This window comes from Lacticaseibacillus styriensis, assembly GCF_030770295.1.
Taxonomy (GTDB): Bacteria; Bacillota; Bacilli; order Lactobacillales; family Lactobacillaceae; genus Lacticaseibacillus; species Lacticaseibacillus casei.
Genome location: NZ_CP132483.1, coordinates 3,053,034 through 3,110,704, shown reverse-complemented (window position 1 = coordinate 3,110,704; position 57,671 = coordinate 3,053,034). Strand labels below are relative to the sequence as shown.

The 57,671-nt window shown below is 47.1% G+C and carries 54 protein-coding genes, 1 tRNA gene, 1 pseudogene and 1 riboswitch (2 of these 57 cut by a window edge); of the genes and pseudogenes, 35 read left to right on the top strand and 21 right to left on the bottom strand.

Going from position 1 to position 57,671, the window contains the following annotated elements:
* From LACSTY_RS14565 to LACSTY_RS14545, 5 genes are all read left to right on the top strand, one after another.
* On the top strand, positions 1–1,514 hold the 3' portion of the coding sequence (locus LACSTY_RS14565; protein WP_087913190.1) for a PTS mannitol transporter subunit IIBC. Its footprint begins 307 nt before the window's first position; the window shows 1,514 of its 1,821 coding nt (coding positions 308–1,821); its start codon lies off the left edge, out of view; it ends in the stop codon at positions 1,512–1,514.
* Positions 1,515–1,549: 35 nt separating this feature from the next.
* Positions 1,550–3,607, top strand: a complete 2,058-nt coding sequence (locus tag LACSTY_RS14560; protein WP_087913189.1) for a BglG family transcription antiterminator — start codon at positions 1,550–1,552, stop codon at positions 3,605–3,607.
* 4 nt (positions 3,608–3,611) lie between these two features.
* Positions 3,612–4,055 (top strand): PTS mannitol transporter subunit IIA, encoded by a 444-nt coding sequence (locus tag LACSTY_RS14555; RefSeq protein ID WP_047106766.1) that lies wholly within the window; start codon positions 3,612–3,614, stop codon positions 4,053–4,055.
* 3 nt (positions 4,056–4,058) lie between these two features.
* On the top strand, positions 4,059–5,213 hold the full coding sequence (locus LACSTY_RS14550; RefSeq protein ID WP_087913188.1) for a mannitol-1-phosphate 5-dehydrogenase: 1,155 nt from the start codon (positions 4,059–4,061) through the stop codon (positions 5,211–5,213).
* Between the two features lie 120 nt (positions 5,214–5,333).
* Positions 5,334–6,287 (top strand): alpha/beta hydrolase, encoded by a 954-nt coding sequence (locus LACSTY_RS14545; RefSeq protein WP_087913187.1) that lies wholly within the window; start codon positions 5,334–5,336, stop codon positions 6,285–6,287.
* 115 nt (positions 6,288–6,402) lie between these two features.
* On the opposite strand, the gene LACSTY_RS14540 is transcribed toward LACSTY_RS14545, so the two are convergent.
* On the bottom strand, positions 6,403–7,332 hold the full coding sequence (locus LACSTY_RS14540; RefSeq protein WP_025013268.1) for an alpha/beta hydrolase: 930 nt from the start codon (positions 7,330–7,332) through the stop codon (positions 6,403–6,405).
* 200 nt (positions 7,333–7,532) lie between these two features.
* Between LACSTY_RS14540 and LACSTY_RS14535 the strand changes: the two genes are divergently transcribed.
* Together LACSTY_RS14535 and LACSTY_RS14530 are read left to right on the top strand one after the other, a co-directional pair.
* Entirely contained in the window at positions 7,533–8,453 is a 921-nt protein-coding gene (locus tag LACSTY_RS14535; RefSeq protein ID WP_087913186.1) for a ribose-phosphate diphosphokinase, read from the top strand.
* A gap of 280 nt (positions 8,454–8,733) precedes the next feature.
* Positions 8,734–8,806, top strand: a tRNA-Lys gene (locus LACSTY_RS14530).
* 122 nt (positions 8,807–8,928) lie between these two features.
* Here LACSTY_RS14530 and LACSTY_RS14525 read toward each other — a convergent pair.
* Positions 8,929–9,561 (bottom strand): hypothetical protein, encoded by a 633-nt coding sequence (locus LACSTY_RS14525; RefSeq protein WP_087913185.1) that lies wholly within the window; start codon positions 9,559–9,561, stop codon positions 8,929–8,931.
* Positions 9,562–9,879: 318 nt separating this feature from the next.
* On the opposite strand from LACSTY_RS14525, the gene LACSTY_RS14520 reads away from it, so the two are divergent.
* The 3 genes from LACSTY_RS14520 (at position 9,880) to LACSTY_RS14510 (ending at position 12,517) form a co-directional block, all read left to right on the top strand.
* Entirely contained in the window at positions 9,880–10,809 is a 930-nt protein-coding gene (locus LACSTY_RS14520; RefSeq protein WP_087913184.1) for a DUF7916 family protein, read from the top strand.
* Positions 10,810–11,021: 212 nt separating this feature from the next.
* Positions 11,022–11,420 (top strand): hypothetical protein, encoded by a 399-nt coding sequence (locus tag LACSTY_RS14515; protein WP_025013278.1) that lies wholly within the window; start codon positions 11,022–11,024, stop codon positions 11,418–11,420.
* 239 nt (positions 11,421–11,659) lie between these two features.
* Positions 11,660–12,517 (top strand): NAD(P)-dependent oxidoreductase, encoded by an 858-nt coding sequence (locus LACSTY_RS14510; RefSeq protein WP_087913183.1) that lies wholly within the window; start codon positions 11,660–11,662, stop codon positions 12,515–12,517.
* A gap of 129 nt (positions 12,518–12,646) precedes the next feature.
* Here LACSTY_RS14510 and LACSTY_RS14505 read toward each other — a convergent pair whose 3' ends face one another.
* The gene (locus LACSTY_RS14505; protein WP_151466782.1) at positions 12,647–13,609 is read right to left on the bottom strand and encodes a D-2-hydroxyacid dehydrogenase; all 963 of its coding nucleotides are present in this window, start codon (positions 13,607–13,609) and stop codon (positions 12,647–12,649) included.
* 293 nt (positions 13,610–13,902) lie between these two features.
* On the opposite strand from LACSTY_RS14505, the gene LACSTY_RS14500 reads away from it, so the two are divergent.
* Positions 13,903–14,454 (top strand): hypothetical protein, encoded by a 552-nt coding sequence (locus tag LACSTY_RS14500; RefSeq protein WP_087913316.1) that lies wholly within the window; start codon positions 13,903–13,905, stop codon positions 14,452–14,454.
* Between the two features lie 196 nt (positions 14,455–14,650).
* Positions 14,651–15,127 (top strand): GNAT family N-acetyltransferase, encoded by a 477-nt coding sequence (locus LACSTY_RS14495; protein ID WP_087913181.1) that lies wholly within the window; start codon positions 14,651–14,653, stop codon positions 15,125–15,127.
* 252 nt (positions 15,128–15,379) lie between these two features.
* On the opposite strand, the gene LACSTY_RS14490 is transcribed toward LACSTY_RS14495, so the two are convergent.
* Positions 15,380–16,063, bottom strand: a complete 684-nt coding sequence (locus tag LACSTY_RS14490; RefSeq protein WP_087913180.1) for a response regulator — start codon at positions 16,061–16,063, stop codon at positions 15,380–15,382.
* Positions 16,060–17,610 (bottom strand): Spo0B domain-containing protein, encoded by a 1,551-nt coding sequence (locus tag LACSTY_RS14485; RefSeq protein WP_087913179.1) that lies wholly within the window; start codon positions 17,608–17,610, stop codon positions 16,060–16,062. The genes LACSTY_RS14490 and LACSTY_RS14485 overlap by 4 nt, the downstream gene beginning before the upstream one ends.
* Positions 17,611–17,818: 208 nt before the next feature.
* On the opposite strand from LACSTY_RS14485, the gene LACSTY_RS14480 reads away from it, so the two are divergent.
* The 5 genes from LACSTY_RS14480 to LACSTY_RS14460 all read left to right on the top strand — a co-directional run bounded on the left by LACSTY_RS14480 (position 17,819) and on the right by LACSTY_RS14460 (position 23,202).
* Positions 17,819–19,090 carry a 2-hydroxycarboxylate transporter family protein gene (locus tag LACSTY_RS14480; protein WP_225362729.1) on the top strand — a complete coding sequence of 424 codons (1,272 nt, stop codon included), beginning with the start codon at positions 17,819–17,821 and terminating at the stop codon, positions 19,088–19,090.
* A gap of 36 nt (positions 19,091–19,126) precedes the next feature.
* Positions 19,127–20,305 carry an NAD(P)-dependent malic enzyme gene (locus LACSTY_RS14475; RefSeq protein ID WP_087913177.1) on the top strand — a complete coding sequence of 393 codons (1,179 nt, stop codon included), beginning with the start codon at positions 19,127–19,129 and terminating at the stop codon, positions 20,303–20,305.
* 248 nt (positions 20,306–20,553) lie between these two features.
* Positions 20,554–20,973 (top strand): YjdF family protein, encoded by a 420-nt coding sequence (locus tag LACSTY_RS14470; protein WP_087913176.1) that lies wholly within the window; start codon positions 20,554–20,556, stop codon positions 20,971–20,973.
* Between the two features lie 103 nt (positions 20,974–21,076).
* The gene (locus LACSTY_RS14465) at positions 21,077–21,667 is read left to right on the top strand and encodes a YdeI/OmpD-associated family protein (protein ID WP_151466783.1); all 591 of its coding nucleotides are present in this window, start codon (positions 21,077–21,079) and stop codon (positions 21,665–21,667) included.
* A gap of 140 nt (positions 21,668–21,807) precedes the next feature.
* Positions 21,808–23,202: an aspartate ammonia-lyase gene (locus LACSTY_RS14460; protein WP_087913175.1), complete on the top strand. Its 1,395-nt coding sequence runs from the start codon at positions 21,808–21,810 to the stop codon at positions 23,200–23,202.
* 215 nt (positions 23,203–23,417) lie between these two features.
* On the opposite strand, the gene LACSTY_RS14455 is transcribed toward LACSTY_RS14460, so the two are convergent.
* The 4 genes from LACSTY_RS14455 to LACSTY_RS14440 form a co-directional block, all read right to left on the bottom strand.
* Complete coding sequence (locus LACSTY_RS14455; RefSeq protein WP_087913174.1) at positions 23,418–24,527, bottom strand: glycosyltransferase family 4 protein; 1,110 nt, start codon at positions 24,525–24,527, stop codon at positions 23,418–23,420.
* Positions 24,528–25,057: 530 nt separating this feature from the next.
* The gene (locus LACSTY_RS14450) at positions 25,058–27,217 is read right to left on the bottom strand and encodes a transglutaminase TgpA family protein (protein ID WP_087913173.1); all 2,160 of its coding nucleotides are present in this window, start codon (positions 27,215–27,217) and stop codon (positions 25,058–25,060) included.
* Positions 27,210–28,202 carry a DUF58 domain-containing protein gene (locus LACSTY_RS14445; protein WP_087913172.1) on the bottom strand — a complete coding sequence of 331 codons (993 nt, stop codon included), beginning with the start codon at positions 28,200–28,202 and terminating at the stop codon, positions 27,210–27,212. Before LACSTY_RS14445 ends, LACSTY_RS14450 begins: the two co-directional genes overlap by 8 nt.
* Positions 28,203–28,208: 6 nt before the next feature.
* Positions 28,209–29,144, bottom strand: a complete 936-nt coding sequence (locus LACSTY_RS14440) for an AAA family ATPase (RefSeq protein ID WP_087913171.1) — start codon at positions 29,142–29,144, stop codon at positions 28,209–28,211.
* A gap of 239 nt (positions 29,145–29,383) precedes the next feature.
* Between LACSTY_RS14440 and LACSTY_RS14435 the strand changes: the two genes are divergently transcribed.
* Complete coding sequence (locus LACSTY_RS14435; protein WP_087913170.1) at positions 29,384–30,007, top strand: stage II sporulation protein M; 624 nt, start codon at positions 29,384–29,386, stop codon at positions 30,005–30,007.
* A 106-nt stretch (positions 30,008–30,113) separates the two neighbouring features.
* On the opposite strand, the gene LACSTY_RS14430 is transcribed toward LACSTY_RS14435, so the two are convergent.
* A complete protein-coding gene (locus LACSTY_RS14430; protein WP_087913169.1) occupies positions 30,114–30,662 on the bottom strand; it encodes a GNAT family N-acetyltransferase in 549 nt (182 codons plus the stop codon).
* Between the two features lie 205 nt (positions 30,663–30,867).
* On the opposite strand from LACSTY_RS14430, the gene LACSTY_RS14425 reads away from it, so the two are divergent.
* Positions 30,868–32,328 carry an amino acid ABC transporter substrate-binding protein/permease gene (locus tag LACSTY_RS14425; protein WP_087913168.1) on the top strand — a complete coding sequence of 487 codons (1,461 nt, stop codon included), beginning with the start codon at positions 30,868–30,870 and terminating at the stop codon, positions 32,326–32,328.
* Between the two features lie 150 nt (positions 32,329–32,478).
* Here the strand turns inward: LACSTY_RS14425 and tnpA are convergent, their stop codons facing one another.
* Positions 32,479–32,928, bottom strand: a complete 450-nt coding sequence (tnpA, locus tag LACSTY_RS14420) for an IS200/IS605 family transposase (RefSeq protein WP_087913167.1) — start codon at positions 32,926–32,928, stop codon at positions 32,479–32,481.
* A 74-nt stretch (positions 32,929–33,002) separates the two neighbouring features.
* On the opposite strand from tnpA, the gene LACSTY_RS14415 reads away from it, so the two are divergent.
* The 3 genes from LACSTY_RS14415 (at position 33,003) to LACSTY_RS14405 (ending at position 36,799) form a co-directional block, all read left to right on the top strand.
* Entirely contained in the window at positions 33,003–34,253 is a 1,251-nt protein-coding gene (locus tag LACSTY_RS14415) for an RNA-guided endonuclease InsQ/TnpB family protein (RefSeq protein WP_087913166.1), read from the top strand.
* Between the two features lie 354 nt (positions 34,254–34,607).
* Complete coding sequence (locus LACSTY_RS14410; protein ID WP_087913165.1) at positions 34,608–36,062, top strand: amino acid ABC transporter substrate-binding protein/permease; 1,455 nt, start codon at positions 34,608–34,610, stop codon at positions 36,060–36,062.
* Positions 36,059–36,799, top strand: coding sequence for an amino acid ABC transporter ATP-binding protein (locus LACSTY_RS14405; RefSeq protein ID WP_010490433.1), 741 nt, complete (start codon positions 36,059–36,061; stop codon positions 36,797–36,799). The genes LACSTY_RS14410 and LACSTY_RS14405 overlap by 4 nt, the downstream gene beginning before the upstream one ends.
* 342 nt (positions 36,800–37,141) lie before the next feature.
* On the opposite strand, the gene LACSTY_RS14400 is transcribed toward LACSTY_RS14405, so the two are convergent.
* Both LACSTY_RS14400 and LACSTY_RS14715 read right to left on the bottom strand, forming a co-directional pair.
* Positions 37,142–38,014 carry a helix-turn-helix domain-containing protein gene (locus LACSTY_RS14400; protein ID WP_087913164.1) on the bottom strand — a complete coding sequence of 291 codons (873 nt, stop codon included), beginning with the start codon at positions 38,012–38,014 and terminating at the stop codon, positions 37,142–37,144.
* 382 nt (positions 38,015–38,396) lie between these two features.
* A complete protein-coding gene (locus LACSTY_RS14715; protein ID WP_225362728.1) occupies positions 38,397–38,642 on the bottom strand; it encodes a transposase in 246 nt (81 codons plus the stop codon).
* A gap of 214 nt (positions 38,643–38,856) precedes the next feature.
* Between LACSTY_RS14715 and LACSTY_RS14395 the strand changes: the two genes are divergently transcribed.
* The 7 genes and pseudogenes from LACSTY_RS14395 to LACSTY_RS14365 form a co-directional block, all read left to right on the top strand.
* Complete coding sequence (locus tag LACSTY_RS14395; RefSeq protein ID WP_151466784.1) at positions 38,857–39,762, top strand: hypothetical protein; 906 nt, start codon at positions 38,857–38,859, stop codon at positions 39,760–39,762.
* A 12-nt stretch (positions 39,763–39,774) separates the two neighbouring features.
* Entirely contained in the window at positions 39,775–40,545 is a 771-nt protein-coding gene (locus tag LACSTY_RS14390; RefSeq protein WP_087913161.1) for a hypothetical protein, read from the top strand.
* A 1-nt stretch (position 40,546) separates the two neighbouring features.
* Positions 40,547–41,395: a SagB family peptide dehydrogenase gene (locus tag LACSTY_RS14385; protein ID WP_225362703.1), complete on the top strand. Its 849-nt coding sequence runs from the start codon at positions 40,547–40,549 to the stop codon at positions 41,393–41,395.
* Position 41,396: 1 nt separating this feature from the next.
* Positions 41,397–42,002, top strand: coding sequence for a CPBP family glutamic-type intramembrane protease (locus LACSTY_RS14380; RefSeq protein ID WP_161492257.1), 606 nt, complete (start codon positions 41,397–41,399; stop codon positions 42,000–42,002).
* The gene (locus tag LACSTY_RS14375; protein WP_087913159.1) at positions 41,999–42,859 is read left to right on the top strand and encodes an ATP-binding cassette domain-containing protein; all 861 of its coding nucleotides are present in this window, start codon (positions 41,999–42,001) and stop codon (positions 42,857–42,859) included. The genes LACSTY_RS14380 and LACSTY_RS14375 overlap by 4 nt, the downstream gene beginning before the upstream one ends.
* Positions 42,852–43,625, top strand: a complete 774-nt coding sequence (locus LACSTY_RS14370; protein ID WP_087913158.1) for an ABC transporter permease — start codon at positions 42,852–42,854, stop codon at positions 43,623–43,625. The genes LACSTY_RS14375 and LACSTY_RS14370 overlap by 8 nt, the downstream gene beginning before the upstream one ends.
* Before the next feature lie 213 nt (positions 43,626–43,838).
* Positions 43,839–44,021 (top strand): annotated as a pseudogene (locus LACSTY_RS14365) (site-specific integrase); the annotation flags it as partial.
* A 168-nt stretch (positions 44,022–44,189) separates the two neighbouring features.
* Here the strand turns inward: LACSTY_RS14365 and LACSTY_RS14360 are convergent.
* The 5 genes from LACSTY_RS14360 to LACSTY_RS14340 all read right to left on the bottom strand — a co-directional run bounded on the left by LACSTY_RS14360 (position 44,190) and on the right by LACSTY_RS14340 (position 48,807).
* A complete protein-coding gene (locus LACSTY_RS14360) occupies positions 44,190–45,077 on the bottom strand; it encodes a fructosamine kinase family protein (RefSeq protein ID WP_087913156.1) in 888 nt (295 codons plus the stop codon).
* Positions 45,078–45,209: 132 nt separating this feature from the next.
* Complete coding sequence (locus tag LACSTY_RS14355; RefSeq protein ID WP_087913155.1) at positions 45,210–45,986, bottom strand: AAA family ATPase; 777 nt, start codon at positions 45,984–45,986, stop codon at positions 45,210–45,212.
* 28 nt (positions 45,987–46,014) lie between these two features.
* Positions 46,015–47,538, bottom strand: coding sequence for a PH domain-containing protein (locus LACSTY_RS14350; RefSeq protein ID WP_087913154.1), 1,524 nt, complete (start codon positions 47,536–47,538; stop codon positions 46,015–46,017).
* Positions 47,531–48,001, bottom strand: a complete 471-nt coding sequence (locus LACSTY_RS14345; protein WP_087913153.1) for a PH domain-containing protein — start codon at positions 47,999–48,001, stop codon at positions 47,531–47,533. The genes LACSTY_RS14350 and LACSTY_RS14345 overlap by 8 nt, the downstream gene beginning before the upstream one ends.
* A 482-nt stretch (positions 48,002–48,483) precedes the next feature.
* Positions 48,484–48,807: a hypothetical protein gene (locus tag LACSTY_RS14340; protein WP_010490443.1), complete on the bottom strand. Its 324-nt coding sequence runs from the start codon at positions 48,805–48,807 to the stop codon at positions 48,484–48,486.
* A 151-nt stretch (positions 48,808–48,958) separates the two neighbouring features.
* On the opposite strand from LACSTY_RS14340, the gene LACSTY_RS14335 reads away from it, so the two are divergent.
* The 4 genes from LACSTY_RS14335 (at position 48,959) to LACSTY_RS14320 (ending at position 51,818) form a co-directional block, all read left to right on the top strand.
* On the top strand, positions 48,959–49,297 hold the full coding sequence (locus LACSTY_RS14335) for an iron-sulfur cluster biosynthesis family protein (RefSeq protein ID WP_049169384.1): 339 nt from the start codon (positions 48,959–48,961) through the stop codon (positions 49,295–49,297).
* Between the two features lie 71 nt (positions 49,298–49,368).
* The gene (locus LACSTY_RS14330; protein WP_087913152.1) at positions 49,369–50,082 is read left to right on the top strand and encodes a DUF975 family protein; all 714 of its coding nucleotides are present in this window, start codon (positions 49,369–49,371) and stop codon (positions 50,080–50,082) included.
* A gap of 192 nt (positions 50,083–50,274) precedes the next feature.
* Positions 50,275–51,546, top strand: coding sequence for an ABC transporter substrate-binding protein (locus LACSTY_RS14325; RefSeq protein ID WP_087913151.1), 1,272 nt, complete (start codon positions 50,275–50,277; stop codon positions 51,544–51,546).
* A gap of 26 nt (positions 51,547–51,572) precedes the next feature.
* On the top strand, positions 51,573–51,818 hold the full coding sequence (locus tag LACSTY_RS14320; RefSeq protein WP_087913150.1) for a hypothetical protein: 246 nt from the start codon (positions 51,573–51,575) through the stop codon (positions 51,816–51,818).
* 303 nt (positions 51,819–52,121) lie between these two features.
* Here LACSTY_RS14320 and LACSTY_RS14315 read toward each other — a convergent pair whose 3' ends face one another.
* From LACSTY_RS14315 to LACSTY_RS14305, 3 genes are all read right to left on the bottom strand, one after another.
* On the bottom strand, positions 52,122–53,369 hold the full coding sequence (locus tag LACSTY_RS14315) for an IS110 family RNA-guided transposase (protein ID WP_087911850.1): 1,248 nt from the start codon (positions 53,367–53,369) through the stop codon (positions 52,122–52,124).
* 421 nt (positions 53,370–53,790) lie between these two features.
* Complete coding sequence (locus LACSTY_RS14310) at positions 53,791–54,537, bottom strand: amino acid ABC transporter ATP-binding protein (protein ID WP_087913149.1); 747 nt, start codon at positions 54,535–54,537, stop codon at positions 53,791–53,793.
* Positions 54,538–54,540: 3 nt separating this feature from the next.
* A complete protein-coding gene (locus LACSTY_RS14305) occupies positions 54,541–56,142 on the bottom strand; it encodes an ABC transporter permease subunit (RefSeq protein ID WP_087913148.1) in 1,602 nt (533 codons plus the stop codon).
* A 106-nt stretch (positions 56,143–56,248) separates the two neighbouring features.
* A riboswitch (Lysine riboswitch) is annotated at positions 56,249–56,422 on the bottom strand.
* 160 nt (positions 56,423–56,582) lie between these two features.
* On the opposite strand from LACSTY_RS14305, the gene LACSTY_RS14300 reads away from it, so the two are divergent.
* Together LACSTY_RS14300 and LACSTY_RS14295 are read left to right on the top strand one after the other, a co-directional pair.
* Positions 56,583–57,458: a helix-turn-helix domain-containing protein gene (locus LACSTY_RS14300; RefSeq protein WP_087913147.1), complete on the top strand. Its 876-nt coding sequence runs from the start codon at positions 56,583–56,585 to the stop codon at positions 57,456–57,458.
* On the top strand, positions 57,455–57,671 hold the 5' portion of the coding sequence (locus LACSTY_RS14295; RefSeq protein ID WP_087913146.1) for a helix-turn-helix domain-containing protein. Its footprint extends 632 nt past the window's final position; the window shows 217 of its 849 coding nt (coding positions 1–217); its start codon is at positions 57,455–57,457; its stop codon lies off the right edge, out of view. The genes LACSTY_RS14300 and LACSTY_RS14295 overlap by 4 nt, the downstream gene beginning before the upstream one ends.

Genomic DNA, 57,671 nt, shown 5'->3' with positions numbered 1-57,671 from the left:
TCGGCACCGACGTACCTATGTTCATTGGTGCGATGATTATGGGTCCATTAGGCGGATGGTGTATCAAAAAGTGGGACGACCGCTTTCAAGACAAAATTCGCCAAGGTTTTGAAATGCTGGTTAACAATTTCAGTGCCGGCATTATCGGCATGCTGTTAGCCATCGTTGGCTTTTTCCTGATGGGTCCTATTGTTTCAGGATTAACGAATGTCATGGCAACAGGTGTTGATTGGATTATCAACCATGGTTTGCTATGGATTGCCAATATTTTCATCGAACCAGCGAAGATCCTGTTTTTAAACAATGCGATTAACCAAGGTATTTTAACGCCGCTGGGCATTCAAGCAGCTGCTGCACATGGCAAATCTATTCTGTTCTTGCTCGAACCGGATCCGGGTCCAGGGCTTGGAGTATTGTTAGCCTTTGCTTTGTTTGGTAAAGGTTCAGCCAAGGGCTCTGCGCCGTCCGCCATCATTATTCACTTCTTTGGCGGTATTCACGAAATTTACTTCCCATATGTTTTGATGAAGCCAGCGTTGTTCCTGTCGGTTATGGCTGGTGGTGTTACTGGAACCACATTATTCTCTATCTTTAATGTAGGTTTGAAGAGTTCACCTTCACCTGGTTCAATCTTATCCTTATTCGCAATGTCGCCTGTTAACGTTTGGAACTATCTTGGCTTAATCATCGGTGTCACTGGTGCCACGACCGTTTCCTTCCTTATCTCAGCAGTCATCCTACGTCGGGATAAGAGCACGACCGGCGATGAATTAGCTGAAAGCGAAGCCAAGATGAAGTCCATGAAGGCTGAAGCCAAAGGACAAAATGTCGAGGCTGCCAAAGACGTGATGAATCAGGCTAAGGGCATCAAACAAATCATCTTTGCTTGCGATGCCGGCATGGGTTCAAGCGCAATGGGTGCTTCGATTCTGCGTGACAAGGTCAAGAAGGCTGGGTTGGATCTTTCAGTTACCAACACGGCGATCAGTAATTTGCAAGATAAGCCGGGACTGTTGGTTGTGACCCAAGACGAACTGGCGGATCGTGCCAAGAAACAGACGCCGGGTGCTGCTCACGTTGCGGTTGAAAACTTCCTGAATAGTCCGAAGTACGATGAAATCATTGCCAGTCTGAAAGCAGAAGCAGTTGGCGGTACGGACGAAACAGCCACTGCAGAAGCGCCGAAAGCGCAACAGGATACACCGGAAGACGAATTGAACGAGATTGATTTTGATAAGATTACGGAAGTTGACTTCCTGCATCATGATCAAAACATCGGCTCTGCGACGATGGCACAGGCAACTTTCCGTTCCGAATTGCGGAAACTCAACAAGGATGTCAAGGTACGCAATGTCGCGATCGGCGAGATTGAGGACAAAGACAACGTGTTGATTATCGCATCAAAGGAAACGGCACGCCGCGTTAAATTGCAATTTGCCAATGTTCAAGTCTACACCGTCGACGGTCTTTTGAACGCAACGAACTATGATAAACTTATTGATAAAATGAAATAGGCGAGGTCGAGTTGCGGCCGTCTGGGGCGAAAAACATGTTACTAACGAATCGTGAACAGGAAATGATCAAACTGATGATGAGTCAGCCCGCCGGTGTGAGCCGGGACGAGCTGCAACGACAGCTGGGTGTCAGCCGCCGGACCATTTACCGTGAACTTTCGCAACTGGAACATGATATTACTGCCTTGAACTTACAGCTCGACAAAGGTGATGGCAGTTCCTACCGGTTAACCGGCGCGACAACGGATCTGGCAAAATTGTCGGAGACGTTGGCCCAGCAACAACAAAACCTGACGTTCGATCCCAGTCAGCGGCAGAGTGCCTTGATCCTAATGATGCTGAATGCGGGCGCACCCAAAACCATGACGGCCTTAGCAACCGATGTGGATGTCAGCGTGACCACCATTAAACAAGACCTTGATATTCTGGAACCGGCACTCAATGAATATCATCTCAAGTTGAATCGCCAAAAAGCTGCCGGTATCTGGATTGAAGGCCAGGAAGGCGATATTCGGCGAGTACTTGTCGGCGTCTTGAATGCTGAAATTAATCCGTATGTGTTCTTTCGTTTCTTAAATGATCCGCGGCAAACCTTTGATCCGGTGACGGATTACTTCATCAAACGGTTACCGCAAGAAGAACTGCTGGCAGCCAATACGGCACTATCCCGCATCAAAGCACTAGCCGACCTGAGTGACAATCAACGCAAAGCAGTGTTACTCACCGTTGCCGTTAACACGCATCGGTTGCGTGAAGATCATCATGTGAAGGCCCAACCCCATTTTGACCAGGAACGGCTGTTTCAGGATCAACAACTGGCACTCCAGTTTCTAGCCGAAATGGATCCCACCATCCGGGAAAAAGTTCGCGTTGGCGACTATCAGTTTTTAGCAGTTGAACTCAGTAACATTCGTGGCGGCTTAGCCGGTGAACAGGTTGATCCGTTTGATTTGACCATTAACCTGGAAGTCCAAGAACTAATTCGCGAAGTGGCGCGAAAATTTCCCGGGAAATTTTCCGGAAATACGCAACTTTATTCCTCACTGCTTGCCCATGTTCAACGGACAACCGGCGGCGATTGGTTGCCTGGGGTCACGATGACGAATCCGGTGCTTGCTCATTTGCGGGATGACTATCCGGAACTTTATCAGGCTGTCCAACAAGCGGCCGATGACGTTTTCGGACGCGGCGCCTTTACCGGCAATGCGTTAGGCTATCTGGTTTTGTACTTCGCCTCGGTCTTGGATCATACGCGAACCGATGCGCCGGTTGCGGTGTTGCTGATCACAAGTGATGGTCCCGGAACCGGCAGTTTGATCGCCGGAAAATTACGAGTTCAGGTGCCTGAGATTCGCAAGATCAAAATCATTCAAGTCAGCGATTTACCTAAGCAGCAACTCGAACATTACGATTTGGTTTTGGCAACCATGCCGTTACCGGGTTTCAAACACCAATATCTAGTGATTACCCCGATCCTGGGGCGCGAAGAAATGGCCGAAATTCGCCGGTTAGTTCAAAAGGTCACCCCTAAACAGGTGCGACCGGCGAACCAACCGTCGCTGGATCAGACGGTCACGGCGTTTGAAAGTCTGAAAACAATGGTGATGGCGGCAGATGGTTTATTGCAACACTTTTCCGTAACTGACATGACGGCGCCAGTCACAACGATTGCGGCTGCGATTGACGCGATACTCAGCCGGTTACCGACTGTTGTTGCCGAAGCACCGGTGGTTAAAGAAGCTTTGTTAAAGCGGCTGGAGTTGGCCCCGGTCGGTATTCCGGACACTGGGCTGGCAATGATTCACACCAGCAGCCAAGGGGTCACCACCCCGTATATCGGCGTCTTTGATCTCACCAGCTCGTTACCGCTACCGGCGATGGACATGGGGACCATCCAGTTACAGCGAATCCTGTTACTGCTAACTCCGAATCCTGTTTCACAGGAAACATTAACCCTTTTGAGTGCGGTTAGCGCCAAGCTAGTTGCCTCACCAGCTGACTTACGGCTTTTTGAAAAAGGTAACTATAGTCAGTTATATCAAGTAATGACAGAAGTCTTTATGCACGAAATCCAAAAAATTGATCGAAGGTGACATGATGAAAGGACTCGACGTAAACACGATCAAGCTTGGTCAGGAAGCAAAGACCAGGGACGAAGCCATTCGTCAGGCCGGCCAACTCCTGGTCGACAATGGCAATGTTGAACCGGCTTATATTGATTCAATGATTGATCGTAATCGTGACGTTTCGGTATACATGGGCAACTTTATTGCGATTCCCCATGGTACGGAAGCAGGCATGAAATATATTAAAAAAACCGGGATCTCGGTGGTTCAATATCCGTGGGGTGTTGATTGGTCAGAAGATCCGGCTGACGAGAACTTGGTCACGGTGGTATTCGGCATTGCCGGATTGAACGGTGAACACCTCAAGCTCTTGTCGCAGATTGCGCTGTATTGCAGTGATGTGGAGAATGTCCAGAAATTAGCCGACGCGCAAACGCCGGAAGAAATCGTCAATTTACTGAAGGAAGTTGAATAAATTATGATGGAAGCAGTACATTTTGGTGCAGGTAATATTGGTCGCGGGTTCATCGGTGAAACACTTGCCGCGAATGGCTTTAAGATCAATTTTGTCGATGTTAACGAGACGATTATCAATGCGTTGAATCAGCGTGGCGAATATACGATCACGCTGGCGGCCCCAGGCGAGAAAAAGATTCACGTGGACAATGTTGACGGCTTGAACAATGCCAAGGATCCTGAGGCAGTTGTGAAGGCGATCGCTCAGGCAGATTTGGTGACCACTGCTATTGGCCCGAAGATTCTGCCAATCATTGCGCCGCTCATTGCGCAAGGACTGCAAGCCCGTGCCGCGGCCAACAATCACCAGCCGCTAGATGTGATTGCATGTGAAAACATGATTGGCGGTTCACAGGCGCTTAAAAAGAGCGTGTATGAACATCTCGATGACGCCGGCAAAACCTTTACCGATACGTATATTGGCTTCCCGAATGCGGCTGTTGACCGCATTGTGCCGCAACAAAAGCATGATGATCCGCTGGCGGTTAGCGTTGAAGACTTCAAAGAATGGGTTGTTGACGAAAGCCAGATGAAGAACAAGGATCTGAAGCTGAAGACCGTTGATTATGTTCCGGATCTGGAACCTTACATCGAACGGAAACTCTTCTCGGTCAACACCGGTCACGCCACAACGGCTTACACCGGCAAGTATCTGGGTTACACCACCATTGGCGAAGCAATCAAGGATCCGAAAGTCTTCAATCAGGCAAAAGGCGCACTGGCCGAAACCCGGTCATTGTTGCTCGCTGAGTTCAAGAACTTTAACGAAAAGGAACTCGAAACTTATCAAAATCGGGTGTTGCAACGGTTCCAGAATCCCTACATTTCCGATGATATTTCCCGGGTTGCCCGCACGCCGATTCGCAAGTTGGGTTACAACGAACGCTTCATCCGGCCGATTCGTGAATTAAAAGAACGCGGTTTAGATTACAGCGTTTTGATGGATACGGTTGGCATGATGTTCCATTACGTTGAACCAAACGATGCTGAAGCGGTTAAACTTCAGGCAATGCTAAAAGATCAGCCGCTGGTTGACGTGATTAAAGCAGTCACCGGCTTGAAAGATGCTGCTTTGATTGATGAAGTCGAAGCCAGTGTTAAGTCGAAGGACCGTTAAAAATTACAATGAAAATAAACGATTAGGTTGTCAGGTGCGTCACTGACAGCCTTTTTGCGTTAATATGGGAATAACCTTTTTAATGCGATGGTGACGAAAAGAAATAGGAGGCAATCTTGTATGGCTGATGAAGATGCAATGTTGGCGAAGATTCAAGCAGTCTGGGCACAAACCGGTGCGCGGGACAAGGCGCGGTATGCCGAAGAGCGGGTGCCCGAAAATGTTCACTGGGAGACGGAATATCGGTATGAGAATTCGGCTGATCCCCAGCAGACGTTGAATCTGTATTATCCGGCGAAACGGCGGAATGCGACATTGCCAACTGTGATTGATGTGCATGGCGGCGGCTGGTTTTATGGCGATCGGAACCTCAACCAAAACTATTGTCGTTACTTGGCGAGTCAGGGTTACGCCGTGATGGGAATGGGTTATCGGCTATTGCCGGATGTTGATGTTCGCGGTCAGATTCAAGACATCTTTTCAAGTCTGCGCTGGCTGTCGCATTATGGCCCTCAGCGCGGGTTTGACCTTGACCATGTCCTCTTGACCGGCGACTCGGCAGGCGGCCATCTAGCGTCCTTAGTTGCCTGCATTCAGCAAAGCGAGGAGCTGCGAGAACTCTTCGGGGTTAGCCGGGTTAATTTTAACTTTACCATGGTTGCTTTGGTCTGCCCCGTGGCTGAGCCAAGTAAACTGCCAGAAGCGGCCGGTGACATGAGTGAGATGGCATCGTTTTACCTGGATAAGCTGAGCGGCGGTGATCAGGCATTAGCGGACCATTTGAATTTCTCGCAGGTGGTTAAGGGCTTGGATTTGCCGCCATTCATGCTCATTGGCGGCCAAAATGATAGCTTTTACTTACAAAGTCAGGCCTTGTTGCAAGTCTTCGACGCCAATAAAGTCACCTACACGACCAAGCTATGGCCTGCCAGTGCCGGGCCGCACCTCAAGCACGTCTTCAATGTCCAGCACTGGGAATGGCCGGAAAGCATTGAAACAAACCTGGCAATGCTACGGACATTTGACGACCTCAGCAAGCAGCATGACGAAGCCGATGAAGACGAATTTGATTGAGTGCCGGGCCGCGGAACATGTTGAGCTAGACGATATTTGATCAATCACCATGAAAAAAACGCTTGGATGCGTTGTGACATCCAAGCGTTTTTTGCTGATCCGATTAGTAACCGGTTTAAAAGAAAATATCCAGGAACCGCTTGACGTGCGCCTGATACGCCGCCGGATTGACCCAGTAACTTTCCGCATGCGCAGCGCCGGGAACGATCCATAGTGCCTTAGGGCCAGCTGAGGCAGCGTAATTCTGGCGACCCATTTCAGTTGGTACGTAAACATCATTAGCGCCATGAATGACGAATAATGGCAGACGATTGTGCGTCAACGCCTGGCGAACATTTACAACGCGTAGGGGATAGCCTAGTCGTCGGTAATTGATAAAGCTTGCCAACGGAACCAATGGCATCGGTGGTAAGTGGAACTGCTTTTTGAGCAAGTACGCTAACTCTGTTTCGACATCCGTGTAGCCGCAATCTTCAATCACGGCTTTGACTTGCTTAGGCAGGCTAGGCTCGCTGGCGACTAACGAAACGGTTGCCCCGCCCATGCTGGTGCCAAACAGCAGTAACTTCGCGTCATTGCCCAGGCGGTCGAGAATGCGTTGCAGCCAGCCGAGGTAGTCAAGGCGATCCAACCAGCCAAAACTGATGTATTCGCCATCTGACTCGCCATGGCCGCGATCATCCGGCAACAAGACGTTGAAGCCTAAATCATAAAACATGTGGGCAAAATTACTCATGGTGATACCGGTGCCCTTGTACCCATGGCCGATAATGACGGCCTTTTTACTGCCGGGATGTGGTAACCAGAGCGCTTCGAGGCGCTGGTTGTCCGGGGCGGTCATGTGCCAGGCTTCGATATGGCGCTGACTTTCAACCCAATGGACGTGACTGTAATATAACGGAGCGTATTTTTGCATGGAGCTCCGTGCGTCCGGAATATAATTAATTCGGCGAAATGCATATTGATAAAAACGCTCAGCAGTTGCTAAGGTGCCCGCTGACAATAACAACGGGGTTGCAAGGCCGATCAAATGGCTTTGTTTCATGATAAAGAGCCCTCCATTTCCAAGTCTTGCAGTTGGATCAAAGCATGGCAAATGCTAAAGCTAACGTTGGCTGAAGCCTTGCTTATGAATCTGCAAATGTTCTGCTATCACTTTAACTCATTAGATAACCAGTCGCAATTTCTTGTTTTTTCTCGTATAATGACGGTGCAGACCGTTAAATATGAACAAGGGAGAAATCGATGCACGAATTAAAGTTGTTCAGTCTCAATGGTAATCGTCCATTAGCTGAAAAGATTGCGGAAGAAGTTGGATTACCGCTGTCGCCCGCGAACGTTAATCACTTTGCCGATGGTGAGATTCAGATCGAATTGCCGGAAAGTGTTCGTGGTGCTGATGTTTATGTGATCCAGTCAGTCTCTGATCCGGTTAATGAGAACTTCATGGAGCTCATGATCATGGTTGACGCTTTGCGCCGCGCCAGTGCACACCATATTAACGTGGTCATTTCATATTATGGGTACGCGCGTGCTGATCGAAAAGCGCGATCACGGGAACCGATCACTGCCAAATTAGTCGCTAACATGTTGGAAATGGATGGCGTCGATCGCATTGTGGCAGTCGAATTGCATGCCGACCAGATTCAAGGGTTCTTTGATATTCCGGTTGACCATCTCAAGGCTCACCGGTTGATCGGGGACTACTTTAAGAAGCTGAATCTCGGCGACAATGTCGTGGTCATTGCTCCAGATCACAGTGGCACCAAACAAGCGCGGGCATTGGCGGAAGAGTTACATACGCCCATCGCCATCGTGGACAAGCGCGATCAGGATCACATCGGCGTCATCGGTAACGTTGAAGGCATGCACGCCATCATCATTGATGACCTGATCGACACCGGTGACCGGATTGTTGACTCCTACAAGGCTTTAAGCGAAGCCGGCGCCCTCGACATATACGCCGCCGCAACCCACGGCGTCTTCTCACGCGGCGCGGTTGACCGAATCAAACACCTAGGCTTGAAAAAGGTCGTCATCACCGACACCATTCAGCTCGACCCCAAGCACCAATTCGAAGGACTCGCCCAAGTTTCCGTCGGGCCAATGCTGGGCAAGGCGATTAAGTTGATTAATAGTAATCAGTCGATTCATGTTTTGTTTTAAAAAGGCTTAAGCTATCGGTTTCAGGAGATGCGTCTTGTCTCGCTGAGACCGATTTTTTGTGCAAGCGTTAGTTTTTGAAGATTTAGGGCTAATCAGTAACAAGGAATGCGCAAAATTGATGACGCATAAGGGGGCCTGCAGCCACAGAATGGAGACTATTGCGGCCGGATAAACAGGCACTAAAGCAATTTTCCTTCAAAAAAGTTTGTAAAACACTTGCGCCAGTAAGGGGTACATGATATTATATTTAAGTCGTGAAGCGCGACAGACATAAGTCAATGGGTGGTTAGCTCAGCTGGCAGAGCAACGGACTCTTAATCCGTGGGTCCAGGGTTCGATCCCCTGACCACCCAGAATATAAACGTAACCGCAGCTTGTAAACGTTAATGGACGTTTGCAAGCTGCGGTTTTTGCGTAGTTTTACTAAGAGAAAATTTACAGCGGATGGCAGTCTTTACAAAGAAGGCTAAATGGCTCATTGATTTGCGTTTGAGTTTTTTGTTTCGATCTTTTCATTAACAGGGCTAATTGGAAAAGCGCTATTTTGCTCAAAGGAATCTCTTGCTTCTTTAAATTTTTTGGCCGTTTTGAGTTCAATCCTGTTTAGTTCATCTTCTGGTAATAGAATGAAAGTCCTGACGTTGTTGTCTCCAAGTAAGAATTCAATTAATTGTTGAGATCTTTTTTGGGGAGCATCTTTTGCTTTGATTGCTGGTGGGTTCTTTTCATTAACCTCAATCAACTCCAGGACAAGATTATTTTCAATTTTCTTTAGAACTTTATAGTAATTGTCATTCCAAAAAACATATGCATCCCGATTGATTGGGGAATAACCTGCCAAAAAGATAAAAGATACTAAACCCGTTAATGAGGATAAAACAAGTGAAAAATTCATTGTATATAGGCTGTAAAGAAAAAGGACTAAAGACAATTCGCTCATAGCTATTAGCACATTTTGAGCTATCTTATGAATTGTCGTCCCGCCCTGATACATAGCGATGGCGACATTATCATGAAGCTTTGAAGGTATAAGGCTAATGACTTTTAAGAAAGCCATTATTCCGCCCGTTCCTGCAAGAACTTTAAAAAACATTACCACATTTTCCATTTCTATTCCTCCGATTTCCTTATACTAATATTTTGATCTTAGCACATGGCATTCTCTAAAACATAATCTCTTGTGTAAGTTGGACCTGCTTTAGTCAGATACTTGTAGTGTCCGTCCACAGCCTGCTGCAATAATTTTATCTTTGCTGTCGTGGGGTTGTTACTGACAACGGTTGTTTCGTTTGTCCTGAATTGTTTCTGGGGGATTGACGAATCGATGTTTGATGAAGACGAAATCGAAGCTGCCGCCGAAGTATAATGCTTGGTAAGAAGAACATTCACGTCAATTTGGAATCATTAAACAGGAGGTCATCGAAAAATGGTTAAACGACTTTTGAGTGCCAGTACCAGTGAAGTGATGCAATTTAACGGGCAGGAGCTTAAGGAAAGTATTAAAGCGAGTGAAGGGCGCATTATTGTTAGCGAAAATATTGTGACGCAAGAGAATTTGGATAGCATTACTACTGCCGAGATCGCTGCGGCGTTTGGGGCGGATATGATTCTTTGCAATCGGCTCGATGTGTACAATCCGAAAATTTTCGGACTTTATCCCGGTGAACGCGATTTATATAGCGCGCCTAAGCATGATGGTAAGGCGAGTATTGCGCGGCTTCAGAAGTTGGTGGGGCGGCCTATTGGCATCAACATTGAGCCGATTGGTGACCATCCAAATATGATGGAGAATCAAATTTCCATTTTGCCTGGTTGCACGGCCAGCGAGGCGGTTATCAAGAAGGCCGAGGAGATGGGCTTCCAGTTTATGGTTTTGACCGGTAATCCGGGTACCGGCGTCACGAATGCGGAAATCGCCCACAGCATTGCTTTGGCCAAAACGTACTTCAGCGGCTTGATTATTGCCGGGAAAATGCATGCCTCGGGCGTCGATGAACCGCTGATGAGCGAGGAAACCGCGAAAAGATTTATCGATGCAGGTGCTGATGTTATTTTGGCGCCGGCCGTTGGATCGATTCCGGGATTTGATGAGGCTGCTTTGAAGGCGGTGGTGCAGGTGGTTCATCGCGCGGGCGGTTTGGTCATGAGTGCGATCGGGACGAGTCAGGAAGGCAGCGGTAGCCGTGTGCTTCAGGAGATGGCTATTCGCAATAAAATCTGCGGCGTGGACATGCAACATGTTGGTGATTCCGCGTGGGGGTTTGAGTCGCCAGTTGACAACCTGTATGCCATCAGCAAGGCCATTCGCGGGGAACGGCATACGATCCAACGCATGGCAAGGTCGATTAATCGTTAGGATTGACGAAACTTTTTATCGTGAAAAGACGCAACATCTGCCTTTTGTGCCCGGAAGTTCAAAGTGGATTAAGACAACATTTTCGACAGTATCCGGCTGACCGAGCTGTTTGATTCTTCTTTTTGTCATTAAATTGTACACTATAGGTAACGCAAACCAGCCACTCCAATGCGAAGGCTGGGGTGACGCGATGACAGAAAGGCCGTGAGAAAATGCACGAAGATCTGGGTAGTTATGCATATGTTCAGCGTGTTTACAATGCCAATATGCGTCTGGCTGATTATCGGTTGCCGGCAACGGCTAAAGATGGAACCGTTAAGTTTTTTGATGATGGCTTGATTAAGCTGACGATGCAGATCGCCAACGGACGCGTGACCAAGATTACGATTGTGACCACCAATCCGCGTTCCTCGGCGTACATGCAGGTTTTTGAAGGCTTCGAGTTTGGCTTTGATGCTGTCAGCACGTGGATTCAAAATTACGAGGAGACCACGCGAACTCATGGCCCTTCTAAAGGGATTGTGAAGGGTATTCTGGCTGATTACAACACGACTGCCGATAACGTCTTGACGGTCAGCTTGACACGCGTTGCAGGGACGGCGCCGGAATGACTTTTGGGTGCATCAATAACAGGCGCGTTCGGAGATGAGCGTCAGGAACACCGCGAGCTTTATTATTGAAATCATTTTGTGATCATGCTAGGTTAAGACGTACGCGCGGATTGATGGTGATTTTAATCATGATCAGTCGACAAAAGCCTTTTTGACGTCCGAGTTAGTCAGAAACGACCGTGTTTTTTATATGCCGTTTTCAGTACGGCATGCTTTTGTAATGGGAAGGAAGAAAAAACATGAAAATAACATTTATTGGTGTTGGCGATATGGGGAGTCACATGGTACCGCATCTGGCAAAAGCCGGTTATGACGTGGTGATCTGGGATAAAGTGCCAACCAAAATGGCAGCTTTGACGGGAGAGCACGTGACGGCGGCAAAATCGTTGGAAGACGCGGTAACCGCGTCGAAAGTCGTGATCACGTCGGTCATGTCCGATGATGTGCCAGCGTTGCATATCGGCACTCCTGAGCAGCCCGGAATTGTTCACTATCTGCAACCCGGCAGCACGCTTATCGTGACGTCCACGCTGGATCCGCGTAAGATTACGGCCATTCAGGCGGTCATGCCGGCAAACACCAAACTCCTTGACGTGCCAATGATTGGCGGCGTGAAATATGCCCGTGAAGCTGGCCTGGTACTGATCGCGGCTGGAGACAAGCATGCGGTCGACGCGGTGCTTCCGGTCTTGAAAACATTCGGCACCGTTAAATACGTCGGCGAGCAAGGTAATGGCGCCAAGCTTAAACTGATCACGAATGTCGCGATCATGGCGGCAGAAGCAGGGATTCGCGAAACGCTGGATCTTGCCGATGCGTATGGCATTGACTACGCCACGACCTTGGACTTATTACAAATGGGCCCACTTAAGCCAGTCGTCATTCGCGCTTTAGACGAAAGTAACCCGCGGCCGCTTAAAGATTCCGTAGCTGATGAAGTCGAGCTGGACAATGCGACCAAGGACTTTGTCGACTTACCAATCGCCAGTGCAGCAATGCGGCGACTGCAAAAAGCCGTTGATTCTGTCGTCGGCGAGGCGCAGTTTATTGATATCACGAACAAGAAGACGGCTTTGCCGGACACTTCGAAAAAATGAGGCTGCACAACATAAAAATGGATCGATTCACGGCGATGAAGGCTGTGATCGGTCTATTTTTTAGTTGCCGAAAAGATTGACTCAGGTGATTTATAAGGGAAGTTTGGGTAATTACATGATTCTCATATGCTACTTTGCATTGACAACATTCTGGGGATGGTGCTCAAGAAATGCCTTTAGATTCGCAACGGTGATATCAAGCAGCCGTTCTCTGGTTTCAAACGGCGCCCAGGCAATGTGCGGTGTGATATAGCAATTTTTAGCGGTTAACAATGGGCTGTCCGAACTGATCGGTTCCTGCTGCGCGACATCAAGACCGACTGCAGCTATTTTTCCGTTATTTAACGCCTCGGCCAAATCCTGCTCATTGATGAGTTTGCCACGAGCCGTATTAATAATAATCGTTCCCGGGCGCATCTTTTCGATCGTCTCGCGGCGAATCATGTTCAAGGTTTCTGGCGCTTGGCGAACGTGCAGACTAATGATATCGGCCTGCTTCAGCAACTCATCAAAACTAACTTGTTGACTAATGGTTGGGTCGTGCAGCTTGGGCCGATGATTATAAAATATAACCTTCATCGAAAAGGCATGCGCAATGGTCGCGACTTTCTGGGCAATTCGGCCATAACCGATGAGCCCCAGTGTCTTTCCTTTAAGTTCCACCAGCTTCTTTGCCCAAAAAGTGAAATCGGGACTGGTCGACCACTTGCCTTCATGAACAAGGCGGTTGTGGAGGCCGACATGACTGGTTATTTCTAGGAGCAAGGCAAAGGTGAATTGGGCAACAGCATCCGTTGCGTAAATCGGTACATTTGTCACCGGAATATGCCGTTCACTAGCTGCCTCAGTATCAATAACATCATAGCCATCGCCCATCACGCCAATGTATCGAATGCGCGGAGCAGTGCGAATCGTTTTGGCTGTCAAAGGCGTCTTGTGAGTCAAAATGATATCTGCATCGCCAATCCTTGCCAAAATTTTTGCATCGTCATTCGGCGTGCGATCATAAAAATGGCATTCGCCCAGATTGCGTAAGGCGCTCCAGTCTAAATCTTGGTTTAACGCGTAACCATCGAGTAAGACAATTTTCATCGTGCAGACACCTCGCTGAGTTTGATCATTAGTCCAATATTGGTGTGACGCTTGGCTCCAGTATACGACTTTTATAGAAGAAGCTGATTTAAACTGAGAGAAAATTGAACGACTTTAGACTGTTTCACGTGAAACAAATGTCGATACTTATGATCAGTCAGAAATTCCACTAAAAACATGAAATTACCTTAACTTTTTGGTCCAGACTGCCTGAATGTGCATGCAAGAATTATGCTAAAAATAGTGGAATTTTTCGCAAACAATGCAGCTTATAGAAAAGTTGGGTGGTCATTTTGAAAAGGAAACACCTTGTATCACTGGTTCTGATCGTCAGTGTGTTGGCGCTTGTGCTTGTAACTTTTGTCAGTCTTCGTCACCAAGGTCCTAAAAACAAACGCGATCCCGGCGCTGATGCCGAGGGCTTTTTGATTAAGCTGCCTGGGAATTTGGAAATCGTTAAGTCGGGTGTTGGCCCTTTTTTGATTGAGCGAATTCCTAAAAAGTTACAGACAACGACTGATGCCAACACGCTGCTTTACCATGTTCAAGCCGCTGGGTGGCATGGTCAGGTGATGATTGTGAAGGCGAAGGAAGATGACAACTATGACTTCCTGAAGTCTGGTGTAAGTGGTGAGGGCTATGCGTTGATTAACTTACATACGGGAAAGCGAGTGTGGGCGCATCAGTTGGCCTCGTTACATCGTCGATATCCGGAAACCCGTCGAATTCGCGTGAAACCGTTGGACCACTACCACTGGCGGAACCCTTCCAAGCAGCTTCCTAAAAGCGAGGATAATCGGGTGATTATGTCACGGGTTTTTACTAATATGGTGACTAGTCATTAGGCGCCAGAGCAGCGATTGTTAAATAGAGTGTAGTGACTTGGTTGCTAGCTGTTTTTAGTTTTGTGATTAAATAGTAAATTTTACCGTGGTTATTTGAGCATAATCTGTGTATGATAAGTTGTTAAAAGGTATTCGGCAAGGGGCTTGCTCAAATGCTACATAGGTCCGTGTTTTGTTTGCTTTTGGAGGTGAGTTTATGAATATTCAGGTAAGACGTTTTGAAACAGCTGATGCTCAGGTAGTAGCGAAGCTTGTCGCTCGAGTATTGAGAGAATCGAATAGTAAAGATTACTCCTCTGGTTATATTGAAAAAGATATTCAGAAAATGACAAGTGATTTCTTTATCGAGAAGGCTGAACAGACTCATTTCTATGTATTCTGTGATCACAATAAAATCATCGGCACTGGTGCAATTGGTTCGTACTGGGGAAGCCAGGATGAATTTAGTCTTTTCGATATCTTTGTGCTTCCAGAATATCAAGGACAGGGCGTTGGTCGTTTGATTATCAAGACGCTTGAAGAAGATGAATATTTCAAACGGGCTAGCCGTGTTGAAATCCCGGCTTCAATTACTGGTGTGGAGTTTTACCGGCATATGGGTTATGACTTCAAACATGGTGATAAGAAAATTGATGATGAGAAACTTTATCGGCTGGAGAAGTTCCCTAATTAGTAGCGTAAGTATAAAAGAATTATTTTGATTATCGCTCCTAAAGACAATTATGGCAAAAGGCAAGGGTGGTCGAATGATCCCGTCACGAGTCTTAACTGGTATGGTGACTAGTCATTAAGTTCGGGAAAGTTTGTGCCTAAATGTAACGTTGTGCTTGTCTTTTGGTGTTGCAATCGCTAATCAAACAATGAAAATCCGTTAGCATCGGCGAATTAGGCTGGTGCTAGCGGATTTTTGCTAATCTCGATCTTTTTAAATCGGCAAAGTCGTTAGCAACTGGTAAGTTTTAAACGGCCGCCCGGTTTTGCGATAGATGGTGTCGCTTTTTAGAAAACGATGGGTTTCCAGAAAGTTTAAATATTTGCGGACGGAGACGTGAGACAGACCGGTTTTCGCGGTTAATTGGGGCACCGTAAACGGCTGCTGGAGTTGAGCGATAGCATCTTGGATGATTTTTAGGGTAGCCATGCTTAGTCCTTTATCTAGTTCGAGCGGGGCTGATGCATGCGGTTGTGGTTCGAGGTAGGCATCGAGCTGGTTTTGATTGAGTTGATCGCTGTCAAACATGCGGTTCTTGGCGTAAAAACGGTGAATGCTCTTTTCGAAGCGTTGCAGTGTGAATGGTTTGATGAGGTAGTCGATGACGCCTAAGTGCAGCGCATCATTGACAATTTCAACTTCATTGGCTGCGGTGATTAAAATGACGTCAACGGTTTGCTTGGTACGTCGCAGCTCGGTTAGAAGGTCAATGCCGTTACCATCCTTGAGCCGAATATCCAAAAGAATCAGTTGAATGGGTCGAGTTGCTATCAAATTCCGGGCTTCGGCAATGGTTTCTGAGGAATAAATATTGGTAAATGTACCGATCTTTTCCAAGTAGTTACGGTGAATGAATTGCACCATCGGATCGTCTTCAACAATCAGAATGCTTGTCATGTGTTTTCCCTCTTTTCGTTGAGAATAAGGTCGTCGCCGTGATAGTCTACAACTAACTTCAATACTAGCGGGCCATCTTGGTTGAATGTGATGGTGCCGTGTAAATCAGAAAGCAATTGCTGGAAGTAAGCTTGATGAACGAATGATAAAAGTGCATCACGATTTGTTATGGTGCCTAAATGATAGGTGATGGTTAGTCGATTGACTGCATAGTCCAGTTGAATGAGCATGCTGTCAGGCAGATCGTGTTGAAGAAGGGCAAAGTGCAAGTAGCGGCTGAGCGTTAGCAGCGTTTTCGTTTCTGCTACATTGCGATTGGCCGGTAGTTCCGGGAAAATTTCGTAGTCTAGGGTGGTCTTTCGTTCCGAGAATTTTTCCCGTTCACCAATCATAAAGCTGGCGACAAGTGGATTTTTCACGAGTAAGGCGAGGCGGTTAGCAAATTCCTGTTCCGGTTTCAGTAGATCTTGCAGATAGATCGCCAGTTCGTCGTATTGTTCGATAGCGACCAAGCCGTAAATCACATGCAGTTTGTTCATGAATTCATGGGATTGACTTTGTAAGGCGTTGGCGTAGCTTGTGGTGTTGGCTAGTTGGTCGGCAACGAAAATCGCTTCAGTCGCATTTCGTAAAAAGATCACGTAACCAATTTTTTGCTTCTTAACCATAATCGGGGCGGCCGAGAAAAGGTAGTCCTGCCCGTCTTGTTGGTAGAACTGTTCGGTTTTGACCGTCAGCTTAACGCGTTCGGGATGTGTAATCAGTGCGGTTAGTGGTTGGCCGATAAATGCACTTTGCGGGATAAGGTGGTTTTGCAGCTTGCTGGCAGCTTTGTTGACCAACATAATCTTTTGGTTGAGATCAATCACGATGACCGGATCTTTTGTTTCTTCGAGCATGGCATTTCGTTCCTCAAGCAAACGAGCGATTTCCCGCGGCTCTAAGTCGTGAAGTTGCCTCTTAATATAATAGGCGACCAAGAAAGCAATCAGGATGCCCATGACCAGGCCGACAAGCAATGCCAAACGAAAGCCGATCTGGGAGTGGTGGATAAGAGTTTGCAGCGCGGTCACTTTGATGCCTAACGCGACAACCCCGATCTCTTTACCATCTCGATAAACCGGAACGAAACCGCGGAGTGATCGGCCTAACGTTCCCCGGCGGACCGAAACATGTTCATGCCCGCGTAAAGCCGTTACTTCGTCGCCGCCTTGAAAATGATGATTGATCTGGCTGGGATCAGGATGGGTGAGACGGATGCCTTGCATATTCATCACGACCACGAAGTCCAGATTGAAGTTTTTCGCCAGCGTATTAGTGTAGGAGCGGGTTGCCTGATCCGCATGATCGGCTTCAAGTGCCGCTATGACCCGTGGTTCCCGGGCTAATTGGCGACCAATCGCAAGTAACAGTTGGCCTTCGCGGGTTTCAAACTGCTGCCGGTTTTCTAGCATGGTTAAGCCATAGACCGTGAAAACCGTCACTAACAGGGTTGAGGTGAAAATGAGCGAAAGCCAGCTCCACAGGCGCCATCCTTTTATCTTCACGTTTTTCATACTCCTAAGTGGTGAAATAGTTTGTGAACGAGTTGCTGAAGGCTTAAAGAAATGATTTTATGCTTTAAAAAGTTAAATAATCTTCCCCAAATAAAGCGCTTACATTAAGCTGTCAATAAATAAGCAGTTGAAGGGGGAGAAAACAATGGCAAACAAATCCACGACAGCTAAGACGGGTTCAGGGACACAAGGAAAGTGGATGGGTTTTAAAGTCGGTTCGGTGCCGCTGCCGGTTTATCTTGTGATGGCAGCCGTCATTGTCCTTGCTGGCGTCATGCAACAGTTGCCTGTGAACATGCTCGGTGGTTTTGCAGTCATTTTAACGTTGGGGTGGTTACTGGGAACGATTGGCGCTAATATCCCGGTCGTCAAAAATTTTGGCGGACCAGCGATTTTATCATTACTTGTGCCATCGATTTTAGTCTTTTATAACGCGATGAATCCCAATGTGCTAAAAGCGACCGATATGCTGATGAAACAAGCGAATTTTCTTTATTTCTATATCGCGTGTCTGGTCTGCGGTAGCATTTTGGGGATGAACCGTAAAATCCTGATCCAAGGCTTAATGCGGATGATCGTGCCGATGATGCTAGGTATGATCCTTGCGATGGGTGTCGGCACTTTGGTCGGCGTGTTGTTGGGGTTGGAGTGGAAGCATACACTTTTCTTCATCGTGACGCCGGTTTTGGCCGGTGGAATTGGTGAAGGAATTCTACCGCTGTCTTTAGGATACAGTACGATCACCGGTACGACCAGCGGCGCGCTTGTGGCTCAGCTGATCCCGGCTACGATTATCGGTAACTTTTTTGCGATCATGTGTTCAGGTTTGTTGAATCGGCTAGGAGAAAAGCGGCCAGAGTTGTCTGGACAGGGGCAGTTGGTGCGACTCAATGGCGCAGAAGACGATCTCGCCGATGCCTTAAAAGATGATACCGGCCCACTTGATCTCAAAATGATGGGCGCTGGCGTACTCACGGCTTGTACGTTATTCATTTTAGGGATGCTGCTGCAGTCGGTCACAGGTTTTCCCGGACCGGTTTTGATGATTGTGGCAGCGGCGATTCTGAAGTATATCAATGTCATTCCGGGAGAGACGCAACGTGGCGCCAAGCAACTCTACAAGTTTATTTCCAGTAATTTTACTTTCCCGTTGATGGCCGGACTAGGACTCTTATACATTCCGCTAAAAGACGTCGTGGGCATGCTGAGCTGGCAATATTTTATTGTGGTAATCAGTGTTGTGTTTACGGTAGTTACGACCGGATTTTTCGTGGCTCGGTTTTTGAATATGAATCCGGTTGAAACGGCCATTGTAACGGCATGCCAAAGCGGGATGGGCGGCACTGGCGACGTGGCGATTCTGAGTACGGCTAATCGCATGAATTTGATGCCGTTTGCACAGGTTGCGACGCGATTAGGCGGTGCGATCACGGTGATTACGATGACCGCTATCTTGCGGATGGTGTTTTAGACAGACGATTTTACAAAATTGAGGAGGAGAACGAACATGGCTAAGAAGGATTTCAATCAACTAGCACTGACTCAGGCCAAACAATATGGTGGCAAACTGAGTGTAACACCCAAGGTACCGATTGAGACGCGGGATGACTTGAGCATTGCCTATACCCCTGGTGTCGGCGCGGTATCTTCTGCCATTGCCAAGGATTCGTCGCTGGTCTATGACTTGACGACCAAGAAGAACACTGTTGCCGTCGTCAGTGATGGCTCAGCGGTTTTAGGCTTAGGCAATATCGGGGCTGAGGCAGCGATGCCGGTGATGGAAGGCAAGGCGGCGTTATTTAAGCGTTTTGCTAAAGTGGATGCGGTGCCGATTGTGTTGGATACGCAGGATACCGAAGAAATTATTGCGGCCGTCAAAGCTATGGCGCCAACTTTTGGCGGGATCAATCTAGAGGATATCAGTGCGCCCCGATGTTTTGAGATTGAAGCACGCTTGATTGATGAACTCAATATTCCGGTCTTTCATGATGATCAGCATGGGACCGCCATTGTCGTGCTCGCTGCGCTATATAATGCGTTGAAAGTTGCTGGTAAGAACATTGGCGATATCAGAGTCGTTGTCAACGGTGGCGGCTCTGCCGGATTATCCGTTGCGCGTCGCTTCCTGGCCGCTGGCGTTAAGCATATTATGGTCGTTGATAAGGTCGGTATTTTGGCGGAAAAGAATGCTGATCAATTGCCACCACATCATGCGGCTATTGCCAAAATCACGAACCGGGAAAATCGCACCGGCACCTTGGAAGATGCCTTGAAAGGTGCTGACGTTTTCGTTGGTGTATCGGCACCGCATGTTTTGAAACCAGAATGGATCAAAACAATGGCTGATAAACCGATTATCTTTGCAATGGCTAATCCAGAGCCGGAAATTTTCCCAGATCAGGCTTTGGCCGGTGGTGCTTATATTGTAGGGACAGGGCGCAGTGATTTTGCGAATCAAATCAACAACGTGCTGGCATTTCCGGGCATTTTCCGCGGCGCCTTGGATGCTAGGGCGCGCAAAATTACGATTGAGATGCAGATTGCGGCAGCTAAAGGGATTGCAAGTTTAATCCCAGACACTGAATTGTCGACAACGAATATTATCCCTAACGCGTTTGACGGGGATGTCGCCGAAGTCGTGGCTGAAAGTGTGCGGCATGCGGCTAAGGCAACGGTTGAGGGATAGAGGTTTTTGAATAAATGCGGAATTAATAAAGTCATGCATCGTATCATCTGTTAATCTCATCTTTACATGCACAGGTCGGTTAGTTAAAAAGCAAAAACTTCTATTTGACACAACCCCATCAAAGTCAGACAATAACACTGCGTTATCAAAAACACAGTCTGGTTGGTAGTCCAGACGCGGCTTAGGTCGTCAGTATCCTTCCTCCTTGGATGTCCGGATTGCGTGAAAAACTTAAAGGAGGTGTTAGTTTGACGAATCAAGGCAAGCTAACAGTTTATTTTGAACAACCCTTTTATCGGGGGTTGTTTGAACAAGTAGTGGGTGACACGTATCGTGTTGCCAAAGTTACATTTGGTACGCAGGTTCCGACAGCGAATGAGTTGTTGTGTTTGATTCAACAACGATGGGGCAGCTTGCATTGGGTAGCGGCCCAAGAAAACGTTCTTGCTGAAGTGCCACTGACGATGAACCCGAAGAGGCGCAGTCGGCAAGCACGAAAAGAGGTTCGGGACTCCAGAAAAGGCCGAGCATCAACACTTTTGAAGTTAGAGCACAAACAGAACTTGCGGTTGAAAAAGCAACGACGAAAGCGGCTAAAAGATCAGCATGCTCGTGAAGTTCGTTTGAAGAAACAGACCAAACGTTTGGAGAAGCATCGCGGTCACTGACTGTTGACGCTTAATCAAATCCAGATTCTACGTAAAGTTGTCTTATTTACGTAGAATTTTTATTATTAACACTGGTCAAAAATCAGTATAGGAAGCAGAAAAGTTGGTAAAAAAGATTGTTAATCATTTAGCCGTTACTAATCGTCAGCAGTTTAGAAAATGGCTAGCAACTCATTATCAAGATGCGACAGAATGTTGGGTGGATGTTAAACGCGGTGTGCCCAAACCGGATGGCACATTTTGGTATGTTGATGCTGTTGAAGAAGCTATGTGTTTTGGATGGATTGATAGTACATACAAAAAATTGGCTCCGGATCAACCGGCTTCACAAAGATTTGTTCCTAGACAAACTGGGAGTATTTGGTCGGAGCTAAATAAAGAGCGATGTCGGCGCATGATCCATTTGGGGCGGATGACGCCAGCCGGGTATGCTATGTTGCCAAATATGGATCCTAATAGTTTTAAAGTCGATACTAGCATCGTTCGTGCTCTTAAGAGGCGGTCTGGTGCGTGGGCTTATTTTCAATCATGTCCTGCATTATATCAACGTGTCCGCTGTGACACCATTCAAATTAAACGTAACCAGCCAAAACTGTTCCGCCAACGGTTGACCAAGTTTGCCAATGCGTGTCAGGAACATCGAATGATCGGCCAATGGAATGATGGCGGACGATTACCGGTGTCTGATGTTTGATCATGAAATTTGTGGTAATTTTTTAAACATTGGTATACTTTTTACTGTCTTTGTCAGACTACCTGACACCAAACATTGACGCGCGTTGTGACACGCATATACTGATAACGTAAATATTGGTATATGAAAGGGAGTTCACAATGCGTATCGAGGAAGATTGTATTGGCAAGTTGGCAGTAGACGAGGATGTCTTGTACGGGATCCACACCACCCGCGCACTGGCGAATTTTCCGATTAGTCATGAACGGACCGATCCGTTACTTTTCAAGAGCTTGATTATCATTAAAAAGGCTGCGGCTCAAGTTAATGCGGCGGCCGGAACGCTGGCGGCGCCGAAAGCTAAGGCAATTATTGCGGCGTGCAATAGTCTGTTGATGGGTGAACACAACGATGCGTTGGTTGCCCCGGCTATTCAGGGGAGTGCAGGGACGTCGGTGAATATGAATGTGAACGAGGTCATTGCCAATCTGGCGAGCCGCCATATGACCGAACGGGTACATCCTAATGATGACGTCAATCAGTGCCAGTCGACGAATGACACTTATCCGACAGCCGGGAAAATGGCGGCTTTGCAAGCACTGCCACCGTTGCAACAGGCTTTGACATTTTTAGTGAAATCACTGCTGGCTAAGACTGATGAATTTGCTGATGTTGTCAAAGTCGGGCGTACCCAGTTGCAAGATGCGGTTCCGACAACATTTGGCCATACTTTCCAGGCATATGCGCATTTGTTTCAGCGCGATCAGGTGCGGTTGACGCGAGCAACTGATGATTTGCGGCGGGTTAACTTGGGTGGGACTGCGATAGGTACCGGCTTAAATGCTTCACCGTATTACCGGGAACACATTGTTCGGCAAGTCAATCGTTTGATTACTTTAAACCTTGAGCAAGCGGATGACTTGGTTGATGCAACGCAGAATTGCGATGTTTTGGTTGCTTTTTCCGGTGCGATGAAGGGGTTGGCGACTGATTTGTCGAAGTTTGCCAACGATTTGCGCTTATTGAGCAGTGGTCCTCAGGCTGGGTTGAACGAACTCCATCTGCCAGCCAAGCAGGCGGGCTCCTCGATTATGCCAGGGAAGGTTAATCCGGTGATTCCTGAAGTGGTCAATCAAATCGCTTTTCAGGTCATTGGACAGGACTTAACGATCAGCATGGCTGCCGAGGCAGGACAACTGGAATTGAATGCCTTTGAACCGATTATTTTCCGCGATTTGTTGCAGGAAGAGCGGTACTTGGCGCGCGGCATCGATACGCTAACCACCAACTGTGTGACTGGCTTAACAGTCAACCAACAGCAGTGTGCCGACAATGTTGAGCATTCCGCGATTAGTGCCACGATTTTAAGTCCATATATAGGCTATGAAGCAACGATGAAACTTGTCAAAACCAGTCTTGAAAAACATGTGGCGATTCCGGAACTGCTTAGACGGCAGCATCAGTTACCTGATACGTTGATTGCCCATCTCTTTTCACCGGCTGTGATGACTAATGAAGAGCCGGTTCAGAAGGAGGCTGCTGGGGAGAAGCGCTAAGGTGGACGGTTCTGGGGGAGCTGCTTGTTCCACATGAAACAGTCGAATCATTATGTTGTGTTTCATGTGGAACTTTGTGTGGGTGAATTAGCGTTTCACGTGGAACGTAGCCCACAAGTGGTTTCGGTTAGTTACCGGACAAATCAAAAAGACGCTTACGGCATTTTTACCGCAAGCGCCTTTTTCTTGTCGTCATAGGCAATTTCTGGCAAGTATTAACCCGCAACCTTGGTTCTGGTTGGCTGGTGTTCAATAATTGGCATCCATTGCGATACAATGTTTTCCGGACTAAAGTGACTGGCACGTTCCAGACTTTGATGAGCGTAGTGCTGACGTAGCTCTGGTTGTGTCATCATTTTTTTGAGATTGGCAACAAAGTCAGGGACATCCTGGGCTTTGGTGAGCAGCCCGTATTGATTGTTGCCGAGGTATTCACGTGAGCCGGTGTTTTCCATGGCAACGACCGGAAGTCCAGAGGCCATGGCTTCACCGATAACAAGCGGCATGCCTTCCCAGCGTGAGGTTGAAACGAAAATGGAGGCGGCGCGATAGTGATCTCGAAGCGCTTGGTCCTTTAACGGTCCCTGATAAATGAGTTTATCGCTCACATGGAAGTAATCGATCAGATCATAAAAGTTTTTCATGTCTTCATCGGTACCGCCACCGGCAATGGCGATTTTCCAATCGTCAGGTAAAGATGCGGCGGCCTCCAACAGGAAGTCGATACCTTTGTGGGCGATGGCGATGCGGCCGGTGAACGCAATCCGGTGGGCATCGAGGTCCGCCTCACCAGTTGGCACTAAGGTGAGGGGATTGTAGATTTTAACGGTCCGCGGATTGAAGCGTTTGTATGAGTTCAAATCGCTTTCGGTCAAGGTCACCAGTGTGTCGACAGCTTGAAGACCACCTTCAAACTCGGCTTGCATCTGGACGTAGTAATCTTCCATGTAAGTAGCATAGTTGTTGTGCATCCAGCCAATCAGATTCACATCCGGCAAAGCCCGTTTAATCAGCGGTGCAAAACTAGTGGTCAAACCTGCAGGCAAGATGACAGTTTGGAAATGCTGGTCGCGAATCGTAGCGATGAGATCCTCGATTTGATCCTGGTAATGAGTATAAGGATCACTGCCAAAAAAGTTCAGCAACTTGGGATCGGTTGGGCGCCGGGCAATAATCAAAGGCGCGTCCAAGTCAAAATAGGCAGGTGCATCCGCCAAGGTGTAGAAACTGACGTCATACTGTTTAACGAGATCATTACCTAAAACCGTTGAAGCGCGTTTAACGCCATCCATCACGATGTTTTCAAGAACGATCATAACTTTCATAAGTGTTCGCCGCTAACGATCAGCGGCTCCCCCCTTTCTTCTGAGTACGTTACGAACTGACTGCAGCGTCCAGTCGAAGTGGCACGACTACTAAAAATAGTAGCGGGGTCAGAACAGCTTTTTAAAGGATATTCAAAACTGTTTATATTATCATACGCGCTTTTTATTAGTAAGTGCAAGTTTTTTCGCTGCAAGGTTGATACATCAGGGGTTAGCGCAAGGTGTGCTCGTCGAAAAAGGGGGACCATGAGAGTTGCATTAATCGTTCGTGTTTTGTTTCACGTGAAAATCAGTGCAACATTAAGGAAGCGCTTAAGCAATGCATAACTTATTTCACAAATCGGGAAGCTTCGGCACTTAAATTCGGATACAAACAAGTAAGATAAATCATCCAGGAACGGTTTAGAAACAACCAAAAGGAATTAGTAGCTAATGTGGGAACAGAAAACATGGATTGCTTCAATCAAAGTTTTGAGGTGTTGGCATGTTTTGATCAGTTTCACGTGGAACACGCGAAATGATTCATGAGGTTAATGACGTTTCACGTGAAACGTTTCCTGCGTGTAAGCGATGAGTTGCCTACGAAGCGCCTGCAGAGGCAAGGCTAACATTTCCGGATCGACTGTCATTTTGCCAAAGATCGTTTGTTCGTAAGCGTCGGTTAGTGTGGACATATTAGTTTGTTCACCCAAACGTCTATCAATTATTTTGGCATAAGCACTTAAGGTTTGGCTGGCAGGACGATGTTGAATTCGCCGCAAGCTCCAAAGCAATAGCCGATAGCGGCGCGGGAAGTTGGTTGCCGTAAGTCCAATGCCAATGAGCCAGGCGACAAGCGCCGGGAGTTGCCAGAATGCAAGTGCAGTCAGTAACAAAATGATGACAAGGAGCAAAATGCCGAGCCAGGTGACGTTGCTGAGAGACGATCGAGAATGCGTTTTCGTTGCGGATGGCGAACCAGTTGATGGTGTACGCGATATAGAGGCGGACGAGCTCATGCTTGATGATGATGGCATACTATTAGAGACGCTGTTATTAGCGGATGAAGAGGGTATATTTTCTTCTGGCGTTGCGGGATCATTAAAGCCGGGGGTCGGTTCGAATGGCAGCCAACCTAAATTGGTGAAGTAAACCTCGGGCCATGAGTGAGCGTTGCTGTTGCGGATCACATATTGTTTGTGTTGACCTGATCCGCCAATAAAAGTCCCGGTATTAAAACCTTTGGCCCATCGAGCAGGTAAGCCGATGCTTCGGCATAGCACAACCATTGCCGAGGAGAAGTTATCACAATAGCCGATTGGGGAATCAAAAAGAAAGTAATCGACATAATCGTGACCGGGTGGTGTCCGCTGCGCATCGGTTTTGGAGTAAGTGAAGCGAGGGTCGGATTTGAGATAGTTTTGAATCGCGAGCACTTTTTCATAAGGTGTCGGTGCCTTGGCCGTGATTTTTTCGGCCAGTTGCTTCACACGTTTCGGCAGAGTTGATGGTAATTGCAGGTAGCGGCTGCCAACTTGCTGGCGACTGCTGGTTGCAGCGGTTAATTGTGCGGCCGTGATTTGTTTTGCCTGCACCTGAATGTCTAAGCGTTGAAAAGGAGCTTGATTTGTCGTGCTGACGCGGCGGGTGGCAGCATTGAGCAGGAAGTCAGTCGTGGGATCGGGTTGACCGCCTGTGAACGTCAGTTGCCCATAAGGAAGCGGTAAAAATGATTTGCTGCCGTTGAAGGTCAAGGTTGTACTTTGGGCAGGACCATAGTCAACCGAAGCATTTGGATCGCGCATGATGGCGCCATCCAGCGGCACGGTCTGACTTTGATCGACGCCAGGTTGCCAACCGGTGCCGGTGTATGCAGCATCAACCGCCACGCGATAGTAACTGGCTTCGGTGCTGGTAGCCGTAAAAACGGGCGTTGGATCATCATAAACCGGGCCGCCTAACACACGACTGTTTTCCGTATAGCCGGTTCGGCCAGGGCCATTGACGTAAGTTTGAATGCCTGCGTAGAAGCCTCGCTGATTTAAACGGTCACGAAATGGAACGGACATGTTGGCTAATTGTTCATTCAAGGGGGTTGCTGAAGACAGCCATGCCAAGCCGAGCGTGACCCCGCTGATAAGTGTGCAGCCAATTAAAAGCGGCCACCAATGATTGCCATACAGATGCAGCATCGCCATCAAGCCAGTGAGTACCGCGAGTTGAATGAATTGTGCCGTGAGATCATTGCCGTTAAAAATATGAACGGCTAGTAAATAGCTGAGCACAATCGCAATGGCGCCGGGATAAAACCGGACGACAACTGTCAAAAGCAGGAGAAATGCTACTAAAGTAATAATCAGCGTCATGCTAAGCACAGTTGGCACATCGACACCGCCGACACGTAAAAACTTTGAGGTCGCTGCGGAAAAAGTCTGTAGATAGGCGGTGAACCAAGAGAGGCTAAATGGTTGTTTTAGCGGCACAATGGCCCAAAGCCCGCCAATCATGGCAGCGACCGTCATAGCACCCCACAAGGGCCACCATCGCGGCCAGAACGTGGCGACATAAAGGATGAGGCTAATGCCGATGACATAAACCACCAGTGCACGTGGGTGGCCGATCGGATTGATGTCGGCAAATGGCTGCAAAAAAAGAAATAGGAGCCACCATGTCAATAAAACCATGATGAGTCGCTGCAACCACTTAGGCATGCTCGCCACCTCCTGACAAGGAAAGCAAAGTAACGGCAGCTGGAGAGAGCGCCTGCAAAAACGGCTTTGCTGTAGCTGAATCTGTTGCTAGCACTAGATAAGCTCGATGATGTTGCGGCGATGCCAAGTTGGGTAAAGCCGCGGGATTAGCGACGCCTTCAGGATGAAAACCCGCTAGTAGCGCATCTTGTTGGCCGCGGGGAATACGGGTTAGCCGCTGATCCAGCAAGTAGCCGTCACCACTGAAAATGCCGGTATCCAGCAAACTCGCAAAAAGGCTCAAGGCCGATTCAAGTGGCAGCGAAGGCGTTACAACCAGCAGCAGCGTCCAAGCAGTTTGGCCTTCATACTCATCATCATGAACAATCAATGAATCTGCGTGAGCGCTAATTTTCCACGCGATTTGTTGGATATTATCACCCGGGAAATATTCGCGGAAATTTTTAATGCGGTCGCTGGGTAGACCAGCGTCAGATACCGCCATTTTTTGTGAAAAATCCGTGGCAATTTTGGCAGCAGTCTCGGGCTGGCGAACCGGACCAACTGTTATCGGAGTTGTGAGTTGCATGGGGAGGGTTTTGCGGAACCAGCCGAAAAAGTCGGTGACAGTCACGGTGAAGGGTAGCTGATCATAGACGCCACGTGGCAACTGCAAGGTAACTTTGGCGGTGCGTTGACCAACCGGCAGATGCCAGGTGCTGGTTTTGGCAGCATCTAGTAAAAATAAGTTGGGCAGCCATCTGCCTTTTGTTAGCGTCAAATGGCGCATGGTCGGGCGCTCGGCGATCATTGTTGTCTGATTAGGCGTGAAGCGCAGATGTCCACGCATCGGCCAAAGCAGTGGCAGTGCGAGCAGCAGGAGGAGCATCAAGGCAAATTCACTCACAAACCAGCTGGTCGGTGAGTTAAACGTCATTCCGAAACCGACGAGCAGACTGAGCAAGACGACAAGTGCACTATTTATATAAAAATTGCGCCAATGCATGTGGTATCACCCCCGGACTGGTGCGGCGATGCGTTGCAGAATGTCAGTTAGAATCTCAGTTGACGAAGAAGTTGGATCTTTCATGATCAAACGGTGACCAAAGACAGGGATTGTTAATGTCTGAATATCTTCAGGGGTCACGTAACTGCGGCCGTTGAGCATAGCGAAGGCTTTCGCGGCACTTACCAGCGCAATGCCGCCACGCGGGCTAATGCCTAAACGAATCCGTTGGTCTGTCCGGGTCGCTTCGACAAGCGCAAGAACATAATTGGCAATCGCATCGGTCACGGTGATGGTTGTGACAAGCTTTTTGCTCGCTGCTAAAGCGGCGGAATCAAGTAATGGTTTCAAGGCGGCAATCATGGTTTGCCGGTCCGGGCTTAGAAGTAAACTTTTTTCAGCAGCGGCATCGGGATAGCCAAGCGACAGTCGCAACATAAAACGATCCAGCTGCGCTTCAGGCAAGGGATAGGTTCCCGCATAGTCAGTCGGGTTTTCCGTGGCCATGACAAAGAAATCAGGCGACAATGGGTAAGTGTGCCCGTCGGTGGTGACGCGGCGTTCGCCCATTGCTTCCAATAAAGCTGCCTGAGTGCGCGGAGTGGCACGATTGATTTCGTCAGCCAGTAAGATGCTAGTAAAAATAGGACCGCGTTGAAATTCAAATGCATTCGTAGCGCGGTTGAAAATGGACGTCCCGAGAACGTCGCTAGGCAACATATCCGGCGTGAATTGAATCCGGGAAAACGGCATTGCCAGCGTTTTGGCAATGGCTTGTACTAAAGTGGTTTTGCCGACGCCGGGAATATCTTCAAATAAGACGTGGCCGTTGGCTAATAAAGCCGTAAAAGCCAGCTTGATCGGCATCGGCTTGCCAACCACAATGGTCGCGACTTGTTGCTGCGCTGCCGAAAAGATTGATTGCGCTTCATTGATTTCCATCGTGATCCCCTCCATGCCGCCATTATTCAGGAAAAAGCACCAAACAGCAAGTTTCCGGCCGTGTCGTAAAAAAATATGAATATATCGGCTGCAGACCGGGCGACGATTGGTACGCAGTTGACGAGCAGATCTACTGCGGGAGCCATTTTGTCGCTAGAATCTTCTCAATAGCGACACATTTTCGCTTGCGGTATACTGTGACCATAGCCGGTAACCATCCAATGAGTGGGGGCAAGCAAATGAAAAAACGACTGAAGTATCACCTGAATGTGATTGGGCATTATTTATTGATCGGTTGGCTGATCTTCATCGTGATGACGATCTTGGTGGGCCTGTTAAGCTATATCGTCATGAAGTCAAATCCGCATTTTGTTCGCGGCCTCATGACCGGGTTGTCCGCTAAGTTCCCTGGGGTGACTGATAATTGGCACGCTTTCTGGGCGATTCTGCTGAACAACGAGCGGGTCACCTTCACGATGATGCTAGTGGGCATGATCCCAATTCCATTCTTATATTGGATTTCGTATGTGGTCACGTGTGCTTCGGTCGGTCTGGTTCTTGGTATCTATGCGGCCAAACTCGGTATCAGCGGTGCTTTTGGTGCGTTTGTGCTGGGCATTTTGCCACATGGGATCTTTGAAATGAGTGCGATGATCGTCGCTGTGGCGCTGGCGGCGCAAGTCAACAAGGCGTTACGCCAATCGATCAAACGATTTTTTGCCAATCCCCACTATGAAAAGTCGCCGCTGGATGCCAAGGCCATTGCGGTACAGTATGTCGCCATCGTGGTGCCAGTGATTGCTTTTGCGGCAATTATCGAAGGCTTCATTACGCCGGTACTTTTACGGTTGATCGTTCATTGACTTAATTGCGGTTGACACGTCGTAAAGCAAGAAACCCCGCCAATGCGAGCGGGGTTTTATTTTTAAAGAAAACCAACCTGACCAACAAAATGTTTCTCGTGAAACATTATGACCATTCCGAGCGCAATAACGAGTATGTATTCACATCGAAGAACCCACCACGAGGATTCGGATCTTCTTGGCGCAGGATCCCGTCCAGATGGAAGCCGGCTTTTTCGGCGACGTGGTTGCTGGCGTCATTAGTGACAGCGGCGTTGATAATCAGTTTGTTCAGGTGATAGTCGTGGAAGGCAATGTCTGCAATGGCCTTGACGGATTTGTGCATCACACCTTTACCACGTGCCGGCGTGGTTAACCAGTACCCGATATCGGCTTTGTGGTGGACGAGTTGGTCAATGGTGTTTAGGGTGATCAGACCAACAGGGGCGTCGGCTTGATGAATGACCAAGGTTAATGACTTTTGCTCGCCGAAGGACTTTAGCTCGGTTGTTAAAAAGTTGATCTCGTCGTCAGCGGTTAGTGTTGCATCCACCCAAGTCAGATACGCTGCTAAAGTCTCACGGCTGGTTTCGATTTGCTCGAATAAAAGCGGACCGTCAATCTCCGGGCGCGGCAGTGCGAGTTTAAGATCGTAATCAATTAAGTAGCTAAACATCATTTCATCCCATTTTCTTTTTAGTTTCTCTAAGTATAAAACAATCTTGCGTTCTGCGCGCGTAGACAAGCTCTCATAAAATCGGTAGACTTGTTACCTGTGAATGTTGCCGGTACGAACTGGTTTGCCCACAGCTCGTGATGGCGGCTTCACATTGAATGGTTTAGCGTTGCATTAGGATTCGAATGAGAAAGATGGTGTTTTTATGAGACGGGTTTGGAAGTGGTGCGTCGCCGGGGTAGCAGCGTTGATATTGGCGATTGGCTTGACCATGCCGGTATCAACGCAGGCGGCGAAAAAAACATATGTGATCGGTACGGATGTCACCTATGCACCGTTTGAGTTTGCAGACAAGAACAACCGCTACGTCGGGATCGATATTGATCTCATGCAAGCAGTGGCCAAGGCAGAAGGCTTCAAAGTGGATATCAAGCCGCTGGGATTTAATGCCGCGGTGCAGGCACTTGAAGCTCACCAGATTGACGGGGTCATCGCCGGCATGCAGATTACGCCGGAGCGCAAGCAGAAGTTTGCCATGAGCGATCCTTATTACAAAACCGCGGTGGCGATGGCCGTTGCCAAAAATAGCGGCATCAAAAGTCTTAAGGATCTGCGGGGCAAGCGGGTGGCTTTAAAGACCGGGACAGCGGCGGCAGATTTTGCGATGAGCCTAAAAGACAAGTATGGTTTTCATACCGTGACGTTCGATGATTCCAATAATATGTACCAGGACGTGATTACGGGGAACTCGGTCGCTTGTTTTGATGATAAGCCTGTGCTGCAATATGCCATTGCAACCGGCCTGAAGCTGAAGCTTGCCGGTCCCGAAAGCAAGGCGAGCTATTACGGCTTTGCCACCCAAAAAGGGCGCAGCGACCAACTGGATCAGCGGTTCAATGCCGGCTTGAAAAAAGTGAAGGCTGATGGCACCTATGCCAAAATTGTCGCGAAATACTTAGGCAACGGGACGCAAGCAGCCCAAAAGGAAACCAGCGCCAAGACCCAGGATACGGATCGCAGTTTTCTCGGTTTGTTACGGGAAAACTGGGGGACCTTAATGAATGGGCTGCGGGAAACGATGGTCGTGACCCTAGTGGCCATCATCTTTGCAACGATTGTCGGGATTCTGGTCGGACTTCTGGGCGTTTTACCGAATCGCTTCGCCCGGGGAGTTGCCACGACGTTTATTTATATTTTCCGCGGCTTGCCGCTGCTGGTGTTGGCACTGTTCATATATACTGGCGTACCAAGCTTGATTGGTTCTAAGATTCCGGCATTCGTTGCCGGGATCATTACGCTGACATTAAATGAAGGGGCGTACACGGCGGCCTTCGTGAAGGGCGGCATCCAGGCAGTCGATGCTGGCCAAATGGAAGCAGCGCGTAGTTTAGGACTTCCGTTTGGCAAAGCCATGCGGAAAGTGATTCTCCCGCAAGGCATTAGAATTATGGTACCGAGTTTCATTAATCAGTTCATTATCACGTTAAAAGACACCTCGATTCTGTCGATTATCGGTATCTTGGAACTGACCCAAACCGGGAAAATCATCATTGCGCGTAACATGGAAGGGTTCAAAATCTGGACCATGGTCGCGCTCATTTACTTGATTATTATCACACTCCTGACCTGGCTCAGTAACTGGGTACAACGGCGCATGAAGGTCTAGTCCACTTGCGTAAAATAATGTGACAAATGTCAGAAAAGCTAACATCAACGCTGGACAGTCGCTATTCCATTCCGCTAGCATAAACAGTAGATTTAATTATGGCGGGCCGGAAATCTCGTGACTTTAGCCATGGGATGGATAGGCCCGCTCTCAACGCCTGTTAGCTCGTTTTTTTAGTTCGTTGTACTTTTGGTTGTTGATGTAAGTCTCAACGACGTCCTTGCTCATGTTGCCAAGGGTACTCATGTAGTAACTGGGTGCCCATAAATGCCCACCCCAATCTTGAGAACGACGAATTTCCGGATGCCGTTTGAGAAAGATAAAGGCACTTCTACCCTTGAGCGCCTTGATGGCACTGGTTGGTGCCTTGCTAGGCGGAAAACTGATCAAGACATGGACATAATCGGGCATGACTTCCATTTTTTCGATCACAATCTCATTATCATCGGCAACCTTTTGCAAAATGCTTTTCATTTCGTCTGCCAGTTCCTTAGTTGCAAAAGCCTGATTGCGATATTTCGTGACCCAGATCAAATGGTAATGAAAATTATAGATATAGCGTCTGGTAAAAACCGCGTCTTGGATTTTTTCTGTAGTCATAAAAGTCACCTCAATTGTTAGAGTCATTGTCCAATGCTATAATACCATTATAGCAAGAAAAGAGGTGAGGTTAAATGAAGTCAATGGCACAATTAGAATATCATTATGGCTTGAAGGTTCGCATTTACCCAAGTGACCACCAAAAGAAATTGATTAAGCTTAACAGTGATGCCAGTCGCTTCGTCTATAACGAGATGGTTGCGATTGGTAAAGAACTCTGGCAATTAAAACAAGTTAAGTTACCAATTGATATGGTTCAAAATCGAATCAAGCAGCTTGAATTGCGGCAAAATGCCAAGCAGATGTCAAATCATTTCCAATTCTTAGAAGACAAGCGAATTGACAGTCTTGCTAAGGCTAACGCTATCCAGAACTACCGCAAGGCATGGAAAGCCTTTCGGAAGGTTCATGGTACTGGCGTCCCAAAATTCCACCGTAAAAGCTATGCGTGGGGCTATCAAACTAATTGCCAATATATCCAGCAGAAAGCGGCGCAGCTAACTAACGGGACCGTCTGCTTTGAAGATGGCAAGCACGTCTTAGTGCCTAAGTTAGGTCGTCTACGCATTAAAGGCTCTCACAAACGATTATTGAATCGGCAAGCAGAAACTCGTATTGGCACTGTCACGATTACTAAGGACGCCGCAGACCGTTTCTTTTTATCAATGCAGTTGGGTTCTGATACACCCTTCATGACGAAGCCTGCCAAGACCAATCGGCAAACTGGCATTGACCTCAACACGGAAAACTTCTTGACGACCAGTGATGGCAAAGTCGTCGCCAACCCGCGCTACTATCGAACAATTAAGGGAGGACTGGCTAAGGCACAGCGTGTTTTGTCACGCCGTGCTCGAAGGGCAAAGAAAGAGCATCGGCCGTTACGGAACAGTAAAAATTACCAAAAACAGCGCTTGTTAGTTGCCAAAATTCATGCCCAGGTTCTGGATCGTCGTAAGAACTTCCTGCACAACGTCTCAACCACACTCATCAAGAACCACGATTTAGTGGTTGCAGAGGAATTGCGAAGTAAGAACTTACTAAAAAATCATGCCTTGGCAATGAGTATTGCAGACGTAGGCTGGCGTACCTTCTTAGGCTTGCTAACTTACAAGGCTGATCTTTATGGTCGCCAGTTTGTAACGGTCAATCCTAAGAATACCACGCAAACCTGCCATCATTGCGGCTTCGTCATGGGGACAGAAGGCACTGATAAGCTGACGCTTGCTGATCGAGAATGGAACTGTCCTAAATGCCAGACCCATCACGTTCGCGATCACAATGCCGCTCAGAACATACTGATCAAAGGTATTGCTAAATTAGCCTGATTAGGCTCGTCCCTATGGCAACCTGGGGACGCTAAAGGCACTGGTAATTGCCGTGTAAGACAAAGTAGTTCGTAGAACTGCCTGCAGTGGTGTATCTGTGCAAATTGTGATTCAAGCACTCATAGCAGGGGTGTTTGCTCACAAGCCACTGACTTTAGTCAGTGGTGGTTGACAATCGACCAAAATGCGAGGAGATGAGCTGCGCTTAGCCGCGTACTTGAACGAAGACGTGGTTGAATCAGACCCGTGTCGATCAGACAAGACGCGGGCTTAGCGCACAACCAGTTGATCATCAACTGGCGCATGCAATAACGGCCAATGGGCTTGTAATCATTAGAAAGCGTGGTGTTTAGGTTGAAGCGAAAGTGGCTGCTAAGTTTGCTGATCGCCTTGCCTTTAATGCTTGGGGCATTACTCCCCGGCAAGACGGTGGCGGCAGCACAGAAAACGTATACGATAGGGACGGATGTGACCTTTGCACCGTTTGAGTTTGCGAACCAGGATAATAAGTATGTGGGGATTGACCTTGATCTCATCAAGGCAATTGCCAAGGAAGAAGGTTTCAAGGTCGAGGTTAAGCCGTTGGGATTCAACGCAGCGGTTCAGGCACTTGAAGCCAAGCAAATTGATGGTGTGATTGCCGGTATGTCAATCACACCAGAACGAAAACAGAAGTTTCTGATGAGCGATCCGTATTATAAGTCCGGCGTTGTGATGGCCGTGGCGAAGAAAAGTACGATCAAGTCATTGAAGGATTTACGCGGCAAGCGGGTTGCTATCAAAACCGGTACGGACTCGGCGGATTATGCCAACAGCGTCAAGCAAAAGTACGGCTTTTCAACGGTTACTTTTGATGACTCCAATAACATGTATCAAGATGTGACGACCGGTAACTCGGCGGCCTGTTTTGAAGATCAGCCGGTCATGCAATATGGCATTAATAATGGCATGGCGCTAAAGATTGTCGGTAAACCGGCGCGTGAAGGTGCTTATGGTTTTGCGACTTCTAAAAACAATCAGGCATTGATGAATAAGTTCAATGCCGGTCTTAAGAAACTGCGGGCCAATGGTCAATACGATAAGATCATCGAACGTTACTTGGGCAACGGCAGTGCAAAGTCACAAAAAACTGCTGCCGGTAACAGTCAGACGACTGACCGCTCGTTCATCGGGTTGTTGAAGGCCAACTGGTCAACTTTGATGGGTGGTTTGCGCGAGACCATGGTGCTGACGATTGTCGCGATCTTCTTTGCAACATTGGTCGGGATTCTGGTCGGACTTTTAGGGGTTATTCCAAATAAGTTATGTCAAGGCACAGCAACAACGTTTATTTACATTTTCCGTGGCTTGCCACTGATGGTCCTGGCCTTGTTCATCTACACCGGGGTACCGAGTCTGATCGGGTCAAAAGTCCCGGCATTCATCGCCGGCATCGTGACGTTGACGCTTAATGAAGGAGCCTACACAGCGGCCTTCGTTAAAGGCGGTATCCAGGCGGTTGATCCCGGGCAAATGGAAGCCGCGCGCAGCTTAGGGCTACCATTTGGGAAAGCCATGCGCAAGGTTATCTTGCCACAGGGTATTAAGATCATGATTCCAAGTTTCATCAACCAGTTTATTATTACCTTGAAGGATACCTCTATCCTGTCGATCATCGGTCTGTTAGAGCTGACCCAAACCGGGAAGATCATCATTGCCCGGAATATGGAAGGCTTTAAGATCTGGACCATGGTAGCACTGATTTACTTAATTATTATTACGCTATTAACCTGGCTAAGTAACTGGGTTCAGAAGAAGGTGAAAGCATGAGTCAGTATCGAGTAGAAATGAAAAATGTCCACAAGAGCTTCGGCGACAACGATGTGGTCAAAGGCGTCAACCTGAATGTCGCCAACAATGAAGTCGTCGTCATGATCGGCGCTTCCGGTGCCGGTAAAAGTACCGTCTTGCGCATGATTAACGGGTTAGAAACCGTCACAAGTGGCGAGATTCTTGTCGACGGCGAAGATATTGCCCATAAAGGCACTGATATTAACAAGGTGCGTGAAAAGATCGGCATGGTGTTCCAGCATTTCAATCTTTTCCCGAATATGTCCGTGATGGGGAACATTACCCTGGCACCCACTGAGCTGGGCATTGCCAGCAAAGACGAAGCCGTCAAGCAGGCCAAGGAAATGCTTGAAGTGGTTGGTCTAACAGACAAGGCCGATGCGATGCCGGCGCAGCTTTCCGGCGGCCAGCAACAGCGTGTCGCGATTGCGCGGGCGTTGGCTATGCATCCGGATATCATGTTGTTTGACGAACCAACTAGTGCGTTGGATCCGGAAATGGTCGGTGACGTTCTGGGTGTTATGCGGCGTCTTGCAAAGCAAGGGATGACCATGGTGATCGTGACCCACGAAATGGGCTTCGCCAAGGAAGTTGCCGATCGGGTCGTCTTCTTTGATAACGGCACCATCCTTGAACAAGGCAAGCCTGAAGATATCTTTGAGCATCCAAAAGAAGAGCGAACCAAGAACTTCTTGAATAAGGTCTTGAATGCTTAGAATTTAGTGTTATGGCAACGCTTTGCCGGTGACACGACAAAAACGGTTCAGTGAGACAAACCTGTCTCTTCTGAACCGTTTTTTGATTGGCAATTTTTGAGAATTTCCCGGGAAATAATGGTGCTCGCTAGACTTACTTACAGAATCGCCGCGTAACGCTTCTTTAAGAAAGTTTTGCCGCGCCAACAAAATATAAAACACTGATGGAATGTGACACAGATGTGCCACTCTCAACGTACAAATTCAAGAATGATATCAGCAAATGCCTAATCTCAGTACTCATATCGGAACCGACCACGATGAGTACTCAGATTAGGCTTTTTGCGTCCTCTCGTCTATACATCAATTAGATTGTTTAAAGCTAGTTTCTAGGAACATGTTTATGTTCTGCAACAAGCCCGCATAAGATTTAATCTGATAGTCTGCCAGATCGTGTTGGATTTTGTTAAGCTCATTCATACCAACGCCATTCGTGACAAACGTTTTCAGATGAAGAACATACTTCGCAAGAATGTGCTCCAGTACCTGTTGATCTGACAACTGAAACGTTTGAATTTCGGATATGTCTTGGAGCAGTTGATTCTTATTGTTTTGCTCAATATCCATAATGATGAGATTGAACCACAGACGAAATTGTTCACTGATATTAGATTTAAAATCCGAAAACTTATTCTCGTCTCGTTTCATTCGCTTAATTAAAAACCGAACATCGTCAATCTTAAACACAAACATTACGTTTATAAATAAGCAAAGATCATAATGCGACCACAAATTTAGGGAAAAAATGTAGTCTTTAATCACAGCAAGGCTTTGCGACGGCACTGGCATGTTTTGGAGCCTTGAAATTAAAATGTCTGAAAGGGCATTAATGTGTTTATACTTATCAATCTGTGTTTCATTATATTTCTGATCCGAATATAAAGATATTTCTTGCAGTTTGTCCAGATTCTGATCATAAAATGCTCGCTGAAGCTTGCGAAAAGACTCTCTATAGGGATCCTCCTTGTAGCCACGTGCAATATACAAGAACTCGTCGATAGTAACGTTTAACTCATTTATTAAGCTTAAGAAGCTTTCAACACGTAAGGAAGATTCGCCCTTCACAAATCTAAAATACTGCGATTTTGAAACTCCGCATCGCGTAATGTTACTGACTGGTATCTGTTTTCCTTTTTGTATTTCAATAATGGCCTTGCCCAAAGCGTTTTTTTTCATAATAATTCCTCCAAATAGAAAACTCCCACATATGCGACTGTCAAACCCGATGGTACCTCTTTGATACTAACCTCGAATCAAAAGAGGTGAGCATTATGTGGGCATGGTTAATCTTTGTTATTTAAATACATCTTAGTATACTGACTTTCCTTTTGAAAGACTTTGGAGGTGAAAGCTTGAAAAAAACTAGAGGTTGTTCTACCTAACAATAGACGCACTTAAACAAGGGTATGCCACTCGGAAAAAATTGAGCGTGTACCCCAAACTTCAGTTCTTGTGCAAATGTAACAGCTTCTCGCACGGTCATTGATCGAGTAGGGCGATTGATAAACTTGCTTGGGGCGATAGCCCTCGTGGTTAGAAAGCATATGGTAGATTGCTGTCAATAGTTGTCGAGCAATCGCAATTGCTGACTTCTTATGGCCACGCCGGTTTTTGAGAATCTGATAGCTTGTTTGATCTCTGGGTGCACAAGTCCATTCGCAACTTGCACCAACAGGGGCTTGAGATAAGCCCCTGCTTTGGAAATCCGCGCCAACTCGCCCGGGCTCTCATTATTTGTGAGTGTCAACCCCGCCCAAGAACAGAGATACTTGGCGCTAAGAAACAGTGACATGTCTGTCCCGATTTCGGCAAGAATTTAGACACACTTATTTGTGCATGAAAAGCAAACCTGCACATATAATTATGCAACATCATGCCCGAAGGCGTGACTACTCACCTACCCGTGGTTTGTAGTGTGAGGTGAAGACTACACAAGTTTAAAATACGAAAGGAGAACGTTGGCTGCAAGCTTTTCATCCCGTTTTGGGTGAAGGCGAAGCACTCACGTGATTATAATTATGGAAAAGGTTTTAGCAGTAAATCCCAAAATGCAAATCATTAAGATTAAGGACGGTGAATATCTCGTCAAGGAAGGCACGATGTCAAATTATTCATTTGAACTAAAGGATGAGAAGAACGATCATCTGCTCGATACCATCATCGAAGATTCAGGCCTTTTCCCCCAGGACGAGAGTTCACTTGTAGATAAGCTGAGTAATATCAACGCCGTATGGTCAAAGGAGCGTATCAGTGAAACCATTAAAAAGCTCACTGATTTTAACTTTTTAAATTATAAGAACGCTGACACACAGAAAGTAAAAGTAGTAGTGATTACTAACCAAATAGACCTAGCCAAGAAGAAGTTTGGCAAGATCGAAAGTGTGCAAATCCTGGAGTATCTTGACGACGATGCCTCAAAAACCGAGGACAAGGCATTTGTGGAACATATCAACGCAAATGCCGAGTTGATATTAGTGTTTTCTACGTGGTATAACCCAACACTATTTTACAAGATCAACCAGTATTGTATTCAGAATCAGAAGTCACTAGTCATTTCCTATCTAGATGGCAATGAAGGTGTTTTGGTTCCGTTAATCAACTTCTCTCAGACAGGTTGTTATAATGACTTTGAGTTGCTTCGTGAGGCTTCGTTTCACAATTTGCTCGACTATCAGGTTGCTAAGGAACAAATAATTCGGACTGACACAGCGCCCGGCAAAAAGTATTTTGACGAATTATACGAAGACGCTTTATTAATTCGTACAAGCTTGCTCATTAGAAAAATCATCTCGGATTCGTTCATTAATTACTATGCGTATGAGTTCGATTTTGAACGATTAGTTGATTCAAAGATTCGATTAATTAAGTTTCCTAAATGTCCCAGTTGCCAGGGTGACAAAAACTTAACCCATCCATTTATTTAGAGGTGAAATGTTATGGCAGAAGATCTTGTAACGGAAGAATTTACCGGTGAGCAACTAACTATTTTTAAGAGATTCCTTGAAGAAAACGATGTTGCAACCGATAATATTTTTCGGACGTTCGAAGAGAATTTAAGCTATTATTCAAAACGCCTAACAAGTGCTGATTATTTCTCGCCAGGAGAGTTATTCCTAACAAACTCAAAATTCTTTCCCAGTAATGAAATGATCAATAATTGCGCGCTATTCCAGGCCTCGATTAGATGGCGCACACAGACGGTACATCCAAGTAACTCTGAAAGTGCTTTGAATGAAGAGAAGTATAAGTTCACAGAGTCGTTATCTAGCACGCTTAAAGACGTTGTTAAATTCTTGGATACTCATTTAACGACAGAATTAATGGCCTGCGTTGATATGTATCTTATCCACAAAGGAGCTACCTTTCAGTATTTACCCGAAAAAAATTTTGTGTTTAAACCACAGGCTGACTCGAAACAACTCGGGAAGTCTATTGAATCTCTTTTGAACATTACGGGTGAAGATACTGATCATACCGTGGTCCTTGTACCGGTATTCATTCCAATTAGAATTACAACCTTCTTGGGAGAGTATGGGTTCAGAAAGTCGTTAGTTGATTATGGTCGTCTCCTAAACGTAATTGAGTCAGGATTCACAGATGGCACCACGACATTCTCTCAAATCAATTTCGATTATGTAAACTCCCTATTTCATGTAGATGGAGTTGAGAAAAATATAAGCGATATTGTGAAAGTGAGCGTGAGTTAGGATGGATGAAAACAAAATTGCTGGAGTAAGAAGGAATCAATACTCCGATAAAATTCGTGAGGTTTCAGATGTTTTAAAAAATTGTACTGATGCAGAAATCGTCTCAATTCTCCACGAAGTAATTGACGATACGCCCTTTAAGACGAGAAATTATACTGAGTACAGTCATGATGAATATTACATTGTTCATAATAAACGAGAAGTTATACAAAATAGTATTAAAGAATACCCACTATCTACATCTTCGATCAAAAGTGCCCGACCCCTAATTGATTCGATAACAGGTAGAAAATCGCTCAGAGACTATGCATACGACAGCGTGAGCTTTGATCAGTTTTCTGAGATCATTCACTATTCCTTCGGGGTTAAAAGTGTGGGGCGAGGTGCGTATGATCAAAGAGAATTTCCATTTAAGTTCTGCAATAGTCAAGGTGGCCTAAACTATTTAGATCTGTACATTGTTGTTTCAAATGTTGAGGGGCTTCCTCAAGGTTTATATTATTTTGACTTTATAAATGATCAAGTTTGCCTGGTACAAGCTGGCAATATGCGAACTGTACTAAAAGATATTCACTTTGCAAATGAGTTTGTGGCGTATGGTGCATTCACTTGCTTCGTTGTAGCGGATTTGTCACGTGTAATGCCAAAATATTATAAACGCGCCTATCGGATGGCTCATGTTGATGCAGGGATATTAGTTGCATACCTAGAGTTGATCGCTGAGTCCATAGACATTCACTCCTGTACCGTTGCAGGGTATCTGGAACATAAACTAGATGATCTATTAAATTTGACAGTTAATGATTATCCAGTTGTTTCAATTACGTTCGGCAAGCAATATGCAGAATAGTATGGTATTGATTGTCTTCATCATCTTAAATGCAGTCGAGTTAATCGTTAATGCTTTATTTTCACAAATGGCATTCTGGATGAAAATATGCATCCACCTTTCTTGGATGCTCGGTTTCATCTATTACATTTTTTCAATTATATCAGTTGATGGTGGCATACCGGTTTTTAAAGTCTCTTTTTTGGAAATTATCGGCGCAGTTTTCTTGGGTGGCGCCATCTATGTGCTCAATGTAATGTACAATACCATCATGATCAACAGAATGATAGTGTTCGATTGGCGTCTCTATTTTAGGATTCCCTCTGATATCACAGTCACATTTATGGCCGTATTGTTCGCAGTGCTAGAAGAATTCACATACCGCTACTGGGTAGTTGCACAAATGAATAATGTGCTTGGAATACTTATTCTGACGTCCTTAGCTTACGGTGTGAATCATTCCATTTTCAATGATGACGAAGCCTTTGTAAAATCACTCTTTGGGATGCTACTGGGAGCATCTTTAGTGATCACACACTCCGTGTGGGTGCCGGTTATGATGCACGTAACCTTTAACTGTTTGTCTAGCAATATTAATAAAAAATCATCAAGGAGTGATGGTGAATGACCATGCTACGGATAGATCACGCAAAAAAAGTTTACAAGAAAAGGACGGCTATTTCCGATGCCAACATGTCGTTTAATGGAAAAGGACTGTATCTGATTGCAGGACCAAACGGAAGCGGTAAGACGACTCTTTTGGAATCAATCGTTGGACTGAGACGGCTAAGTTCGGGAAGCATCGTTGTTGAGCCGAATACTGCAAAAATTGCCTTCTTGTTTCAGGAAAACAATTTGAGGAAGCTAAACACAGTTCGCGAAGAATTTCAACTAGTTTTGAAGCTCTATCAAAGAAACATTTCCGAGCTGCAGGTGGCTGATCAATACCAACTAACCGAATTTTTAGATACACGTACTGCCAATTTATCAGGCGGTACTAAACGCAGAGTTTTAATTGCCATGACTCTGATGACAGAGGCTCCCATAGTCATTCTAGATGAACCCGTATCTGGACTAGATACTTTTAATCGGAAGGAAATTTGGAACCTGATTAAGCAATATGGTAAAAACCATCTTGTAATAGTTTCGGACCACTATCTAAATCAAGCGGCCGATTATTGTGACTTTGTATATATGCTACACGCTGGGAAAATCGTTGAGTCTGGTTTGATTCCAGAACTTGAAAGCCAGCTGAGAAAGTTTGTTTATACACCAATTGATGTCAATCAATTGCGGCCAATCGAGAGGGATCTGAAAGAACAAGGAATTGATTATATCTCGAGGTCAACAGGTAAAAACTTTTATTTGTATACAGATAGCTCTGTAAGAACCTCAAATATCTTGAATAACCACCATGTGAGCATACACAGTCTTACATTCGAGGATGGTTATCTCATGTATACCGGAGATGACGTAAATGAGTAGGATTGATAAATACACACCATTTCTAAAAGTCGAATTAAAAGCACTTTTCCGAGAACATACGTCAATGTTCTTTATGATTATTGTTCCTATTGCATTAACTGTTGTCTTTGGCGGAACCTTTGGTGATAGCCCGACTATCTTTGGCAAAAATGTCCTAGGAATTGACACGGTAGTTCCGATAAATGTTGTTTTCCTTTTAGCCAACACAGGTTTGATGGGAATCTCAATTACTATTTCAGACATTAAAGGCCAAGGTGTACTTAAGAGGTACATGACGTACCCAGTTACTTACTGGCAATATTTTCAATCATTATTTGCCGCATTTCTGGTCGTTAGCATTATTTCAACTGCGATTTTTGGAGGGATGAGCTTTGCAATATATCATGCGATATGGCGCATGAATGTGGGGCAAACGCTGTTGTTTATAATTTTTTACCTCCTAACTGCATTGATTTTCTTCTCACTGGGATATTTGATTTCACTATTTATCACCTCATCCAGGACTGCTAGTTTAGTCACCTCAGGAATTTTCATGATTTTTATTTTTACATCTGGCATTGCAATTCCCACAGACTCATTACCCGGATTCGTCCAGAGATTTGCACATGTCTTTCCGATGTATCACTGCATCCAAGTCATGCAATACCTTTGGGTGGGCGATTTCGAATTATCTAAAATTGGCAATAACATTGTCTATGTGTTGATATTGAGCGTCTTAATGGTGATCGTTTTGAAAAAGGTGAGAATACAGTGGGACTCAAAATAACTGTTATCAATCACAGAAAGATTTCAGAACCACAGCTAATCGATGATGCAGATTCTTTGAACCATCAAGAAATGCTCGACCTAGTTCTCGCACCATCCGCTGAATTGCCCTTATTCATTGGTAATTGCGGGTATTCTCACGTGATGGGATTCATACTCTGACCAGCAATTCATTGATATTGTGGACACATACAGCGAACGCGTCGAAGTTAAGCGAATTACCGTGCGCGGTCTCAGTCACTCGCATGTGTCGCTGTTGATCAGACTCGATGAAAATCCACTCCAGATCAAAGAACGTTTGGGGCATAAGGACACAGAAACGTGCTCGGCACATATGGTCATCTTTACCCCAACAGCCAACTTTGAAGTCGCAAAAAAACTCAACGGGATATTCTCCAAAGAGGTGCCCGATGAGCCAAAATAATTTAAAAAGGGTCAAAACTGTGCCACCGTAAAATTGATGGTGCTAGAAACGTTGATACCCCAGGAAGGTCGCAGAATGTGCCGTTGTTTCCGGGAAATAATGGGTGCTTAGTCGAAATGTTTTCCCATTCATGTTGGCATGCTAATCGTTTCGTTCCTGATTCTCCGGCACGCCATGGTCGAGAATGCGGTCCATGACTGCTGCCACGCTGCCAGCATAGGCCATGCCGAATTTGTCGAGATGTACCATTAAGTAATACAACCGGTAGAAGTCGAGTCGAAATGGATAGCCGGGTTCGAGTGGGTAGGTTTCTTGGTAACCGGCGTAGAACTCTTGGTTGAACCCGCCAAAGACGGTGGTCACGCCGATATCAAGTTCGCGGTCGCCGTAAACTGCGGCGGGGTCAATGAGTGCCGGTTGACCATCTGCCGTGAACATGTAGTTGCCGCCCCATAAGTCACCATGGAGCAAGGATGCTTCGCTATGATGCTGGCTGAGGGTCTTGCTGATAATGGTGCGAGCTTGATCAAACGTTGCTTGATCGTCGGCCTGCCACAGGCCTTTTTTCAGTATGTGAGCGGCCAGTTTGTCGAGACGTTGGTGAATGAACAAGTCCGCCCACGAATCGGTCCAATTATTGGAAAATGATACGCTCGTGCCGGCGTAAGGGTAGTCGAAGCCGAAGCGGCCGGCGGGTTCGTGATGCTGATGCAGGTGGGCGACAAGCCGCCCGAGTTGACGTTGCGAGCCATGGCCATTGGTCAGGAAGCTTAGTAATAGGTAACCATCGCCGTCAATGCTGCCATTAGCGATCACGCGCGGTGCTAACACCTGGGCAGCTTCAAAGGCTTTTAAGCCGGCGATTTCCCCGGCATAGAAGCTGGCGGGGTAGCCAGGTTGAACGAGCAGAAAGTATGGTTTTTCAGAAGTATCGACCCGATAAGCTTTGTTGACATCGCCTCCGCCAACCGGGGTGATTGAGGTGATATGATCTAACGGTAGTTGCTTGGTCCAAGCTGATGTAAGCATGCAGACATCTCTCCTCTCACAGGCATTTCCGGCAGTCTTCGGTGCAAAAGGGGCGATAAACTCCGGATTTTTCCAATGCCAGACAATGCCCTAATGCCACCTTAAAACATTTTCACCGCTAATGACAATGATTCAATCGTGCAAAAGATGATAAACGAATCGCTGCGGGTCATCTAGGAAGCTGCGGAGGAAAGTGATGTGCTCGATCTGGTCGTATTGAATGGGTGCAAGCGTGTCACCCAAGGCCAATAGCTGCGCATCAGGGTAGGCCATTAGAATAGGCGAGTGGGTGCTGATGATGAATTGAGCTCCACCGGTTACCGCTTCATGAATCAAAGCTAGCAAACTCAGTTGATTTTCCGGGGTCAATGGCGATTCGGGTTCGTCTAGTAAATATAGGGCGTTCGCATGTAAGCGGGCGCGGAATAAGGCGAGAAAGGCCTGACCGTGTGATAGAGTGTCCAAATCGACTTTATATAGGTGATGGACTTCTGCGAGTGTATTCAGATACGGCAGACGTTCCAGACTTTTGGGCGCTAAGTGTTCAAGCTGAGCCTGGGCATATTTGATGCGGCCGCGGGTGGCGCGAATGAATGAAATAAAATCGTCGGCGCGGAATAAAAAGCCGGACTTGGTGCGATAAGTCCACGTTAACTTGAGCTGGTGCGCCAATGCCCGGCTATTGTCGTATTCAGGATCATCTTCGAGGGACGCGCCGCTCATCAAGATAGCGTTGTAGTTGGCGGCGATCGCGTTTAGCAACGTTGACTTGCCGCTGCCATTATCGCCGGTCAGAATGGTCACCGGCTGCGTCAGCTTTAGTTCACGGAAATGCGCTTGCCAAGGGAGATTGAATGGATAGGATGTTGCCTGAAGTGGCGGCGTATATTGAATTTTATTCAGTAGCATGGCAAACTCCTAACTTCATCTACCTAGACTATGGCAGTGGTTGATACCAACTTAAAATTTGCTTAGCTAAGTCAGCTTTCATGTAGCGGGACGTAATCGTTTGATCGCTGTTGCCTTTTCGCACATGAATGTTTAAGTGCGCAACGCCGCGCGGTTTCATCCAGATGGATTGCGCTAAGCTCATCGCTTGGATGTCTTTTTTCCGGACATAGTAGCGCTGGCGGGTCCAGACTTCGCCGACTTGGATGACGAGTTGATCTGGCGGCGCAATCGCAATAGCAGCGTTTGTTGCGGCATATTGGCCTTGGAGTGCCATGATGAGCAACCATAGCCCGCCAATCGGCAGCAACCAGACCCACCAGCTGACGTGTAGCCACAAAACGCTGGCTAAAATAATCGGTGCGACAATAAAAGCGAGATTCCCCAGCACCATATTCCGCACATAGTACCAGCGGTTTCGCACCGGAATCGGTTGCAGTTCCGGTATTGTTGTCGGCAACCAGCTGATGAACTTGCGCATGTCGGTCATGGCCGAGCGCTGCCGGATCACTGGCATTAGAACCAGATCATTATTTTGCTCGTCATCAGCTGCACCTGAAGCCAGTAATGCCTGAACGGTGGTGAGATGAAACCATTGGCGGAGAATGCTTTGTTTAAACCGGACCGCCTGCACGCGCGAGAGACGGGCGCTGACCGTGTTGGTTTGGAAAAAGCCGCGACTGGTGCGCAGTTCGTTACCGGTGCGATCGAGCGTGAAGCGATAATATTTTTGTAGGATGTTCAAATAAGAAACAGCAAATCCCAGCACTAAAACGATGATGCTTAAGCCGATCAAAAGGTAAATGGCTAAACCCGTGATGGCGTGTTCAGCTTGCTGGTACCAGCTATCAGGTAGGTATTCCTGAGCCTTGTCCAACACCCAAAGGATCCCGGTGATAATGGGGATGAAACCAAGCGATGTGAGCGCATATTGATTAAGGTCGTGGGAATTGATTTTATAGGCAGCGTCCGGAACCGGTTCCGGGTTGACGACGCGTGTCTGGGTGATAGCGTCAGCATCAACCGATTCAGCGGTAGAAGATGTTGTTGGTTCTGCGCTAATTCCTTGGCGATAACGATTGATCGTATCGGCAACGGCGGTCGGCACAGCTGCCAGTTGGCCTTCTGCTTTTCTGGTTTCTTTTCCGGCAGTTTCGATGGAGACCTGTTCCAGCCCAAGTGGCTTCAGGAAAAACCACTGCTGGCGCTGGACGGTTTGAATCCGGTCGTACGGAATATGGTTGGTCTTGCGGATGAACACACCGCTTTGAATGGTTAAGCCATCAGGTGCTACTAAATAGGTGAAACGCAAATAACGCAGGATTGACCATCCGAGCATTAAGGTGACGCTTCCAAGAATCAAGGCTAGCCAAAACAGCAGTTCTTTAAAACTCATTTTGGAACCGAACATCGAAAATAAGCCACCGACAAATATTGGCCACAAAGCGACGACATTTTTGACCCATAGTATCAGTAACGCGACAGGCGCAAGGCGGTGCGGTTGTTCATTCATCGCGCGCCTCCTGTGCCAGTGTCAAAATCCGGGTGCGCAATTGATCGGCAACGGATGCCGTCACGCCATCAATGACATGGGCCGTGCTGGCGGTTTCGATGTTGACCTGTTGCAGTTGTTGCCACCGGAGAAGCGGTCCCTGTTCCAACGTCACATTTTGAATGCGAGCAATCGGGATCGCTTCATTTTTACGGAAGAAGAACCCTTTTTGAAGGAAAACTGCGGTCGGGGTGATGTTGTAGCGCAAAAATCGATAGCGATAAGGCACGAGGGCCCGCCGGATAATATATTGCAGCACCGTTAACCCAATGACGCCAAAACCTAGCCATGAAGGCCAATGCCAAAAATGGCTGGCGATGAGCAAAAGTAAGCCGACAACAAAAAAATTGAAAGACCAGATGAATATATCGGCGCGCCAGACAAATTTGATGTTGGCTGGCAAAGCATGTCCCGTTTCGTTCATTTTTTCGCCTCCGTTTTCGTCAGGATAGCAGAAAATGGCGACAAGCGAAACTGTTGTTGTCATAAAAATGAACTAATCACGGTGCTTTTGCCACACGGGTTCGATTGAAGCGAGTGCGTGCGTTTTGAAATGGCTGTCGCTCACCCAAACGCGTTCGCCAGCCCAGAAGCCTGCGTGTAAGGACCTTGTTCGCAATGGCCTAAGCCCGGGCCATCACGCCCAAGGCCGCTTACACTCCGACTTCTAAGCGCGCCGGCTCACGCTCTCATAACGCGTTCGCCAGCCCAGAAACCTGCGTGTAAGGACCTCAGGCGCAATGGCCAAGGTCGGGCCATCACACCTGAGGCCACTTACACTCCGATTTCTAACCGCGCTGGCTCACGCTCACACTAAAAAAGCCCACCTATCTGCGACAGCAAAGATTGCTGGCAGAGAGGCGGGCTTGTTAAAATGAAACAGCAGAAGCAGTTGGCGCCGCCGATTCAAACGGTTGGCGCATAAATAAATTCGATTAACTGCTTTTTCATCGCAACGTTGATGCCGTTGATGGGCTGCTCGAGAATCTTTTGGTATTCTTCGAGAACATCATATGGCAGCGGCGTGAGTAAGTTGAGATCGTCAATGACATCACTGACGCGGTCGGTGGTGCTGAGATCAACGAAAATATCGATCTTGTTGAGGCAGTCGATTAATAAATCGGTCATGCCGGCATCAGGCTTGCCGCTTTGGTCGGTGACGACAACCTGCAGGTGATTGACTTGTGCATGATCGATCTGGATAAACTTTAAAGCCGAATAGATATTCATTGGCACACCTCGTCTTAACTGACAGAATAGCATCGTGGTTCATTAAACCAATTTTAGGCATTTCGTTAAACTTTTACAAGCTGGTTGTATCCTGTGGCAATCCGTTCCATAATGTGGGCGACAAGGATTATTGTACTTGTGGGGGTGAAATATGGAGCTTAATATATCTGCACAGGCAGCAGCCCGACTGGCGCCGCTTTTACACGCAGATCGGGTGTTGGTTTTGGATTTGAATGATGGCATCGGGCCTTACTCGCGGCAGTATCATGATACATCGCAAGCTAAATTCAGTCTCCTGATATTGCCACGCCGTAATGTGCCGGATGTATTTGATGCGCACCTTGATTCCCCAGTCGGACCGGTTTTAATCAAAAGCTATGCGGCCGGGTTTTTCGATTCGAAAACCGAATTAACCGTAAGTGGCGATGAGTTTACACTTTTGCGCGGGAAGCCACGACTCAATCCGAAGGTCCCGCTCAAGTTTGTGTAACAAAACAGGCTTTTCTGTTATGATATTCCCAGCAACTGTATGAGGCAATCACAGTTAAGGGGGAGTTGTCTGTGGACCGGACATCACTAAAGAATCAAGCCAAGGCGGAATTGAATCCCAACTTTAGCTATTATCTGCGCATTAGTTTACCGGCGTTACTGTTGATGGCATTCGCAACGCTTGTGCCGTTTCCTTCCGTACATGAAGTACATCGCGGGGAATGGCATACCCTGTTGCGGGGAGATATATTCACGGTCACAGGCGGGCGGGTGAATGAATACTGGCAGATGTGGCAGTCAATTGTTATCTTTTTAAGCTTGTTGGGCGTGTTACTGATGATTGGCGTCATGTTTGCGATGATCGATGGTCTTCGCGGCCGGTCGGATCACCAGTTTAGTTGGATGCAGATGTTCAAGATTTTTGAACGGGGCGAATATTTTCTGGGCAGCTTGTTGATTGGTCTGTTGCAATGGATCTGGATATTTCTGTGGATGTTCTTGCTGATTGTCCCGGGGATTGTTAAGGCGATGGCGTATTCACAGGCGCAATGGATTTATCGAGATGCGATCGATAGCGGACAACCGATTGGCTATACCGAAGCCGTGACCCGCAGCCGAGAGTTGATGTTTGGCCATAAGTGGGATTACTTTGTGTTATTGCTGAGCTTTCTGGGCTGGTGGCTGTTAGAGTTGATTACTATGGGGCTGGCTTCTATCTGGGTCATCCCGTACCGCAGTATGACTTTGGCGAATTTCTATCTTAAATTAACGGAAGAACAAGCTTAATACCGCAGTAAAATGCAAAAAGAAAGCAAAATCGGCTTTCTTTTTTTTCAGCAAAAGATACCGCTTGCGGTAAGTATTGGTATACTGTATATAGTTTTTAGAAGATGTACTGACAGCCGGATGGGATCGGCGGTTTGCGGGTCTTGTCCATAACGACACGATGCGTTTACGACAATAATGGGGGTACATGTGATGAAGAGACGTTGGTTACTGGGCGTTGCGACTGCATTGATGGTCTTGTTGCTGCCCGCATGCAGTAGTGGCAGTTCGGCGCAGAAAACTTCTAAGGGTCCGGTGACGATTACCTTTTGGCACCGGATGACCGGCAATTACAACAAGGCGTTGGAAGGGTATATCAAGACATTTAACAGTAGTCAAAAGCAATATAAAGTTGTCGCAACATCGCAGGGTTCGTATGACAATCTGCAGAAGAAGTACCTGGCATCGGCGAAGTCCAAAACCTTACCGACGATTGGGCAGGTGACGGATACGATCATTCCGGAATACGTTCATGACGGGATGCTGGTCAACATTGATAAGCAGGTAAAATCGCAGTTTTCCGCGGCTGAATTGAAGTCGATTTATCCCGGCATTGCCACGAATCTGAAGTATCAGGGCAATTATTATCAGATTCCGTTTGCCACCGGGACGCGGTTGATGTTTTATAACAAGGATATCCTGGAAAAATATCACCTCACTGTGCCGAAAACTTGGGAAGAGCTGACCAAAATCGGGCAACAGCTTAAAGGTGATGGCATCACAGGCGTCGCGTTTAATAAGAGTTATGATTTTGAATTTGAGACATTAGCGTATGATGCCGGCAATCGCCTGATTACGCCGCAGTATAAGGCGAAAATCGATACGCCAGCTAGCATCAAAGCCATGACGGCGATCACCAGCATGCTGCAGGATAAGACAGCTGTCACAGCAGGATTAGATAATTACTTTAATGTGCCATTTGTTCAAGGTAAAATTTTTGCCGGCTTCGGCTCTAGCGCCACGATTCAGCAGATCGCGTCAACGGCACCTAAGAGCATGCATTGGGGAACCGCTATGATGCCGAGTTTTGCCGGTAAATCCAGTTCGGTTCTGGGCAACAACGGTATTTCTGTCTTCAAAGGGGCCTCCGCGGATCAAATCAAAGGCGCGGTTAAATTCATGAAGTTTCTGATGAGCACCAAGATTCAGACGCAGTGGGCCAAAGCCAGCGGGTACGTGCCGGTTGTGTCGACCGCCACGAAGTCAAGCGACTATCAAGCCTATCTCAAAGCCAACCCGAACTACCAGGCCGCGGTCGACGCTTATGATGATGCATTCTCGTCGACACCATTCATTGGCTATAACACTTACCGCAACAACTTGCTGGATGCCGTTGACCAGACCGTTTCCAAAAAGGCTGAGCCTAAGACTGTGCTAACCAAGCTGCAAAAGCAGGCCGAAACCATTTTGAAAGATAATCGTTAATTAACCAAAAGAAAGCAGGCGCGTCCATGACGACATTCAAACGGATTTTAAAACGAACCCTTATTTACACCGTGCTGGTACTGGGCTTAGCGGTGCTAATGACGTTTGGCTATGTCGGCTATCAAGACGTCACCGCTGGAAAAGGCTACCTTGCCTTACGCTACCTTTTACTAACGGCAGAGTCCGTGGTCGGCGGTTTTTTCCTGTTCTTCATCGTGGTGAGTCTGGACACATGGCGCGAACATCGGGAAAAGAAGCGGAAGACAAAATAATAGATTGTCGTGCCAAACTCCGCAATCTCCGGCCAAATGGGGCTGGAACGTGGTGGGCACGACTTTGAGCCTCAGCAAAACCGGCTGAGTCTCAAAGATCGGCCTCATTGTAGGCGGTAAACCGCCAACAATGATTTTCTACCAGAAGTCAAGTCTCATTCATTAGGTTTTTCAGTGTTCTTGCGGTTTTCCTGTGGCGTATCGATAACGCCATGATCTAAAAATTTGAGTACACTAAACTAAGCCTTCGGTATTTCATTTTTTGACGGAGGTTGTTAGAATAAGTGTTGAATCAGATGTTGCCTATCGGCCTTTAGTTGCGATGCGATAGACATAGGTCTGATTGTTAATAACTAAACTGTAGAGTGTCCTGATGAGACGTGAAACAGATGCAATGGCAATCTTCTTGGTTCCGACCGCCGAAGAAGATTGCTTTTTCTTTTTGTAATAATCAACGATATGGTTGGGTTTGTTGGATCTGGCCGCAGAGGAAACCATGCAATTGATCACGCGATAGAGAATCTTACGAGCGTATGGATTACCGCGCTTTGAGATATGATCGCTTGCCGTATAGTCACCTGATTCATAATGACGAAGATCAATGCCTACGTAAGCATTAACCTGATTGCTTTTCTTGAAACGGGTTAAATCGCCAAGTTCTGCTAACAAAGTTACGGCGGAGGTTACCCCAATGCCAGGTAAGGATTCAAAGATTTTTAGCTCGGGTAGCGGAATAGCTAGAGAGCACATTTCCTTAATCAAATGTTTACGCCGTGCTGAGAGCCTGATTAGCTCACCCGCAATGTATTGAACCTGTTCTAACTCAACTGGTACTGCCGAGACGGCTGGAGCGGCCGTCAGTGCTACTTTGCCAAGCTTGTCCGCAATTGATTTCGCCCGTTGTTCGGATGTCGGGTACGGCGTTAGATGCCGCAGTGTTTCCACAAAAGCATCGAAGTTCTGACGAGACTTTAACAATATCTGTGGATGTGGGAATGTTTGAACAAGCCGCCAATAGAAAATACCATCAGTCGTTCCTGTAACGTGTTCCAACTCGGGAAAAGTTAACTGCAGGTATCGATGTAGGCGATTTTTGTTCGTCACTAAATCCTGAACTGCCTCTTGATAAGTGCGATCTAAGTCTTTCAAGGCCATGTACACTGGATCCTCGACAAACGATTTACTACGATTCAAGATCAACTGACTTTGTGAGAGGCCGAGTGCATCCATGCGATCAGTCTTTCTCCCGTGAAGTCCCTTGATCATTGATAAATCATGCTTGGCTTGAAGCGGATTAAGCTGCGTGTAGGGAACTGCATGTATCTCCAGAAAATGCTTGAGTCGCCGCGAGTAGACACCGGTCGCTTCAAAGACCACTTCAGGGATCTGTTCAGTATCCTGATCTGAGTATTGATGGATTAACTTAAGCAACTTGTCAAAACCCAGTAAATCATTAGTAATGGTGCAAGAATCGACTTCTCGTTGTGGTTCCGCCACAACCGAAACAGAAGTCTGTTTAGAACTCACATCCAGACCAATTGCAATACGCATGTAATTACCACCCTTCAAATTTTTGGATCCTGGTCATCTACTTTTCAATACACGGCGTCAAAGCGCCCATTAGACTGCGACCAGACTCTCAGGATCAATGAAGCCTGCCAATTTCACCCACGGCATTAAATGCCAAGTTGTAATCTACGGCGTTGGCTTCACGCTCACTCTAACAAAAAAAGTGATAGATATTGATCTGGCCTGATCAATATCTATCAACTAAGTTAGTCTATTTCACCACTGAGCCCCATCTGGCCTCCGATTGCTACGCTTTGGCACTGACGTTTTAATAATTCAAACCAATTTCCTAGGAAAACTAAAAGCGGACATACTCCAGTTATTGTTGAGTATGCCCGCTTTTGTATTGTGGCCGTGAATTATGATCCGGCTTCATTTTTATCTGTTTATAAGGCTAATTCAGTTAAACCCGGTTCAAGTAACGCTTCAAGAATTCCTTGGTAGCTGCCTGCTGTGGATTGCCGAAGATTTGATCCGGCGTGCCGGACTCGGCAATGATGCCGTTGTTCATGAAGACGACGCGATCGGAAACATCGCGGGCGAAGGCCATTTCGTGAGTGACGATGATCATGGTCAGTCCGGTGTGTGCCAGGGCCGTCATCGTGTTCAGGACATCATCGACCATTTCCGGATCCAGCGCACTGGTTGGCTCATCAAACAGGAGCACTTCCGGATCCATTGCTTCGGCGCGGGCAATGGCGACCCGCTGTTCCTGCCCGCCGGAGAGCTGATCCGGTTTGGCGGCAATGAAGGGATCCATGCCGACTTGTTTCAACAGTTCCAACGCGTGGGTTTTGGCGGCAGCAGCGTCACGTTTTAAGACGGTTTGCTGCGGCACCATTACGTTTTGCAAGACGGTCATGTTGTTGAACAAGTTGAAGCTCTGAAACACCATGCCGACTTTGGCGCGATAGGTGCTCAACTTTACGTCTTCACCTAGAATGCTTTTGCCGTGAAAAAGAATATCGCCGCCAGTTGGGGTTTCCAACAGGTTGATGTTGCGCAACAGGGTCGACTTGCCGGAGCCGCTGCGACCGATGATTGAAACAACTTCGCCGGCTTGGACGTTAAAGTTGATGTCAGTCAGGACTTCGTGGTTCCCAAAACTCTTTTTGAGATTTTTAACTTGGATTAATGGTTCGCTTGCCATGAGCTAGTCCCCCTCTTTTGCGGTGCCAATTTTTGGCGTTTCAACCTGCATTTGATTGTTCATCACGTTGTAGTCTTTGGGTCCGTCGAGATGTTTTTCGATGAGCCGGAAGAGGCGGCTGATGGTGAAGGTCATGATGAGATAGATGCCGCTGACGATCAGATAGGTGTGGAAGAACTGGAAGCTTTGGCCGGCAATGGTTTCGCCGCTGAAGAACAGTTCGGAAACCGAGATAACCGACAGCACGGACGTATCCTTAATATTCACAATGAACTCATTCGTGACCGCTGGCAGGGAATTACGAACCGCTTGCGGCAGGATAACTTTCATCATGGTTTGTAGGTGCGTCATGCCCAGCGCACTGGCTGCTTCGAACTGCCCTTCATCGACGGAAATAATCCCGCCACGGATAATTTCGGAAATGTAGGCGCCAGTGTTAATCGAAACAATCAAAAGCGCTGCGGTGGTGCGATCCATGTTCAGGTGCCAGGCTTGGGCGGCGCCATAATACAAGACCGCTGCCTGAACAATCATTGGCGTGCCGCGGAAGACCTCGATATACAAGGAAAGCAGCCAATTGATAACTGCCCGCAAACCGCGCTGTCCCAACTTCTTGGGTTTTGGCGTGGTGCGAATAATCCCGACTAACAGGCCGATGATGAAGCCAACAAGGGTGCCGACCAAGGCCAGTAACAATGTCATACCGGTACCACGCAAGAGCATCGGTCCGTACTGCTTCATAATGGCCATGAACCAGTTACCGCTCTTTTCGGTCGAAGGCTGATTATCGACCGCCTCATTCATCAGGCGTGCCCGCTCCTTTTTAGAAATCGTAGCGAGCAGTTCATTGATTTTAGCTTTATTGGGATCGTTTTTCCGCAACCCGATTGCCAGGTTGGTGTCGCTGGCATCGGTTTTAAATCCCTGGCCCTTGGCAAAATGGATATACATCAGGTTCGGGTTGGCGCGTTCTGCCGTGATCCCTTCAGGAACTTCGGAAACGTAGCCGTCAATGGTGCCAGACTCCAAGGCCACCCGCATCGCTGGGAAGTCGTTCATGGCCGGTTCCTTGACGACTCCTTTGATTTGGTTGATCGCCTGATAGTGATAAGTACTGAGTTGAGCCGTCACTTTGGCGCCTTTAAAATCAGCAATACTCTTGGCTTTTGCATATTTGCTGTCTTTACGGACGACCATGGTCAGATTGGAAATGTAGTACGGATTGGTAAAATCAATCGTTTTGCGCCGATCCGGTGTTGGTGACATCCCGGCGATAATGGCATCGATTTTGCCGGAAGTTAAAGCAGGCGGCAGGCCATCCCAAGAGGTTTTGACCACAACGACTTTCTTGTGCAGTGCCTTAGCGACTTTCCGCGCAATCTGAACATCGTAACCATTGGCGTATTCATGACTGCCTTGAATCTTGACCGCGTTATTGGCATCTGTGTTCTGTGTCCAATTGAACGGTGCATAGCCGGCTTCCATACCGACTTTGAATGTGTTGTCGTCGCTCGCAGCATTGACCGGTTTAGCAGCAAAACCGCCAAGCAGCAGACTCAATACGAGCCCCAGCACACCCAAACGTGCAACCCAGTGTTTTTTCATAAAATGACATTCTCCCTTCTTGTAGTGGGAAATAGAGCTGGAACCAAAAAATCGACCTTTATTGAACAAGCAATAAAGGTCGATTCCATCGATTTTAGTCATAAACCAGAATCATAGCGCCCCGAAGCAACCTGCTTCGACAGTCCATGAGTTATGCGCTCATGGCCCAATGCGGATCGTCCGAACACGGCCCGACATTTCGGCGGCGGCACTTACGACTGGTTCAACATGATCCGGCACTCCCCAGTTTTCGTTGCCCACCGCAACCTCTATTTCTTGGTGGTGTATTTAAATGTCAAAATCGAGTTTAGCGGAATGGGGAATGAAAGTCAATTAAGTCTGTGCTGGCAAATGCATGAAAAATAGAAAGATATTTTGAAAAAATGACAAAACGTGTTAAATTTGTCTAATAAACTTCTCATAAAAAGGGGCGGGTGCTGATGCCGGAGGAGCCTGTCAAAGTCGGGGCCTATTTACGGGCGTTGCGTCTTGAGGAAAATGACTCATTGGAAGAAATTGCGGCGGGGATTACGACGGCCGCTACTTTGTCACGCTTTGAACGGGGGGAGACCCAGCTCAGTGCAGCCGTTGTTTTAAAACTGTTAACGCGCTTTGATCAAGATGTTGAATTGATGCAACAAGGCTATCGGGCATTGAATCCGGAGAATTTTTTCCAACAGGTTAATCGGGCCACGGTTGCCGGTAAGTCAGCGTTGCAGGTGTTAGCGCAAAAGCAGTATCGCTTGTGGCGACAAACCGGGCTGATTTTTTACCGACTGAATCAGATTAATATTCTGGCCCACAATGGGTTTACGGACCCGAGTTTTCAGACAACACCGCAGATGAAAGACGACGTTATCAAGTATTTGAAACGGATTCGGTACTGGGGATTGTACGAACTTGATCTTTTCGCCGCCACCTTGGTGATATACGACCATGAGCAACTGATGAGTTTGGTCATGGAGCTGGTTTTGGACTGGCCGGATGTGAAGGGCCATCCAACCCGGAACCAGTATCTGTGGGCGATCCTGACGAATAGCATCGCCTTGCTGATTCATCGTCGGGAGTTTGTGGATGCTGTGCGGCTGCTCAACGTCGCCAAGAACTTACCCATTCCGGCCGATGATCTCTATGCCCGGATCATGTTGCGCTACCAAGAGCAGCTGCTCACTTATCATCGCGGCCAGCATCGGGCGGCTAAAATGGCGGTTAAAAACTTACTGGCAACGCTAGCTTTATTGGACTCGCCGTTTTTTGCCCAATTGTTGACTAAAAGTTGGCGACGATTCCTGAAGGAGGAGGCGCAGGCAAAATGACGATCGGTGAACAATTCAAACGATTGCGTAAAGAGCGGCGGCTGACGTTAAAAGAAGCCGCTGGCGACATTGTTTCGGTATCAAGCCTTTCAAAATTTGAAAATGGTACCTCACAGTTGGCCGCCGATCGCTTTTTCCTATTGCTGGATCGATTGAATCTGGACTGGGACGCGTTCACGCCTTCACGCTCGGATGCACCATTACCATTTTTGC

Bases quoted from the DNA above. Each gene is read 5' to 3' on its own strand.
- LACSTY_RS14560 (WP_087913189.1), top strand. From the start codon at position 1,550: ATGTTACTAACGAATCGTGAACAGGAAATGATCAAACTGATGATGAGT.
- LACSTY_RS14555 (WP_047106766.1), top strand. From the start codon at position 3,612: ATGAAAGGACTCGACGTAAACACGATCAAGCTTGGTCAGGAAGCAAAG.
- LACSTY_RS14550 (WP_087913188.1), top strand. From the start codon at position 4,059: ATGATGGAAGCAGTACATTTTGGTGCAGGTAATATTGGTCGCGGGTTC.
- LACSTY_RS14545 (WP_087913187.1), top strand. From the start codon at position 5,334: ATGGCTGATGAAGATGCAATGTTGGCGAAGATTCAAGCAGTCTGGGCA.
- LACSTY_RS14540 (WP_025013268.1), bottom strand. From the start codon at position 7,332: ATGAAACAAAGCCATTTGATCGGCCTTGCAACCCCGTTGTTATTGTCA.
- LACSTY_RS14535 (WP_087913186.1), top strand. From the start codon at position 7,533: ATGCACGAATTAAAGTTGTTCAGTCTCAATGGTAATCGTCCATTAGCT.
- LACSTY_RS14525 (WP_087913185.1), bottom strand. From the start codon at position 9,561: ATGGAAAATGTGGTAATGTTTTTTAAAGTTCTTGCAGGAACGGGCGGA.
- LACSTY_RS14520 (WP_087913184.1), top strand. From the start codon at position 9,880: ATGGTTAAACGACTTTTGAGTGCCAGTACCAGTGAAGTGATGCAATTT.
- LACSTY_RS14515 (WP_025013278.1), top strand. From the start codon at position 11,022: ATGCACGAAGATCTGGGTAGTTATGCATATGTTCAGCGTGTTTACAAT.
- LACSTY_RS14510 (WP_087913183.1), top strand. From the start codon at position 11,660: ATGAAAATAACATTTATTGGTGTTGGCGATATGGGGAGTCACATGGTA.
- LACSTY_RS14505 (WP_151466782.1), bottom strand. From the start codon at position 13,609: ATGAAAATTGTCTTACTCGATGGTTACGCGTTAAACCAAGATTTAGAC.
- LACSTY_RS14495 (WP_087913181.1), top strand. From the start codon at position 14,651: ATGAATATTCAGGTAAGACGTTTTGAAACAGCTGATGCTCAGGTAGTA.
- LACSTY_RS14490 (WP_087913180.1), bottom strand. From the start codon at position 16,063: ATGACAAGCATTCTGATTGTTGAAGACGATCCGATGGTGCAATTCATT.
- LACSTY_RS14480 (WP_225362729.1), top strand. From the start codon at position 17,819: ATGGGTTTTAAAGTCGGTTCGGTGCCGCTGCCGGTTTATCTTGTGATG.
- LACSTY_RS14475 (WP_087913177.1), top strand. From the start codon at position 19,127: ATGGCTAAGAAGGATTTCAATCAACTAGCACTGACTCAGGCCAAACAA.
- LACSTY_RS14460 (WP_087913175.1), top strand. From the start codon at position 21,808: ATGCGTATCGAGGAAGATTGTATTGGCAAGTTGGCAGTAGACGAGGAT.
- LACSTY_RS14455 (WP_087913174.1), bottom strand. From the start codon at position 24,527: ATGAAAGTTATGATCGTTCTTGAAAACATCGTGATGGATGGCGTTAAA.
- LACSTY_RS14450 (WP_087913173.1), bottom strand. From the start codon at position 27,217: ATGCCTAAGTGGTTGCAGCGACTCATCATGGTTTTATTGACATGGTGG.
- LACSTY_RS14445 (WP_087913172.1), bottom strand. From the start codon at position 28,202: ATGCATTGGCGCAATTTTTATATAAATAGTGCACTTGTCGTCTTGCTC.
- LACSTY_RS14440 (WP_087913171.1), bottom strand. From the start codon at position 29,144: ATGGAAATCAATGAAGCGCAATCAATCTTTTCGGCAGCGCAGCAACAA.
- LACSTY_RS14435 (WP_087913170.1), top strand. From the start codon at position 29,384: ATGAAAAAACGACTGAAGTATCACCTGAATGTGATTGGGCATTATTTA.
- LACSTY_RS14430 (WP_087913169.1), bottom strand. From the start codon at position 30,662: ATGTTTAGCTACTTAATTGATTACGATCTTAAACTCGCACTGCCGCGC.
- LACSTY_RS14425 (WP_087913168.1), top strand. From the start codon at position 30,868: ATGAGACGGGTTTGGAAGTGGTGCGTCGCCGGGGTAGCAGCGTTGATA.
- tnpA (WP_087913167.1), bottom strand. From the start codon at position 32,928: ATGACTACAGAAAAAATCCAAGACGCGGTTTTTACCAGACGCTATATC.
- LACSTY_RS14415 (WP_087913166.1), top strand. From the start codon at position 33,003: ATGAAGTCAATGGCACAATTAGAATATCATTATGGCTTGAAGGTTCGC.
- LACSTY_RS14405 (WP_010490433.1), top strand. From the start codon at position 36,059: ATGAGTCAGTATCGAGTAGAAATGAAAAATGTCCACAAGAGCTTCGGC.
- LACSTY_RS14400 (WP_087913164.1), bottom strand. From the start codon at position 38,014: ATGAAAAAAAACGCTTTGGGCAAGGCCATTATTGAAATACAAAAAGGA.
- LACSTY_RS14395 (WP_151466784.1), top strand. From the start codon at position 38,857: ATGGAAAAGGTTTTAGCAGTAAATCCCAAAATGCAAATCATTAAGATT.
- LACSTY_RS14390 (WP_087913161.1), top strand. From the start codon at position 39,775: ATGGCAGAAGATCTTGTAACGGAAGAATTTACCGGTGAGCAACTAACT.
- LACSTY_RS14385 (WP_225362703.1), top strand. From the start codon at position 40,547: ATGGATGAAAACAAAATTGCTGGAGTAAGAAGGAATCAATACTCCGAT.
- LACSTY_RS14380 (WP_161492257.1), top strand. From the start codon at position 41,397: ATGGTATTGATTGTCTTCATCATCTTAAATGCAGTCGAGTTAATCGTT.
- LACSTY_RS14375 (WP_087913159.1), top strand. From the start codon at position 41,999: ATGACCATGCTACGGATAGATCACGCAAAAAAAGTTTACAAGAAAAGG.
- LACSTY_RS14370 (WP_087913158.1), top strand. From the start codon at position 42,852: ATGAGTAGGATTGATAAATACACACCATTTCTAAAAGTCGAATTAAAA.
- LACSTY_RS14360 (WP_087913156.1), bottom strand. From the start codon at position 45,077: ATGCTTACATCAGCTTGGACCAAGCAACTACCGTTAGATCATATCACC.
- LACSTY_RS14355 (WP_087913155.1), bottom strand. From the start codon at position 45,986: ATGCTACTGAATAAAATTCAATATACGCCGCCACTTCAGGCAACATCC.
- LACSTY_RS14350 (WP_087913154.1), bottom strand. From the start codon at position 47,538: ATGAATGAACAACCGCACCGCCTTGCGCCTGTCGCGTTACTGATACTA.
- LACSTY_RS14345 (WP_087913153.1), bottom strand. From the start codon at position 48,001: ATGAACGAAACGGGACATGCTTTGCCAGCCAACATCAAATTTGTCTGG.
- LACSTY_RS14340 (WP_010490443.1), bottom strand. From the start codon at position 48,807: ATGAATATCTATTCGGCTTTAAAGTTTATCCAGATCGATCATGCACAA.
- LACSTY_RS14335 (WP_049169384.1), top strand. From the start codon at position 48,959: ATGGAGCTTAATATATCTGCACAGGCAGCAGCCCGACTGGCGCCGCTT.
- LACSTY_RS14325 (WP_087913151.1), top strand. From the start codon at position 50,275: ATGAAGAGACGTTGGTTACTGGGCGTTGCGACTGCATTGATGGTCTTG.
- LACSTY_RS14320 (WP_087913150.1), top strand. From the start codon at position 51,573: ATGACGACATTCAAACGGATTTTAAAACGAACCCTTATTTACACCGTG.
- LACSTY_RS14315 (WP_087911850.1), bottom strand. From the start codon at position 53,369: ATGCGTATTGCAATTGGTCTGGATGTGAGTTCTAAACAGACTTCTGTT.
- LACSTY_RS14310 (WP_087913149.1), bottom strand. From the start codon at position 54,537: ATGGCAAGCGAACCATTAATCCAAGTTAAAAATCTCAAAAAGAGTTTT.
- LACSTY_RS14305 (WP_087913148.1), bottom strand. From the start codon at position 56,142: ATGAAAAAACACTGGGTTGCACGTTTGGGTGTGCTGGGGCTCGTATTG.
- LACSTY_RS14300 (WP_087913147.1), top strand. From the start codon at position 56,583: ATGCCGGAGGAGCCTGTCAAAGTCGGGGCCTATTTACGGGCGTTGCGT.